At 66.4% G+C, this 56,925-nt stretch carries 54 protein-coding genes, 4 tRNA genes and 1 pseudogene; 42 read left to right on the top strand and 17 right to left on the bottom strand.

What is annotated here, in order from left to right:
* Window positions 1-46 precede the first annotated feature (46 nt).
* The 5 genes from CH42_RS05655 to CH42_RS05635 all read right to left on the bottom strand — a co-directional run bounded on the left by CH42_RS05655 (window position 47) and on the right by CH42_RS05635 (window position 6,080).
* Window positions 47-1,147, bottom strand: a complete 1,101-nt coding sequence (locus CH42_RS05655) for a phosphate ABC transporter substrate-binding protein PstS (RefSeq protein WP_053352250.1) — start codon at window positions 1,145-1,147, stop codon at window positions 47-49.
* A 217-nt stretch (window positions 1,148-1,364) separates the two neighbouring features.
* Window positions 1,365-2,318 carry an NUDIX hydrolase gene (locus CH42_RS05650; protein ID WP_053352329.1) on the bottom strand — a complete coding sequence of 318 codons (954 nt, stop codon included), beginning with the start codon at window positions 2,316-2,318 and terminating at the stop codon, window positions 1,365-1,367.
* Window positions 2,319-2,326: 8 nt separating this feature from the next.
* Window positions 2,327-4,456: an RNA degradosome polyphosphate kinase gene (locus CH42_RS05645; protein WP_053352249.1), complete on the bottom strand. Its 2,130-nt coding sequence runs from the start codon at window positions 4,454-4,456 to the stop codon at window positions 2,327-2,329.
* Entirely contained in the window at window positions 4,453-5,412 is a 960-nt protein-coding gene (mshD, locus tag CH42_RS05640; RefSeq protein ID WP_053352248.1) for a mycothiol synthase, read from the bottom strand. The genes CH42_RS05645 and mshD overlap by 4 nt, the downstream gene beginning before the upstream one ends.
* Entirely contained in the window at window positions 5,409-6,080 is a 672-nt protein-coding gene (locus tag CH42_RS05635) for a winged helix-turn-helix transcriptional regulator (RefSeq protein WP_053352247.1), read from the bottom strand. The genes mshD and CH42_RS05635 overlap by 4 nt, the downstream gene beginning before the upstream one ends.
* 136 nt (window positions 6,081-6,216) lie before the next feature.
* Here CH42_RS05635 and CH42_RS05630 point away from each other — a divergent pair, with 136 nt between their 5' ends.
* The 3 genes from CH42_RS05630 to CH42_RS05620 all read left to right on the top strand — a co-directional run bounded on the left by CH42_RS05630 (window position 6,217) and on the right by CH42_RS05620 (window position 8,633).
* Window positions 6,217-6,519 (top strand): hypothetical protein, encoded by a 303-nt coding sequence (locus CH42_RS05630; RefSeq protein ID WP_053352246.1) that lies wholly within the window; start codon window positions 6,217-6,219, stop codon window positions 6,517-6,519.
* 189 nt (window positions 6,520-6,708) lie between these two features.
* Complete coding sequence (gene ygfZ / locus CH42_RS05625; RefSeq protein ID WP_053352245.1) at window positions 6,709-7,848, top strand: CAF17-like 4Fe-4S cluster assembly/insertion protein YgfZ; 1,140 nt, start codon at window positions 6,709-6,711, stop codon at window positions 7,846-7,848.
* Between the two features lie 38 nt (window positions 7,849-7,886).
* On the top strand, window positions 7,887-8,633 hold the full coding sequence (locus CH42_RS05620) for a phosphoglyceromutase (RefSeq protein WP_053352244.1): 747 nt from the start codon (window positions 7,887-7,889) through the stop codon (window positions 8,631-8,633).
* Between the two features lie 191 nt (window positions 8,634-8,824).
* Here CH42_RS05620 and CH42_RS05615 read toward each other — a convergent pair whose 3' ends face one another.
* Window positions 8,825-9,022, bottom strand: coding sequence for a DUF3073 domain-containing protein (locus tag CH42_RS05615; RefSeq protein WP_053352243.1), 198 nt, complete (start codon window positions 9,020-9,022; stop codon window positions 8,825-8,827).
* 129 nt (window positions 9,023-9,151) lie between these two features.
* Here CH42_RS05615 and CH42_RS05610 point away from each other — a divergent pair, with 129 nt between their 5' ends.
* Window positions 9,152-9,781, top strand: a complete 630-nt coding sequence (locus CH42_RS05610; protein WP_053352242.1) for a hypothetical protein — start codon at window positions 9,152-9,154, stop codon at window positions 9,779-9,781.
* Window positions 9,782-9,800: 19 nt separating this feature from the next.
* Here CH42_RS05610 and CH42_RS05605 read toward each other — a convergent pair whose 3' ends face one another.
* The gene (locus CH42_RS05605) at window positions 9,801-11,105 is read right to left on the bottom strand and encodes a DUF445 domain-containing protein (RefSeq protein WP_053352241.1); all 1,305 of its coding nucleotides are present in this window, start codon (window positions 11,103-11,105) and stop codon (window positions 9,801-9,803) included.
* A gap of 88 nt (window positions 11,106-11,193) precedes the next feature.
* Here CH42_RS05605 and CH42_RS05600 point away from each other — a divergent pair, with 88 nt between their 5' ends.
* The 5 genes from CH42_RS05600 (at window position 11,194) to CH42_RS05580 (ending at window position 20,829) form a co-directional block, all read left to right on the top strand.
* The gene (locus CH42_RS05600; RefSeq protein WP_053352240.1) at window positions 11,194-15,546 is read left to right on the top strand and encodes an efflux RND transporter permease subunit; all 4,353 of its coding nucleotides are present in this window, start codon (window positions 11,194-11,196) and stop codon (window positions 15,544-15,546) included.
* 1 nt (window position 15,547) lies between these two features.
* Window positions 15,548-17,200: a DEAD/DEAH box helicase gene (locus tag CH42_RS05595; RefSeq protein ID WP_053352239.1), complete on the top strand. Its 1,653-nt coding sequence runs from the start codon at window positions 15,548-15,550 to the stop codon at window positions 17,198-17,200.
* A 203-nt stretch (window positions 17,201-17,403) separates the two neighbouring features.
* Window positions 17,404-19,521 carry an acyl-CoA dehydrogenase family protein gene (locus CH42_RS05590; RefSeq protein ID WP_053352238.1) on the top strand — a complete coding sequence of 706 codons (2,118 nt, stop codon included), beginning with the start codon at window positions 17,404-17,406 and terminating at the stop codon, window positions 19,519-19,521.
* Between the two features lie 9 nt (window positions 19,522-19,530).
* Window positions 19,531-20,508, top strand: coding sequence for a prolyl aminopeptidase (pip, locus tag CH42_RS05585; RefSeq protein ID WP_204374529.1), 978 nt, complete (start codon window positions 19,531-19,533; stop codon window positions 20,506-20,508).
* Window positions 20,509-20,553: 45 nt separating this feature from the next.
* Window positions 20,554-20,829 carry a hypothetical protein gene (locus CH42_RS05580; protein ID WP_053352237.1) on the top strand — a complete coding sequence of 92 codons (276 nt, stop codon included), beginning with the start codon at window positions 20,554-20,556 and terminating at the stop codon, window positions 20,827-20,829.
* 167 nt (window positions 20,830-20,996) lie between these two features.
* Here the strand turns inward: CH42_RS05580 and CH42_RS05575 are convergent, their stop codons facing one another.
* Together CH42_RS05575 and CH42_RS05570 are read right to left on the bottom strand one after the other, a co-directional pair.
* A complete protein-coding gene (locus CH42_RS05575; RefSeq protein ID WP_053352236.1) occupies window positions 20,997-22,121 on the bottom strand; it encodes a tyrosine-type recombinase/integrase in 1,125 nt (374 codons plus the stop codon).
* Window positions 22,108-22,758 carry a helix-turn-helix domain-containing protein gene (locus tag CH42_RS05570; protein WP_156322476.1) on the bottom strand — a complete coding sequence of 217 codons (651 nt, stop codon included), beginning with the start codon at window positions 22,756-22,758 and terminating at the stop codon, window positions 22,108-22,110. The genes CH42_RS05575 and CH42_RS05570 overlap by 14 nt, the downstream gene beginning before the upstream one ends.
* Before the next feature lie 35 nt (window positions 22,759-22,793).
* Here CH42_RS05570 and CH42_RS05565 point away from each other — a divergent pair, with 35 nt between their 5' ends.
* The 13 genes from CH42_RS05565 (at window position 22,794) to ypfJ (ending at window position 29,677) form a co-directional block, all read left to right on the top strand.
* Entirely contained in the window at window positions 22,794-23,033 is a 240-nt protein-coding gene (locus CH42_RS05565) for a helix-turn-helix domain-containing protein (RefSeq protein ID WP_239683958.1), read from the top strand.
* A 70-nt stretch (window positions 23,034-23,103) separates the two neighbouring features.
* Entirely contained in the window at window positions 23,104-23,712 is a 609-nt protein-coding gene (locus CH42_RS05560; RefSeq protein WP_053352233.1) for a hypothetical protein, read from the top strand.
* A complete protein-coding gene (locus tag CH42_RS16560; protein WP_053352232.1) occupies window positions 23,709-24,068 on the top strand; it encodes a hypothetical protein in 360 nt (119 codons plus the stop codon). Before CH42_RS05560 ends, CH42_RS16560 begins: the two co-directional genes overlap by 4 nt.
* Window positions 23,954-24,325: a helix-turn-helix domain-containing protein gene (locus tag CH42_RS17020; RefSeq protein ID WP_082309308.1), complete on the top strand. Its 372-nt coding sequence runs from the start codon at window positions 23,954-23,956 to the stop codon at window positions 24,323-24,325. The genes CH42_RS16560 and CH42_RS17020 overlap by 115 nt, the downstream gene beginning before the upstream one ends.
* 234 nt (window positions 24,326-24,559) lie before the next feature.
* A complete protein-coding gene (locus CH42_RS05545; protein WP_053352230.1) occupies window positions 24,560-25,018 on the top strand; it encodes a hypothetical protein in 459 nt (152 codons plus the stop codon).
* Window positions 25,015-25,269, top strand: a complete 255-nt coding sequence (locus tag CH42_RS05540; RefSeq protein WP_053352229.1) for a hypothetical protein — start codon at window positions 25,015-25,017, stop codon at window positions 25,267-25,269. The genes CH42_RS05545 and CH42_RS05540 overlap by 4 nt, the downstream gene beginning before the upstream one ends.
* Window positions 25,266-26,030: a hypothetical protein gene (locus CH42_RS05535; RefSeq protein WP_053352228.1), complete on the top strand. Its 765-nt coding sequence runs from the start codon at window positions 25,266-25,268 to the stop codon at window positions 26,028-26,030. Before CH42_RS05540 ends, CH42_RS05535 begins: the two co-directional genes overlap by 4 nt.
* Window positions 26,027-26,608 (top strand): hypothetical protein, encoded by a 582-nt coding sequence (locus CH42_RS05530; RefSeq protein WP_053352227.1) that lies wholly within the window; start codon window positions 26,027-26,029, stop codon window positions 26,606-26,608. Before CH42_RS05535 ends, CH42_RS05530 begins: the two co-directional genes overlap by 4 nt.
* An 11-nt stretch (window positions 26,609-26,619) precedes the next feature.
* The gene (locus CH42_RS05525; RefSeq protein ID WP_053352226.1) at window positions 26,620-27,129 is read left to right on the top strand and encodes a hypothetical protein; all 510 of its coding nucleotides are present in this window, start codon (window positions 26,620-26,622) and stop codon (window positions 27,127-27,129) included.
* Window positions 27,130-27,301: 172 nt separating this feature from the next.
* Window positions 27,302-28,156, top strand: a complete 855-nt coding sequence (locus tag CH42_RS05520; protein ID WP_053352225.1) for a phage major capsid protein — start codon at window positions 27,302-27,304, stop codon at window positions 28,154-28,156.
* A 62-nt stretch (window positions 28,157-28,218) separates the two neighbouring features.
* Complete coding sequence (locus CH42_RS05515; protein WP_053352224.1) at window positions 28,219-28,440, top strand: hypothetical protein; 222 nt, start codon at window positions 28,219-28,221, stop codon at window positions 28,438-28,440.
* Between the two features lie 20 nt (window positions 28,441-28,460).
* Window positions 28,461-28,536, top strand: a tRNA-Arg gene (locus tag CH42_RS05510).
* Window positions 28,537-28,786: 250 nt separating this feature from the next.
* On the top strand, window positions 28,787-29,677 hold the full coding sequence (ypfJ, locus tag CH42_RS05505; protein WP_053352223.1) for a KPN_02809 family neutral zinc metallopeptidase: 891 nt from the start codon (window positions 28,787-28,789) through the stop codon (window positions 29,675-29,677).
* Between the two features lie 48 nt (window positions 29,678-29,725).
* On the opposite strand, the gene CH42_RS05500 is transcribed toward ypfJ, so the two are convergent.
* The 3 genes from CH42_RS05500 to CH42_RS05490 are packed head-to-tail and all read right to left on the bottom strand — an operon-like array spanning window position 29,726 to window position 31,832.
* Complete coding sequence (locus CH42_RS05500) at window positions 29,726-30,658, bottom strand: LysR substrate-binding domain-containing protein (protein ID WP_053352222.1); 933 nt, start codon at window positions 30,656-30,658, stop codon at window positions 29,726-29,728.
* Complete coding sequence (locus CH42_RS05495) at window positions 30,655-31,053, bottom strand: MGMT family protein (RefSeq protein ID WP_053352221.1); 399 nt, start codon at window positions 31,051-31,053, stop codon at window positions 30,655-30,657. Before CH42_RS05495 ends, CH42_RS05500 begins: the two co-directional genes overlap by 4 nt.
* Before the next feature lie 59 nt (window positions 31,054-31,112).
* Complete coding sequence (locus CH42_RS05490) at window positions 31,113-31,832, bottom strand: VIT1/CCC1 transporter family protein (RefSeq protein WP_053352220.1); 720 nt, start codon at window positions 31,830-31,832, stop codon at window positions 31,113-31,115.
* Between the two features lie 199 nt (window positions 31,833-32,031).
* On the opposite strand from CH42_RS05490, the gene CH42_RS05485 reads away from it, so the two are divergent.
* Both CH42_RS05485 and CH42_RS05480 read left to right on the top strand, forming a co-directional pair.
* The gene (locus tag CH42_RS05485; protein WP_053352219.1) at window positions 32,032-32,520 is read left to right on the top strand and encodes an SRPBCC family protein; all 489 of its coding nucleotides are present in this window, start codon (window positions 32,032-32,034) and stop codon (window positions 32,518-32,520) included.
* A 21-nt stretch (window positions 32,521-32,541) separates the two neighbouring features.
* Entirely contained in the window at window positions 32,542-33,045 is a 504-nt protein-coding gene (locus CH42_RS05480) for an ASCH domain-containing protein (protein ID WP_053352218.1), read from the top strand.
* Here CH42_RS05480 and CH42_RS05475 read toward each other — a convergent pair.
* Window positions 33,017-33,466, bottom strand: coding sequence for a GNAT family N-acetyltransferase (locus tag CH42_RS05475; protein ID WP_053352217.1), 450 nt, complete (start codon window positions 33,464-33,466; stop codon window positions 33,017-33,019). The two genes, CH42_RS05480 and CH42_RS05475, sit on opposite strands and share 29 nt — an antisense overlap.
* Window positions 33,467-33,528: 62 nt before the next feature.
* On the opposite strand from CH42_RS05475, the gene CH42_RS05470 reads away from it, so the two are divergent.
* Window positions 33,529-34,161 carry a maleylpyruvate isomerase family mycothiol-dependent enzyme gene (locus CH42_RS05470; RefSeq protein ID WP_053352216.1) on the top strand — a complete coding sequence of 211 codons (633 nt, stop codon included), beginning with the start codon at window positions 33,529-33,531 and terminating at the stop codon, window positions 34,159-34,161.
* A gap of 173 nt (window positions 34,162-34,334) precedes the next feature.
* Here CH42_RS05470 and CH42_RS05465 read toward each other — a convergent pair whose 3' ends face one another.
* Window positions 34,335-35,384: an LLM class flavin-dependent oxidoreductase gene (locus CH42_RS05465; protein WP_053352215.1), complete on the bottom strand. Its 1,050-nt coding sequence runs from the start codon at window positions 35,382-35,384 to the stop codon at window positions 34,335-34,337.
* A 208-nt stretch (window positions 35,385-35,592) separates the two neighbouring features.
* Here CH42_RS05465 and CH42_RS05460 point away from each other — a divergent pair, with 208 nt between their 5' ends.
* From CH42_RS05460 to CH42_RS05440, 5 genes are all read left to right on the top strand, one after another.
* A complete protein-coding gene (locus CH42_RS05460) occupies window positions 35,593-36,375 on the top strand; it encodes an ABC transporter ATP-binding protein (RefSeq protein WP_053352214.1) in 783 nt (260 codons plus the stop codon).
* Entirely contained in the window at window positions 36,372-37,826 is a 1,455-nt protein-coding gene (locus CH42_RS05455) for an ABC transporter permease (protein WP_239683957.1), read from the top strand. Before CH42_RS05460 ends, CH42_RS05455 begins: the two co-directional genes overlap by 4 nt.
* A 109-nt stretch (window positions 37,827-37,935) precedes the next feature.
* Complete coding sequence (locus CH42_RS05450) at window positions 37,936-39,480, top strand: leucyl aminopeptidase family protein (protein WP_053352213.1); 1,545 nt, start codon at window positions 37,936-37,938, stop codon at window positions 39,478-39,480.
* A 4-nt stretch (window positions 39,481-39,484) separates the two neighbouring features.
* On the top strand, window positions 39,485-40,834 hold the full coding sequence (locus tag CH42_RS05445) for a M18 family aminopeptidase (protein ID WP_239683956.1): 1,350 nt from the start codon (window positions 39,485-39,487) through the stop codon (window positions 40,832-40,834).
* A 141-nt stretch (window positions 40,835-40,975) separates the two neighbouring features.
* A complete protein-coding gene (locus tag CH42_RS05440) occupies window positions 40,976-41,263 on the top strand; it encodes a hypothetical protein (RefSeq protein WP_053352212.1) in 288 nt (95 codons plus the stop codon).
* A gap of 232 nt (window positions 41,264-41,495) precedes the next feature.
* Here CH42_RS05440 and CH42_RS05435 read toward each other — a convergent pair whose 3' ends face one another.
* A complete protein-coding gene (locus CH42_RS05435) occupies window positions 41,496-42,455 on the bottom strand; it encodes an Lrp/AsnC family transcriptional regulator (RefSeq protein WP_053352211.1) in 960 nt (319 codons plus the stop codon).
* Between the two features lie 255 nt (window positions 42,456-42,710).
* Here CH42_RS05435 and CH42_RS05430 point away from each other — a divergent pair, with 255 nt between their 5' ends.
* The 5 genes from CH42_RS05430 (at window position 42,711) to CH42_RS05410 (ending at window position 50,259) form a co-directional block, all read left to right on the top strand.
* Entirely contained in the window at window positions 42,711-44,057 is a 1,347-nt protein-coding gene (locus tag CH42_RS05430) for an MFS transporter (RefSeq protein ID WP_053352210.1), read from the top strand.
* A 43-nt stretch (window positions 44,058-44,100) separates the two neighbouring features.
* The gene (locus CH42_RS05425) at window positions 44,101-45,777 is read left to right on the top strand and encodes an amidohydrolase (protein ID WP_053352209.1); all 1,677 of its coding nucleotides are present in this window, start codon (window positions 44,101-44,103) and stop codon (window positions 45,775-45,777) included.
* Window positions 45,777-47,426 carry a thiamine pyrophosphate-binding protein gene (locus CH42_RS05420; RefSeq protein ID WP_053352208.1) on the top strand — a complete coding sequence of 550 codons (1,650 nt, stop codon included), beginning with the start codon at window positions 45,777-45,779 and terminating at the stop codon, window positions 47,424-47,426. Before CH42_RS05425 ends, CH42_RS05420 begins: the two co-directional genes overlap by 1 nt.
* Before the next feature lie 144 nt (window positions 47,427-47,570).
* Window positions 47,571-48,563 (top strand): C-terminal binding protein, encoded by a 993-nt coding sequence (locus CH42_RS05415; RefSeq protein WP_053352207.1) that lies wholly within the window; start codon window positions 47,571-47,573, stop codon window positions 48,561-48,563.
* Between the two features lie 118 nt (window positions 48,564-48,681).
* Entirely contained in the window at window positions 48,682-50,259 is a 1,578-nt protein-coding gene (locus tag CH42_RS05410; RefSeq protein WP_053352206.1) for a peptidase M20, read from the top strand.
* 150 nt (window positions 50,260-50,409) lie between these two features.
* Here CH42_RS05410 and CH42_RS05405 read toward each other — a convergent pair whose 3' ends face one another.
* The gene (locus CH42_RS05405; protein ID WP_075205252.1) at window positions 50,410-52,485 is read right to left on the bottom strand and encodes a primary-amine oxidase; all 2,076 of its coding nucleotides are present in this window, start codon (window positions 52,483-52,485) and stop codon (window positions 50,410-50,412) included.
* A 226-nt stretch (window positions 52,486-52,711) separates the two neighbouring features.
* On the opposite strand from CH42_RS05405, the gene CH42_RS05400 reads away from it, so the two are divergent.
* The 3 genes from CH42_RS05400 (at window position 52,712) to CH42_RS05390 (ending at window position 53,035) form a co-directional block, all read left to right on the top strand.
* Window positions 52,712-52,784 (top strand) — tRNA-Glu (locus CH42_RS05400).
* A gap of 36 nt (window positions 52,785-52,820) precedes the next feature.
* A tRNA-Asp gene (locus CH42_RS05395) sits at window positions 52,821-52,897 on the top strand.
* 65 nt (window positions 52,898-52,962) lie between these two features.
* Window positions 52,963-53,035: transfer RNA gene (locus tag CH42_RS05390), tRNA-Phe, on the top strand.
* Between the two features lie 246 nt (window positions 53,036-53,281).
* Here the strand turns inward: CH42_RS05390 and CH42_RS05385 are convergent.
* Window positions 53,282-53,902: a site-specific integrase gene (locus tag CH42_RS05385; protein ID WP_053352205.1), complete on the bottom strand. Its 621-nt coding sequence runs from the start codon at window positions 53,900-53,902 to the stop codon at window positions 53,282-53,284.
* An 8-nt stretch (window positions 53,903-53,910) separates the two neighbouring features.
* Here CH42_RS05385 and CH42_RS05380 point away from each other — a divergent pair, with 8 nt between their 5' ends.
* From CH42_RS05380 to CH42_RS16770, 4 genes and pseudogenes are all read left to right on the top strand, one after another.
* Window positions 53,911-54,384, top strand: coding sequence for a hypothetical protein (locus CH42_RS05380; protein WP_053352204.1), 474 nt, complete (start codon window positions 53,911-53,913; stop codon window positions 54,382-54,384).
* 87 nt (window positions 54,385-54,471) lie between these two features.
* A complete protein-coding gene (locus CH42_RS15930; protein ID WP_082309306.1) occupies window positions 54,472-55,326 on the top strand; it encodes a DUF4393 domain-containing protein in 855 nt (284 codons plus the stop codon).
* A 113-nt stretch (window positions 55,327-55,439) separates the two neighbouring features.
* Window positions 55,440-56,435, top strand: a pseudogene (locus tag CH42_RS15925) (IS481 family transposase).
* 254 nt (window positions 56,436-56,689) lie between these two features.
* Window positions 56,690-56,925, top strand: a 236-nt coding sequence (locus CH42_RS16770; protein WP_204374527.1) for a hypothetical protein, incomplete at its 3' end; no start/stop codon positions are given.

Genomic DNA, 56,925 nt, shown 5'->3' with positions numbered 1-56,925 from the left:
AGAGCGGCGGGCACGATCTGCATCGTGCCCGCCGCTCTCACGGGATTTACTTGATCGAGTCGATCGCGGTCTGCACCTTGGTACGGAGATCGTTCGAGATCGGCGCGCTGCCCGCAGCCTCGGCGGCGGTGTTCTGGCCGTCCTCGCTCACGATGTAACTGAAGTACGACTTCACGAGCTCAGCGTTCGCGGCATCTGCGTACTCTTCGCAACCGATGAGGTAGCTCACGAGCACGATCGGGTAGACGCCGCCCTCGGTCGAGGTGCGGTCGAGGGCGATCGCGAGGTCGTGGTCGGTGCGACCCTCCTCGAGCGGCGACGCGTCGACGACGGCAGCTGCGGCCTCAGGGGAGTACGCGACGTACTCTTCGCCGACCTTGATCTCGACGGTGCCGAGGTCGCCTGCCTGCGATGCGTCGGCGTAACCGATGGTGCCGGTGCCGTTCTTGACTGCCGAGACGACGCCCGAGGTGCCCTGTGCACCCTCGCCGCCGAACTCGGTCGGCCAGGTCTCGACCGAGCCCACGGTCCAGTCGGTGGCAGCCGCTGCACCGAGGTAATCGGTGAAGTTTCCGGTGGTGCCCGAGTCATCGGAGCGGTGCACAGCGGTGATGTTCGCGTCGGGGAGCTCGACGCCCTCGTTCTGCGCGGTGATCGCTGCGTCGTTCCACTTGGTGATCTTGCCCGAGAAGATCTGCGCGACAGTCGACGCGTCGAGCTTCAGCGAATCGACACCGTCGACGTTGAAGATGATCGCGATCGGGGAGATGTACGCGGGGAATTCGACGATGTCGCCGGTCGCGCAGCCCTCGAAGGGGCCAGCCGAGATCTCGTCGGTCTTGAACGCGCGGTCCGAACCGGCGAACGCGCTGGCGCCCTGCTGGAAGGTCTCGCGACCCGCACCCGAGCCCGAGGGTTCGTAGTTGACGGTGACGTCAGCGTTGGCGGTCTGGAAGCCAGCGACCCAGGCCTCCTGTGCCGAGCCCTGCGACGAAGCGCCGGCGCCGACGAGCTCGCCCGAGAGGCTTGAACCGGCAGAGGTCTCTTCGCTGGAGGAGCTGCCGCCCTCGTTCGCGGCGCAAGAGGTCAGCGTGAGTGCGGCGATGCCACCGATAGCGGCGACCTTGGCGAATGCGGAAAGCTTCACTTGAGGGTGATCCAATCTGGAAAACGGATGTGAGGTGATGGTCTCGAACGACCACGACACCACGCTAAGCACCCTGCATGACGCGATGTCTGCCAGTGGGTGAACAACAGGTGAACTCACGCCGTCTGAAAGCCGCCAGGTCAGATGATGCACGCGCATTCGTGCGCGTTGCCGCTCAGCTTGTCTACGCTGCGACGAAGCGGTTCGCCGGGACGGGTCAGTGCTGCAGTGGGTAGGTTTCGACCCCCAGAATGCCGGCTTCGGGGTGGTGCTTCGCGAAGTGGAAGACGGAGAAACCAGCGGTGGGGAGTGCGGCCGCCGCGTTCAGGTACGCACCGCTCGGGCTGCCGGTGGCGAGTGCGAGTTCGCGCGCGAGGTCGGGCAGCACCGGGCGGTGGCTGCAGATGACCGCGCTTTTGCGGCGAGAGACGATGCGCGTCAGGAGGGCGCGCAGTTCGGACAGGTCGCCCGTGTCCCAACGATCTTGGCTGATGGCGTCGGTCTCGCGCACGAGCTTGCCCCGATGATGCGCGAGGGGTGCAATCGTCGACCGGCAGCGCACGGCGGTCGACGAGTAGAAGCGTTTCGCCCCAAAGGCCTCGAGCGTCGGCACGAGTGTCTCGGCCTGGTCTTGCCCGAACGGGGTCAGCGGTCGCAGATGGTCGGCCATGGTGCTGGATGAGCGCGGCAACGCTTTCGCGTGTCGCAGCAGCGTGATCGAGTACGTGTCGAGCAGGTCGCGGCTGGCGAGGTCGAGGAACACGTCGAAGAGCTCGCGGTCTGCGGCATAGGTGAGGCGCTCGCGCACCGCATCGAGCGGCACCCACTCGATGGCGTCGACCTCGCTGTTCGGGCGAAACCGGCCCGCTTGCGCGAGTCGCTCGGAGACCTGCGCCGCCCAGTACTGCACCGTCTTGCGGCGCCCGCCGCTCAGGTTGTAACGGATCGTGCCCATGTGCGCCCCGAGGTGCACTTTGAACCCGGTCTCTTCGCGCGTTTCGCGCACGGCCGCCTGGGGCATGCTCTCGCCGGGGTCGAGTTTGCCCTTCGGAAAGGAATAGTCGTTGCGCTTCGGGCGGTGGATCACCAGCACAAGCGTGCGAGCCCCTCCTTCAGGGGTCGCTTCGCGTCGCCAGCAGATCGTGCCCGCTGCGAAGACTTCCCCCGTCACCCGCCGGGTCACCGTGCCCGGCGCGCGCGACGCGCCTCGGTGCGGTCGTCCATGACGAGGTCTTGCAGGTCGGGGAGCTTCTCACCGGCCGCATTGACGACTGAGCGGTGCCAGTTGCCGTCGGGCAGCATGCGCCATGACGACACGTCGTCGCTGAACGCGAAGTCGAAGAACCGGTCGATGCGCGCGAGGTGCTCACGCTCTTCGAGGCGCACGAGCACTTCGATGCGTCGGTCGAGATTGCGGTGCATGAGGTCTGCACTGCCGATGAAGACTTCGCGTTCGCCGTCGTTCTCGAATGAGAAGATGCGCGAGTGCTCCAAATAGCGGCCGAGCACGGAGCGCACGCGGATGGTCTCGGAGAGCCCGGGGACCTCGGCGCGGATGGAGCAGATGCCGCGCATCCACACATCGATCGGCACGCCGGCCTGGCTCGCACGGTACAGCGCATCGATGATCGTCTCGTCGACCATCGAGTTGCCCTTGAGCTTGATGCCGCTCGGCCGGCCGGCACGTGCGTGCTCGGCCTCGCGCTCGATGCGCTCGAGCAGCCCGCTGCGCAGCTGCAGGGGCGCGACGAGCAGGCGGTCGTAGTCGGTTTCGATGGCGTACCCCGAGAGCACGTTGAAGAGCTTCGTCACATCGCGACCCACCTCGGGCGACGAGGTGAACAGGCCGAAGTCTTCGTAGATGCGACTCGTCTTCGGGTTGTAGTTGCCGGTGCCGATGTGGCAGTAGTGGGCGAGGCGCCCGCCCTCTTCGCGAATCACGTGGACGAGCTTGCAGTGGGTCTTGAGCCCGACGAGGCCGTAGACCACGTGCACACCCGCTTGCTCGAGCTTGCGGGCCCAGGTGATGTTCGCCTCTTCATCGAATCGTGCTTTGACCTCGACGAGCGCAAGCACCTGCTTGCCCGCTTCGGCTGCCTTGATGAGCGAAGCGACGATGGGGCTGTCGCCTGACGTGCGATACAGGGTCTGCTTGATCGCGAGCACATCGGGGTCGGTCGCCGCCTGCTCGACGAACGCCTGCACGCTGGTCGAGAACGACTCGTACGGGTGGTGCACGAGCACCTCGCGACGCGCGATCGCGGCAAACGTGTCGGGCTTCTCACTCGGCGAGCTCGATCGGAACTGCGGGTGCGTCACCGGGATGTGGGGCGTGAACTTGAGGTCAGGGCGCGCGACGCGGGTCAACGCGAAGAGGCCGCTTAGGTCGAGCGGCGCGGGCAGGGTGTACACCTGCTGCTCATCGATGTCGAACTCGCGAACGAGCAGTTCAAGCGTTGCCTCGTCCATGTCGTCGGAGATCTCGAGGCGGATGGGCGGCCCGAATCGGCGCCGCAGCAGCTCTTTCTCAAGCGCCTGAATCAGGTTCTCAGTCTCGTCTTCTTCGATCTCGACGTCTTCGTTGCGCGTCACGCGGAAGACGTGGTGGTCAATGACCTCCATGCCGGGGAACAAGCCGTCGAGCTGGTTCGCGATGAGCGCTTCAAGTGGGATGTAGCGTACGTCGTCGACGCTCTCGCGCCCGTCTACGCGCACGTACCGCGGGATCATCTGGGGCACCTTCAGGCGGGCGAACTCGACCTTGTCGGTGTTGGGGTTGCGCACGCGAATGGAGACGTTCAATGCGCGCCCCGAAATGTAGGGGAAGGGGTGCGCCGGATCGACGGCGAGCGGCATGAGCACCGGGTAGATGCGCTGCTCGTAGTAATCGGTGAGGATCTCGCGATCGGCGTCGTCGAGATCTTCCCACTCGACGATCTTGATGCCGGCTTCGGCGAGCGCCGGCATCACATCGCCGCGGAAGCACTCGGCGTGGCGCAACTGCAGCTCGTACGCCCGGCGGTTGATGTCGGCGAGCACCTCGGTCGGCGCGCGCCCCACATTGGTCGGTACGGCCAGACCCGTCACAATGCGGCGCTTCAGGCCGGCCACGCGCACCATGAAGAACTCGTCGAGGTTCGCCGCAAAAATTGCGAGGAAGTTCGCACGCTCAAGCAGCGGTGTCGACGGATCTTCGGCGAGCTCGAGCACGCGCTGATTGAACGCGAGCCAGCTCAGCTCGCGGTCGATGTATCGATCGGCCGGGAGCTCGATGGTGCCGTCGGCAATCTCGCTGATGTCGTCGTTCATGCGTCCATTGTGGCACCCGGCACCGACACTGGGGGTCGCCGCCACTGGCGGCTACGTGAATCAATGGTGAACCCCGCGCGTTCATACAGCTCGACGGCCCGGGTGTTCTCGCCATCGACATAGAGCGAGACGCGATCGGGCGAATGCTGCGCCATGCGCGCGAGGGTGGCATCGAGCAGCAGGCGGCCGAAGCCGCGGCCGGCGAATTCCGGGCGAACCCCGACGGCGTAGAGCTCGGTCTCGACGGTTTCGCCGCGCACCGTCTTGATCCAGGTGGAGCCGGCGGCCTCGCCTGCCACGAGCCCCGAATCAGTGCCTGCGTCGGAGATGAGCAGTAGCAGATCGTCGGCGTCGAACCACGGTTCCGCGCAGATCAGCGCGAAGTCGGCCTCGGTGATGCGCCCTTGCTCGGGGTGGGTCGCGAATGCCGATGCGTTTGCGCGCACCCACACTCCGGCGTCAGTGGTCTGCGCCGGGTCGAAGGCACGCAGGGTGAACCCCGAGGGAATATCGAGGGCGAGCGGATCTTGAGCTCGGTCGGGAAGCAGCGCCGGATCGAGCGCCATGCGGTACAGCGACCGCACGGGGGTAAAGCCCGCTCCCGTCAGCAGCGATTCGGCGGCAGGGTTCACCCCGTGCGCCCAAGCGAGAAACGCAGATTCGTCTCCGGCAGTCTCGAGCAGCATGCTGAGCGCGGCGCGACCGACCCCGCGGCCACGGGCCTCAGGAAGCACGGCGAGATCGACCTCGCCATCGCCGACAATGCCGAAGGCCACGGGATCCGGATCGCCGGCATTGGTGAAGAGCAAGAGGGTGCGCTCGCCCTGAGTAGCTGCGAGCATCGCCTGGTCAGAAACGGGGGCCGAGCCGTCGTGCGTCTCGGCAGCGTGAGCGATCGCGCGGGCGGTCTCGAAGTCGGACGATCGTTCGGCGATGTGCGACTCGAGACGCGTCATTCGGGGCTCTCCTCCTCGGTGCGAGCCCGAGCGAAGCCGTACCCGACGCCGCGAACCGTGCTGATCAGGCCCTCGTGTTCGCCCAGCTTGGCACGGAGCCGCCGCACGTGCACGTCGACGGTGCGCGTGCCGCCGAAGTAGTCGGTGCCCCACACATCACTGAGCAGCTGCTCACGAGTGAATACGCGACCGGGGTTGCCGGCCAGGAAGTGGAGCAGCTCGAACTCCTTGTAAGTGAGGTCGAGCGGGCGCCCGAACAGGCGCGCGGTGAAGTTGGACTCGTCAATGACGACACCGGCCGCGTGCACCGCCGAGGGCTGTTCGGCGGCTTGCGGACGTTCGAGGAGTCGGAGACGCAATTCGATCTCGACCGGGCTGGCGGTGGGCAGGAGCAGTTCTTGCACCCCCCAATCCGGGGTCAGTGCGGTCAGCGCGACTTCAGGGAGCACGACGACGCGCGGTGTTTCGCTGCCGTCAATGAGGCTGAGGCACGCCGCGCGCGCACGCCGGGCGTCGAGTGTGCCATCGATCAGGATCGCATCGAAGCGATCGGCCATCGTCTCGGGCACGCGCAGTGAGAGCGGAGACGTCCGCACGTCGTGCGGCAGGAGATCGAGGCCCGGGAGCGAGTCCGCAGGATCACGATCCGACAGGCAGAGCAGCTGCATCGATTCGCTCCCTTCCTTGTCCGGTTGGTCTGGATTCATAGTACTCAGCGCCCTGTTTCGCGGCCGTTTCGTTCATGTTTCACGGCATTGAACGTTGCGGAGCGGTCGAAAACCACCGGTGTGGAACAATGGGCTGATGACCGAGACGCCGCCTCCGACCTCCGAGATGCCTGATGCGCACTCGTGGCACGTTTCGCGGCTCATCATCGCGTGGGCGGTCGCTGCGGTGATCGGGGTGCTCGTCTCCGTGCTCGTTGCCCCCGAGCACCGCTTCTCGTGGTTGGTGCTCGCCATCGGCGTCTCGACACTGGTCACGTTCGGGCTGCAGCTCGGCACGGCGCAGCGCGAAGGCTTCATCACCCGTGTCGCATTCAGCGTCGCTGGGTCTGTGGTGGTCATCGCTGTCATCGATGTGATCGGGCTGCTTTTCTCGCGCTGATTCGTGCCGTTCTCCCGCAGTACCCGACGGTATAGACTGACAGCATGCTTCTCGCGCTCGAACTCTTCTTCCTCGGACTGCTCGGCCTGGCGTCGCTCGCGATCGCCTGGGTCTCGGGCACGGTCATCTACAAGCTCTTCAAGGGGCAGCGCTAAGCGCACGCCTGCTGTCGACGCTCGGGCCTCTCGCATGAATCCGTTCGCCGCGCTGCCCGGCGCGATCATCGACGCCGACCTGGGCGTTGCTCGGCACTACGGTGAGCCCCTCGTCGAGCAGCGTGCGCTCGACGAGGGAAAGGCGGTCGTCGATCTCTCGCACCACGGCATCGTCGTGGTGTCGGGTCAAGACCGCCTGAGCTGGTTGCACTCGATGACGAGTCAGCAGTTGCTCGGTCTGCCGCCGGGCGAGAGCACCGAGACGTTGCTGCTCGACGCCAACGGGCGCATCGAACGTGCGGCGCGGGTTATCGACGATGGCGAGCGCACCTGGTTGCTCGTCGACCAGGGCTCTGCAACACCGCTGACCGAGTTTCTTCAGCGCATGCGATTCGCGCTCCGCGTTGCCGTCGAAGACGTCAGCACATCGCATGCCGCGGCGCTCGCATTCGCGGGCGATGCTGCCGATGCGGTGCGTGCGCTCGAGCCCGAGGTCGAATGGAATGACCCCTGGGCGTCGGTGAGCCGTGGAGGCGTGCAGTACGCCCGATCTGACGCTCGGCATGCGGGCGCCGACTGGTCAGCCACTCACTTCGTCTTCCCTCGAGATCGCATCGATGCCGTGACGGCGCTGGTGCGCTCCGGCACCGTGCGCGCTGCGGGGTCACTCGCGCTCGACGCGCTCGAGGTGCGCGCCTGGCGCCCGTCGCAGGCCGGGGACGCCGATGAGCGGGCGATCCCGCACGAACTCGACTGGATGCGTACGGCGGTGCACCTTACGAAGGGCTGCTACCGCGGGCAAGAGACGGTCGCGAAAGTGCACAATCTCGGGCACCCGCCGCGTCGCCTCGCGCTGCTGCATCTCGACGGGCTGGCAGGGGAGCTGCCGGTCGCCGGCGCACTGGTGTTCGCGGGTGCCGGATCCGCGAACGATCCAGCGGCCCGGCCGGTCGGCCGCGTGACCCGTGCAGCGCTGCACTACGAGTGGGGCGGCATCGCGCTCGCGCTGCTGAAGCGTTCGGTCGCTGAAGACGCGATCCTCGAAGTCCGCAGCGGGCCGAACGGGAACGATGCGAGTGCGGCAGCGGAAGAGCCCATCGCGGCGACGCAAGAGACGATCGTGCCGCCCGAGGCCGGGGCGACGCGAGACATTCCCCGGTTGCAGCGGCTCTGACTGCGCAGCGGTGATCGTGCGCCCATAGACTGGGGCGTATGACGAATACGCTGATCCTGCTGCGTCACGGGCAGAGTGACTGGAACCAGAAGAACCTCTTCACCGGATGGGTCGATGTGCGACTCACCGACCAGGGCCGCACGGAGGCCGCACGGGCCGGCGAGCTGCTCGCCGAGGCCGGCTTGGTGCCCGACGTGCTGCACACCTCGGTGCTCAGCCGGGCGATTCAGACGGCTCATCTCGCACTCGAAACCGCTGACCGGCTCTGGGTGCCGGTGCGCCGCTCGTGGCGACTCAACGAGCGCCACTACGGGGCCCTGCAGGGGCTCGACAAGGCGGAGACGCTCGAGAAGTATGGCGAAGAGCAGTTCATGGAATGGCGACGCTCGTTCGACACCCCGCCCCCCGTGCTCGACGACTCGAGCGAGTGGTCGCAGGCGGGCGACCCCCGATACGCGCACATCGATGGTGAGCGCCCGCAGACCGAGTGCCTCGCTGATGTGATCGATCGCATGCTGCCCTACTGGGAGAGCGACATTCTCACCGACCTCCGCGCTGGCAACACGGTGCTCGTCACCGCGCACGGCAACTCGCTGCGCGCGCTCGTGAAGCACCTCGACGGCATTTCAGACGAAGACATCGCCGGCGTCAACATTCCGACGGGCATGCCGCTGGTCTACGAGATCAACGACGACGGCACGCCGACCGGCCCCGGCCGGTACCTCGATCCTGAGGCCGCTGCTGCCGGCGCCGCGGCCGTTGCCGCGCAGGGCAAAGGCCACTAGACGCAAACAGCCGAATCGGTGTCGATTTCTGCGCGAATGAACGACGATTTCGCGCAGAAATTGACACCGATTGCCGGCAGCGTCGGCATCCGGCGCCGGAATCTCACGATCGTGCGTTCAGGCACGAGTAAGGGCCCCTCCAGAGGAGGGGCCCTTACTCGTGTACCGCGAAGCGATGCGACGCGTGGAACTTAATCCTCGTCGTCGTCTTCCGCGTTGTACTTGCTGGCATATTCCGCCCAAGGATCTTCCTCGCGAACGCGCGATGCCTCAGCGGCCTCGGCCGCGGAGAGTTCTCGTTGCAGCGCAGAGTAGTTCGTATCCGGGCTGAAATACTTCAGCTCCCGGGCGACCTTGGTGTGCTTTGCCTTTTGACGGCCGCGCCCCATGCGTGACCCCCTTACACATTCGGGCCCCGCGGGATATGCTCCCCGAGGCAGATACCAGTTCATAGACGTATGGTGCAGATTCTAGCATGATGAGTCTGCTCACTACGCCGTGCGCGTTAGCATGAGGTCATGCTTTCGACGCGATCACGCCCCGTACGAATCGCGCTCATCGCGCTGCTGATCATTGCAGCGCTCGTGCTCGTCGCCGCGGCCGCAGTGGTCGCGCCGATCCTGCTGCATCGCAGTGCTGGCGGGTCAGGTCAGGCGGTGCCCGACACCATCGTGTCGGCGGTCACCGCCACCGGCGCCGACGACCGCACCCGCACGCTGACCGCGCAGAACGCCGACGGCGCGCCGGCCGCCCTCGATGCGCTTGAGCCTGGGCAGCAGTTGCAGATTGACGGCGGCGGTTTCGATGCAGGCATCGGCATATACGTTGCCATCTGCGCGATCCCGGCCACCGCTGATGAGAAACCGGGGCCGTGCCTGGGGGGAATCCCCGAGGGCGCCCAATCGGGTGATGCCGATCTCAGTCACCTGTCGAGTGCATGGGTGACGAACGATTGGGCGTGGAGCAACTTCGCCACGCACACGTTCACCGAAGACGGAGACTTCTCGGTCGAGCTCACCGTGCCGGAGCCAGAGATCGACGGCCTTGACTGCCGAGTGCAGCGTTGTGCGATCGCGACCCGGGCGGATCACACCGCATCGTCAGATCGCGTGCAAGACCTGCTGCTGCCCGTCGCGTATCGCGAGTGATCGACGGCGCCGCTCGGCGTCAGTGCGAGATCCCGGCCAGCGGAGAGATCACCAGCGTGGCAATCGTGTAGATGACGAGACCCGCGAGGGAGCCCACGAGGGTGCCATTGATGCGGATGAACTGCAGATCCTTGCCGACCTGCAGCTCGATCTTCTCCGCGGCCTCTTGCGCATCCCAGCGCTGCACCGTTTCGGTGATCACATTCGCAAGATCATGGCGATAGGTACGCACGAGGTGCTCCACCACCTCCATGACCCAGACATCGATCTTGTACTGCAGGGTTGCGTCCTCTTGCAGTTTGCGCCCGAAGTCTTGCGCGGCGCTGACCATACGCACGCGCAAGTCACTCTGCGGATCCTGCAGCATCTCGACGATCGCCGCTCGCGCCGTGCGCCAGGTGCTCGCCGCGAGCGCACGAATGCGCGGGCTGTCGAAGACTTCGCGCTTGAACGACTCCAACTGCTGCTGTAAGTGCTCCTGCTGCTGCAAGTCGCCGGCGAGGTCGGTGAGGAACCGGGCGATTGCGATGCGTGCGGGATGCTCGGGGTCGCGCGCCACGTTCTGCGCAAACTTCACGGATTCGGCATGCAGTCGATTATCGACGAAGCGATCGACGACGCTCGGCACCCATGACGGGAGGCGGGAAGAGATGACGCGGTCGAAGGCTGCGGGGTGGGCGATGAGCCATTCGGCGAGGCGATCCGCAGCGATGTCGAGCAGTGCGCCGTGATGGCCGCCCGCCACGAACGTCTCGGTTGCGCGGCCCAGCAACGGCCCCCATTCGGGTTCGACGACGTGTCGCCGCACGAGTACCTCGATCAGCTCCTGCACGTCGTCATCGTCGAGTACGGCAAGCGTGCCGAGACCAGCATTCGCCACCATCTCGCCGACCCGCTCTGCGCTGCGGCGATCCGACAGCCACTCGCCGGCCCGGCGTGCACCGCTGATTTCCGAAAGCTTGTTGTGCACGACCTCGTCGGCGAGGAAGTTCTCTTCGACGAACGAGCCCAGCCCCTCTCCGATGTCGTTCTTCTTCTGAGAGATGAGGTTGGTGTGCGGAATCTTGATGCCGAGGGGATGCCGGAACAGTGCGGTGACCGCGAACCAGTCGGCGAGAGCGCCGACCATGCCGCCCTCGCTCGCCGCGCGCACGAACCCCCAGGCCGGAAAGCGCGCCTGCAGCACGAACGAGATGACGAAGAGCACCGCCATCGCGATCAGCAGCGCCACCGCGATGGTCTGCATACGGCGGAGCTCGGCGAGGCGCTGGAAGTCGGCGTCGGAGACGGCGCCAAGAGTGCGGCGCGTGCGGGGCTGCGGCATCCCAGTATTATCCTCCTTTGCGCGAGGGCCTTCCACGGGGAAGCTGGGAACCCCGGAATGTCGCACCCCGCGTGGGATAATCGTGCCCATGCATTTGCTCACCGCGCTCAGCCTCAAAAACCGTGCACTGATCGCGCTCGTCACGATCGTTGCCGCCGTGTTCGGCTTGATCGGAGTCGGATCGCTCAAGCAGGAGCTGATGCCATCGGTGCAGTTCCCGACGATCGCGGTGGTCACGAGCTACCCGGGAGCCTCACCCGAGGTCGTCAACAAAGACGTCTCGGTGCCCATCGAAACCGCGCTGCGCGGCGTGCCCCAGCTCGAGTCGTCTTCGGCAACGTCGAGCACGGGCACCTCCACCGTGCTTGCACAGTTCACGTACGGGGTCGACCTCGCATCGACCGAGCAGAAAGTGGAGCGTGCGATCAGTCGGATCTCACAGATGCTCCCGGACGCAGCGGACACCCAGGTGGTCTCGGGCAGCATCGACGACTTCCCGATCATTCAGATCGCCGTCACGCCTGCCGAGGGCGAAACTCCAGAGTCGACAGCGGCACTGGCCGAGCGCACGGCGATTCCCGACCTCTCCGATATCGACGGCGTGCGCGACGCGCAGATCACCGGTGCGCGCACGGAGCGCATCACCATCGCGCCGAACTTCGAAGCACTCGCGGCTCAGGGGCTCAGCGCGCAGACCATCACCGACACCCTGCAGCAGAGCGGCGTGCTCATCGCGGCGGGATCGGTCACCGAGGGCGATCGCACGCTCGCGGTGCAAGCGGGTACCGAGCTGCACTCCGCCGATGAGATCGCCGCGCTGCCGCTCGCGGTGAGCGCCGAACAGCTCGCTGCGCAGCAGGCCGCGGCGCAAGCACCGGGGCTCGCGGATGACGCCGCTGCGGCGCCGGTTCCGGCCACCATCGGTGCGGTCGCGACGGTGTCGCTCGAGCCGGGGCCCGAGACGAGTATTTCGCGGGTGAACGGCGCCTCGGCGCTCACGATCGCCGTGACGAAGACGTCGGCGGCGAACACCGTCGATGTCTCGCACGCGGTGCAAGCCCAGCTCTCCGACCTCGAGGATCAGTTGGGCGGCGCCCAGTTGACCGTGATCTTCGATCAGGCGCCCTACGTGGAGCAGTCGATCGAGACGCTCACGACCGAAGGTCTGCTCGGTCTCGTCTTCGCCGTGCTCGTCATTCTGGTCTTCCTGATGTCGATTCGCGCAACGCTGGTGACGGCAATCTCGATTCCGACTTCTGTGCTGCTCACCTTTGTCGGGTTGAACTTCGCCGACTACACGCTCAACCTGCTCACGCTGGGCGCGCTCACCATTTCCATCGGTCGCGTCGTCGACGACTCGATCGTGGTGATCGAGAACATCAAACGGCACCTCACGGATGGCGGAGACCGGGCGCAGGTCATCATTGCCGCAGTGCGAGAGGTCGCCGGTGCGATCACCGCGTCGACGATTACCACAGTCGCGGTCTTCCTGCCTATGGCCTTCGTGGGCGGCATGGTCGGCGAACTCTTCCGCCCCTTCGCCTTCACCGTCACCATCGCCCTCATCGCATCGCTGCTCGTCTCGCTCACGATCGTGCCGGTGCTGGCCCACTGGTTCTTGCGCACCGGGCCCGCGCGACGTCGAGACGGCTTCATCACGGCCGGCAGCGGCGAAGACGCGAAGTACCAGGCCGGCGCCGAAATCGATGCGCACCCGACGCGCCTGCAGCGCTGGTATCGACCGATCATCGAATGGACGCTGCACAGTCCGTTGAAGACGCTCGCCATCGCGCTCGCAATCTTCATCGGCACGCTCGGCCTGGCGGTGACACCGCTGCTCAAGACGAACTTCATCGGCTCCGATGAACAGAATTCTGTCGGGCTCGTGCAGAATCTTGCTCCGGGAACGAGCCTCGACACGCAGTTGGCGCAGGCCGAGAAAGTGGAGCAGGCACTCGACCCCATCAGCTCGATCGAGAGCGTGCAGGTGACCATCGGCAGCGCCGGCGGGGCCGCGGCGTTGTTCGGAGGCGGCGGAGACGGTGCGGTGAACTACTCCATCACCACGAACGCCGACGCGAACCAGGCGCAGGCCCAAGACGACATTCGCGCCGCCGTCGACGCTCTCGACGACGCCGGAACATTCTCCATCAGTCAGTCGGGCGGAGGCGTGACCGGGTCGAGCGCGATCGAGGTCAATGTCACCGCTCCCGACCAGGATTCGCTCGCACAGGCAAGCGATGCCGTGGTTCAAGCACTGTCAGACATCTCGGCACTGCAGCAGGTGGAGAGCGATCTCGGTGTTTCACGCCAGTACCTTGCCGTCACGGTGGATCGCACGCTCGCCGCCCAGGCAGGCCTGACCGAGGCGGGAGTCGCCGGGCAGGTCGCGCAGCAGATGCACCCCGCGCAGGTCGGCCAGATCACGATCGATGCCAACACCGTTGCGGTCTACCTGGCGAACGGCGTTGCGCCGACCGACGTGGCGGGGGTCTCCGCCTTGACGATTCAAACCGCCAACGGCCCCCAGGCGCTGAGCAGCCTCGCAACCGTTCAGGTCGCCGACGGCCCGGTCACCGTGCGCACCCAGGACGGTGCCCGATCGGTGACGGTCTCCGCGCTGCCCCAGGCCGACGATCTCGGCTCCGCCGGTGCGCAGGTGAGCGCCGCACTCGAGAGCATCGAACTGCCGCAGGGGGCGAAAGCCGAGGTCGGGGGAGTGCTCTCGCAGCAGTCCGATGCCTTCCAGCAGCTCGGCCTGGCGCTGCTGGCCGCGATTTTGATCGTGTATGTCGTCATGGTGGCGACATTCCGCAGCCTGCTGCAGCCGCTGCTGTTGCTGATCTCGGTGCCATTCGCCGCGACCGGCACGATTCTTCTGCTGATCGCCACCGGCATCCCGCTCGGGGTGGCATCGCTCATTGGCGTGCTCATGCTCGTCGGCATCGTCGTCACGAATGCGATCGTGCTCATTGATCTCGTGAACCAATACCGCGTGCGCGGTGATACACTGCGCGACGCCGTGCTGCACGGCTCACTGCAACGTCTGCGGCCCATCGTGATGACCGCCCTGGCGACCATTCTCGCGCTCACGCCGATGGCGCTGGGAATCACCGGCAAGGGCGGGTTCATCTCGCAGCCCCTCGCTGTCGTCGTGATCGGTGGTCTGCTGTCGTCGACGGTACTGACGCTCGTGGTGCTCCCCACGCTCTACTACCTCGTTGAACGGCGTCGAGAGACCGGGCCTCGGCGACGGAGCGCCAATGCTGCGCCGGATCCGCGCGACCCGACCGGTCCGCTCGCCGTCGCGACCGGAGACGCGGCGTCGGCACCGCAGCCGCGCCGTCGACGCGGTACGTTCGGGCGCACCGGTGCCAGCGCTGCGGGTGCTGACGCTGGTGCTGGAGCGATGGGCTTGGGAGTCGGCGCCGCCAGCGGATTGGGCGACGCGGGGCATCCCGCCCACGGGGTGCCCGAGGCGTCACCCGAGAGCCAGATGTCCGCCGCTTTCGGTCAGCCGGTGACGGCGGCTCCGCCGATGTCAGCGCCTCTGCCGGCGCCCGGGCCTGAGCCGGAGGTCGCTTCCGACACCGTGATTGCTCCTGCCCCGACGACCGCACCCGTCACAATCGAACCGGCATCGGTGAACACCGAGGCCGCCGACGATTCCGTGCGCACCGATCACGTCGGGGCCGCCGCTCCCATCGCATCTTCTGCGCCATCCGGATGGGAACTGCTCGCACCCGATCACGTCGTCGACGTGGAGCCGACACAAGGCGTCGAGCTCGATCCCGAACCGCACGAGTTCGGTCGTGTTCCCGAAAACGGTCACGAAGCGATGGGGCCGTCGACGCAGCAGATGTCGATGGATCTCTCTGATCTCGGGTTCACCGGCACGGATAACCCACTGAGCGATCTGGTGCGCGAGCCCGACGGCGCTGACGCTGACGACGACGCACCGATTCGGGCTGCCGGTGTCCACGGGGTGCCCGATGCGCCGACGCAGATCGATCCGGAACCGTGGACCGCACCAGAAACCTGGCTCGCTCCAGAGCCAGCCCTCGCCCAGAGCATTGTGCCGAATCCCGAGGATGACGCCGTGGGCGACTCGCAGTCTGACAACGTTGAGACTCCAGTCGAGCCCGAGCCAGAGCCCGAGCCGGAGCCCGAACTGACGGAGCCGGTTGAGTCGGTCGCCCCGTTGTTCGCGCACTCCGACATCGACGCTGCGACGACGCCGCTCGTGCTGCCGCAGCCCGAAGCTGCCGCAGAGACGCAGGAGCCCGCTCCGCCGGTGACCGGCGAGCTCGACTGGGAGCAGCTCATGTGGCAGGCGACGCAGGAGGTCGACGAGGCGGCCGGTCATGCTGCAGATCCGGGTGCGACCGAACACACACGGACCGACGATCCCCAACCGACTGACTCCACCGAGGAACGCTGAGATGGCGCAGAAGAAGCGCGGCGGATTCAAACCACCCGCCAACTACGACCCGAATCGAGGGCGCAAGCGGTCAGGCGGTGCGCCGGGGCGGCGCGGTGCGTCGGAGCCGCAGGATCCGTCGGCGCCGCGAGGCGGGCGGGAGCAGTCGGCCGACGCTGCGCGACGCGATTCACGGGGCGGCGGGGCTCGGACCGAGTCTCGCGCCGGCGGTGCGGTGCAAGGTCGTCGTTCGATGCCTCGCGCTGACGCGGGCCGGCGCGACAACTCGCGCGAGACTTCGCGGGGCGACGCCAGTGGCAGCACCAGAGGCGGCGCCCGGGTGTATGCCTTCGATGGCGAAGGATCGGCGAAGCGGGCGACGCCTCGCGCATCTTCCGGGGCGGCCCCTGCTGTGGCGAGCGAGGCTCCGGAGCGACTCGATGCTCAACTGACGACCGCTGCAGAGGCCGCAGCGCTGTCGTTCAGTGATCTCGGACTCGGCGGCAATCTGATTCGCGTGCTTGGCGAACTGGGGGCGAAGAGCCCGTTCCCCATCCAAGCGGCCACCATTCCCGACACCATTGCCGGGCGCGATGTGCTGGGCCGAGCCCGCACGGGTTCGGGGAAGACGATTGCATTCGGTGCTGCAATCGTGGAACGTCTGCTGCGCCTTAAAGCCGAAGGGGCGTTCTCGACGGATCCGGCGCCTGCAAAGCACCGGGTGCAGCGCGGCGTGCGCGCCCCGAAGGGGCAGGTGCGCACACCCAAAGCGTTGATCCTCGCACCAACTCGCGAGCTCGCTTTGCAGATCGATCGCACCGTGCAGCCGTTGGCTCGCTCGGTCGGCTTCTACACTGCACAGATGGTGGGAGGCATGCCGATCGAGCCGCAACTGCACGCGCTCGAGCGCGGGGTGGACATCGTCATCGGTACCCCGGGTCGGGTGCTCGATCTGGTGCAGCGCCGTCGACTCGACCTGCGCGACGTGCGAGTGTCGGTCATCGACGAGGCCGACCACATGTGTGACCTGGGGTTCCTCGAGCCCGTGCAACAGGTGCTTCGCCACACGGTGCGCGATGGGCAGCGGTTGCTCTTCTCGGCAACGCTCGATGCATCAGTGTCGACCCTCGTGTCAGAGTTTCTCAGCAACCCCTCCGTGCGTGAAGCGGAGGAAGCCGCGGCAATGCCGGTGGATCATCGCGTCTTTGTCGTGTCTCGTGAACACCAGGACGAGGTGGTGGCCGAGCTCGTCAGGCGACGCGGGCGCATCATGGTGTTCACCCGCACCCGCGAGTACGCAGCACGACTTACCGAGACGCTCACCGAAGCCGGAGTGCGCGCGGTCGAGCTTCACGGCAATCTCAGCCAAGCGCGGCGGGAGCGAAACCTTGAGAAGTTCGCAACGGGCAAGGCGGCGGTGCTTGTGGCGACCGACGTCGCCGCCCGGGGTCTGCACATCGACGATGTCGACCTCGTCGTGCAGGCGGACGCCCCGATCGATTTCAAGATCTACCTCCATCGATCCGGCCGCACGGGTCGCGCCGGAAAAGCGGGCCAGGTCGTCGTACTGGTTCCGCGAGCGCGACAGCAGCGCCTGCGCGACCTCCTCGATGATGCCGGCATCAGCCCCAGCTTCTTCGGGGACATCGAGCCCGGGTTCGCAAAGCGGTTCTGACGACACTCCTCGTGGGAGGGTTCTGATAGTCGCAGGGCTGAGTATTTAGAGCTTTCGTACAACTCGACTGGGGTGCGTTGTCGGTGCACATTGTGCACGAGCGGGGGACTGCTTGGCGCCGTCGTGGCGCTTCTCTACGCTGGCCTGACGAGGGTGCGCGGCCGCCGCGGCCGGCTCCCGAACGTCATCTCGAAGGAGAACCGATGGCCGACACCACCCCGTCGTCACAGCCCCGCATCGATGTCGACGTCGTCAGCGACGCCCTGCTCGGCACCTGGAAGGCCGAACGCCTCGCCTCGCGTGCGTTGGCGAGCGATCCCCGACTGCACACCATTCCCGGCCAGTCGATGGATGCGCACCGTGAGCGCGCCCTCGAGCAGATGGACATTCTCGTCGAGGCCGGAGCGATTCAGCGCGCGTTCCCGACGGCGCTTGGCGGCAGCGACAACCACGGCGGCAACATCGCCGCGTTCCAGGAGCTCGTGCTCGCCGACCCGTCGCTCCAGATCAAGAGCGGGGTGCAGTGGGGGCTCTTCGGCGCTGCGATTCTGCACCTGGGCACCGCGAAGCACCACGAGCAGTGGTTGCCCGACGTGATGAGTCTGGCGCTGCCCGGCGCATTCGCGATGACGGAGATCGGCCACGGATCAGATGTCGCCTCGATCGGCACTACGGCGACCTATGACGCTGATACTGAAGAGTTCGAGATCCACACGCCGTTCCGTGGCGCGTGGAAGGACTACCTGGGCAACGCTGCGCTGCACGGTCGCGCCGCGGTCGTCTTCGCACAGCTCATCACCCGCGGGGTGAACCATGGCGTGCACGCGTTCTTCGTGCCGATTCGCACCGCAGGCGGCGAGATGATGCCGGGAGTCGGCAGCGAAGACGATGGTGTGAAGGGCGGGTTGAACGGCATCGACAATGGCCGTCTGCACTTCTCGCACGTTCGCGTACCGCGCGAGAACCTGCTGAATCGATACGGCGATGTCGCTGCCGATGGCACGTACTCGTCGGCGATCGAGAGCCCCGGGCGTCGCTTCTTCACGATGATCGGCACGCTGGTGCAGGGTCGTGTCTCGCTCGACGGCTCGGCGGTGCGTGCCATGCAAGCCGCGCTCGGCATCGCGATTCGATACGGCAGCGAGCGTCGTCAGTTCCCCGGTGCCTCCGGGCGCGAAACAGTGCTGCTCGACTACGGTCAGCATCAGCGTCGCCTGCTGCCGCGTCTTGCGCAGACCTACGCCATGACGTTCGCCGATGAGCGCCTGTTGACCGTGTTCGACGAGGTCTTTTCGGGGGCCAAAGACACGGACGAGAACCGTGAAGATCTCGAGACGCTTGCCGCAGCGTTCAAGCCGCTGTCGACATGGGCGGCGCTCGATACGTTGCAGGAGGCCCGCGAGGCCTGCGGCGGCTCGGGGTTCATCGCTAAGAACCGCCTCGTCGGGTTGCGGGCAGATCTCGACATTTACGTGACCTTCGAGGGCGACAACAACGTGCTGCTGCAGCTCGTGGGCAAGCGTCTGCTCACGGATTACGCGGCCCAGTTCAAGAATGCGGACCGCGCGACGTTGGCAAAGGCTGCTGCGACGCAGCTGGGGGATCGCGTCAGCCGCTTCGGGCTGCGCCAGGTCGGGCAGAGCATCGCCGACCTCGGCCAGGTGGCGCGCTCGGTCGAGAGCATGCGCACCCCCGAAGCCCAGCGTGAGCTGCTCGCCGACCGTGTGCAGACGATGGTTGCCGAGATCGCGCTCGCACTGCGCGACGCGACGAAGGGTATTGCGAAGAGCGACAAGCGCGCTCGGGCGATCGCCAACGAAGAGGTGTTCAACGCCCAGCAGCACAAGCTGATCGAGGCCGCTCGCGCGCACGGCGAGTTGCTGCAGTGGGAGGCCTTCACGGAGGCGCTCGACAAGATCGCGGACCCCGGTTCGCGCCAGGTGCTTACCTGGTTGCGCGACCTCTTCGGTCTCGGGCTCATCGAGCAGCACGCGGCGTGGTATCTCATCGCCGGGCGTATCTCGGCGCACCGTGCCGAGTCGGTGACCGCGTACATCGACCGGCTCATCGGCCGCTTGCGCCCCCACGCGCTCGACCTCATCGAGCCGTTCGGGTTGACGCCCGAACTGTTGCGCGCTGAAATCGCCACGGGTATCGAAGCCGAGCGGCAAGAGGAGGCGCACGCCTACGTCGAGGCACAGCGGGCTGCGGGCACCTGGCCAATTCACGAGAAAGAGCTGCGCAAACAGCAACAGGAGGATCAGCGTGCCGGTGTGCAGTCGGCGGTGGCTCCCGAGGCGGTGGCCGCTGCGGCTCGTTAGGGTGGAGTCATGACCGAGACGCTGCGAGAACTGTATCCGCCGATCGAACCGTACGCGCAGGGAATGCTCGCGGTCGGTGACGGCCACGAGATCTACTGGGAGACTTGCGGCAACCCCGACGGGAAGCCCGTCGTGTTCTTGCACGGCGGCCCCGGCGGTGGGTGCTCACCCGACCACCGCCGGTACTTCGACCCGAAGCGCTATCGCATCGTGCTCTTCGATCAGCGCGGGTGTGGGCGCAGCGTTCCGCACGCGAGTGCCCCCGACGCCGACCTCTCGACGAACACGACGTGGCATCTCGTCGCCGATATCGAACGTCTGCGGGAGTCCCTCGGCATTGATCGCTGGCAGGTTTTCGGTGGCTCGTGGGGGTCGACTCTTTCGCTCGCGTACGCGCAGACGCACGCCGATCGGGTGACCGAGCTCGTGCTGCGCGGCATTTTCACGCTGCGCCAGAGCGAGATCCACTGGTTCTACCAGGAGGGCGCCTCAAACCTCTTCCCGGATGTCTGGGAAGAGTACCTGTCGGTGATCCCCGAGGCGGAGCGCGGTGAGCTCGTGGCCGCCTATCACCGCCGTCTCTTTGACGCAGACCCCGAGGTGCACGTGCCCGCCGGAGTGGCTTGGACCGTCTGGGAGAACTCGACGATCCGTCTGATTCCCGATACCGAGAGCATCGCTGCAGCGCGTGCCGATGAGGCTGCCGCCGTCGCCTTCGCGCGCATCGAGAACCACTACTTCAGCAACGACGGGTGGATGGAAGACGGGCAGTTGATCCGGGATGCGGCTACGAAGCTCACCGGTATTCCCGGGGTGATCGTGCAAGGGCGATACGACGCGTGCACGCCGCCGCAGACCGCGTGGGATCTGCATCGCGCCTGGCCCGAAGCGCACTTCGAGATGATCCCCGATGCCGGCCACGCAGCCAGCGAGCCCGGCATCGTCGACGCCCTGGTGCGCGCGACCGACCGATTCGCCGACGCGTAGCTCCGGTGGTACCGGGCGGGGAGCCTGCGACGATAGTCTCGAAGCATGCTGCACGCCACCATCCGCCAGATTGAACTGGTTCAGGCCGAAGTCACGGGCGAGGGCCTGCCCGAGGTGCAGGAGAAGCTCGCGGCCGCTCGGCCTGAGGGTTTCGATCTCATCCTGGCGCCGGTGGCGATGCTGAAAGGGCAGACTGCGATCTCGGCCGTCGGTACCTATGCTCGTCGCGACGGGCTGCGTGAAATCGAAGCGGAGACGCTGGATCAGCTGCGTGCGCAGGTGCCCGACGGGTGGCAGCTGCTCAACGTGCGTCGAGACTGACCTCGGTAGGACCGCGCGAACGAGGCGGCGCGTACGGTGAATTCTCAGTACAATCTGGATCAACGGATGCGTTGCGGGCTCGCTGATCGCGCGCGCTCCACCGCCCCACTGACGGACAGGAACCGCCGTGACGTTCAATGACAACGTTGGGAATCGGCTCCGATCCCTTACGCTGTGGTGACTCCGGCCTCCGCAGTCCGCACAGAGTCCGCAGAATTCGCCAGAGCTTCGCGGACCAGCACCCCGACCGCGGCCCGCGTCTTGTCCTCCGCCGTCGGCCACAGGTGGCTGTAGGTGTTGAGCGTGGTCGTCGCCTTCGAATGACCGAGCGCCTGCTGTACCGTCACGACGTCGCAACCGTTCGCGATCAACCCTGACGCGTAGAAGTGCCGCAGATCGTGCAGCCGCACACCATCGACGCCGGCAGCGTCACGCGCTTTCTTCCACTGATACGCCAGCATGCCCCGCGACGGCGGCAAGCCGGCCTTCCCCATGAACAGATAGCGCTCGCCGCCGAAGGTGCCGACGTCGGCGAGATGCTCGTTGATGATCTGCAGCAGCTCGTCGGCCGCGAAGACGATTCGCTCTGACCCGTACTTCGGCGCGACGACCTCGAGCGATCCTTTTTCGATACCGGGGCGCATCTGTCGTGCGACGGTGATCTGACGACGCAGGAAATCGACGTCTGAGAGCCGCAGCGCGGCCGCCTCGCCGAGCCGCAGGCCCGCGAACGCGCAGAGGGCCACGAGCGCCCTGAAATGGCTGTCAGCGCCCGAGAGGAGCGCGCCGACTTGCTGCGCTGTCGGGATCTCCATCGCGTGCTCGCTTCGACGAGCGCGGGGGAGTGCGACGCGCTCTGTCGGGTCGATCGCAAGGTAGCGATCGCGCACCGCAGACTTCAGCACCGCACGCACGTTGTTAAGCCTGGTGCGGATCGTTCCGGGTGCGAGCTCGTCGTCATCCATCTTCTTGACCCAGCCCTCGACGTGCGACCGCCGGAGCCGGCGCAACTCCGTGCCCTTGAACGAGCACGTCGAGACAGAGAGCTCCATCGACTTCGTCGTGCCAGGCGCCCAGATCTGACGCGCCGACCACTCCGCGAAGTATCGCTCGAGCGTCACCTTGCCCGCCGACGGATCGACGTACTGGCCCGTCAACTGCGACGCCGTGACCTCATCGAGCCACCGCTGCGCATCGCGCTTCGTCTCAAAATGACGTGCGTGCTCGCGACCAGCATCATCGCGGAACCGTGCACGCCACTTCCCGCTCGGCTGACGTTTAACGCTCGCCATTATGTTCCCGAGCCGATTCGCGATCCGAGAGCGCTCGTAGGCGCTCGCCGTACGGCCCGGCGAGCAAATGACTCATCCATCGGTTGACGGCCTCGCCCTCTGCAACGCCGGGGTCCTTCGGATAGGCCAGCTTCACCGCACTCTCCGGGGACCAACCGAGCACCAGATCGATCGCCTCATCGTTGAATGGCAAACTTTCGTTCGTTTCGTCCTCGAGATAGCTCAACAACGAAGCGAGCTCGTACTGCGCATCTTGTAGCTCTCGCGCCGCGTCGAAGAGGTCTTCGTGTGCGTCGTATGCGCGCTGCCACGCCCGTTTCGCCTCGCCGACTCCAGGGTCTGCAGTGAGCTCCTGCAAATCGCGTAGCTGCAGAACTTCGACCAGGTCGAGGGCCTCAGCAAGTTTCACGGACCGATTGCCCTGCTCAATCATCCCGACTGTCTGATGCTGCCACTTCCAGCCACGCGCCGACATTGCGTCGGCGAGTTCTCTCTGGGTCAGATCACCGCGAAGCCGGCGGACGTTGTGTGCGATTCGTTCTTCAAGGGTCACGCAACCGAGTTTACGGCTTTTTGTTGATAGGTGTTGAGAAATCTTGAATGCGTTGGTAATGTGCTCGGTGTTCATGAAAATCATGAACGATTCAAGATAAACCAGATTGGGGCAACGTGGTGACTACAGCAGAGCCTGAGCAGCTGCTCTCCGTCGAGGAAGCGTCAGAGCGCCTGAGGAAGACGCCGGCGCAGCTTCGATGGATGATCCATAACGGCAGTGCGCCTCTGTCGGCGAAAATCGGCGGTCGGCGCATGTTCCGATCGTCCGATATCGACGCTTACATCGAAGCCGCGTTCGCCGCGGCCGCAGCGGAGCGCGGTGATACTGCGAAGGGCACGTCATGGCGCATTCGATAGACGCAAAAACCCTCGACGCGAAGCACCGCGCCGAGGGCAACGACCAAATCACCTTGGAAGGAAACCAGTCATGAATATCATCGCAGACACCCCCGACACCCGCGAAGCCTTCGCGAAATGGCTCGCCGAAATGCGCGATCTCGCGAACACCGTCGGCGCGCCGATCACGAGCCTTGACGATCCGCGAGTCACTGACGCAGCGAGAGAGCAGCTCAACGAATGGCAGCGCGGTTTCGTCGAGGGGGAAAACGGTCTCGAGATCGATCAGTCGCTCGCCGGACTGCTCGGCGAGTCCTACTTCAACAGCGAATTCGTGACGAAGCCGGAGCCGCCCTTGCCGACCCCTCCATGGGCTCGTTCCAAGTGGGCTGCGGTGCGGGGCGAACTTTCAGGGTCGCCGGCGGCTCTCACACTTACTGCTGAATCGCCAGAGTGCCGTTCAGCAGGCGTCTCAGGCACCGTGACTCAACGGTTCGCGATTGATTTGGAGAGCGGCAAGATGACGGTCGACCCACCCGGCTTCTTCGTCTACGGCGGCGTGGAAGCGTTCGAGATTGAGCTCGAAGAAGCTCTCGCAACTCGGGCCGTGCTTGAGAGGCTCACGGGCCGCTACATCAGCGCTCACCAGGCGGTGCAGACGGTGATCAACCACGAGGCCGGTCAGACGGTGATCTCGTGACCACCCACCCGACGCTCCTACCCGACGAGCCAGAGAGACGCTCGCGCCCCGATACGTCGCTCGCGGCACTCCACACCATCGGCAGACGACGGGCGAAGCTGCACGCCGCAATCATGCACCAGCTGCGCGTGCGCGGACCCCTCACCGACGAGCAGCTCGTCGACGCCTACCTCAACGCCGGCAACCCACCGCGCTCGCCGCAGAACCTCAGAACAGCCCGCAGCGAGCTCGCGCGCGCCGGATGGATCAGGGACACCGGCAAGAGGTCCACCACGGCGCTCGGCAATTCTGCACGGCTCTGGGAGGTCGTGCCGGAGCACAAGACAGCACCTTGGCCCGCGACGCCTTCGAGCTGATCCGATGGGCGCGGGAAGTGCGAGGGCTCAAGGCACCGCAGAAGTGCGTTCTGATGGTGCTCGCGAGTTACGCCGACAAGAAGGGCGAATGCTGGCCGAGTCTCGCCGCGCTCACCGACGACACCGGACTGGGGCGATCGACGCTCTGCCGAGCGCTCGACACTCTCGAAGCGGGCGACCTGATCGAACGCGAAGCCCGGTACCGACGCGAAGGCAACGGCGGCAGAACCTCGACGCTCTACCGAATCAGGACTTGAGTCCCGCTCTGAGACTCAACTTTGTGGATAACCCTCACGGGTTCAGTCCCGCTCCGGGACTTTACCTAATCCCAGAGCGGGACGGGGTTGAGTCCCGCTCCGGTGGGGTTAAGTCCCGGAGCGGGACGGGCAAGAGGAACAGCCACTGAACAACCAGTTCTTTAACTACCAACGCGCGTGCGCGCGCACCCCTGAATCGATCCCTGTGGATAACTCCAACACGAAGGAAACCCGATGACGAACCCGACCCCGAACCTCGCCGACGACACCGTTCTACCGACGACCGCCCGCCGCTACACCGACGGAGCGAGCATCATCACCGTGACGGACTCCGCCGCGGACCTCGGTCCCACCTGGGCGCCGGTCGACGACGCCCCCGCGAAGCCTAAGCGTGCGCCGCGGAAGTCAGCGCCCGCGCCGGCCACGAAACCGGCAACGAAGCGAGGCAAGCGACCCGCAGCGGAGCAGACACCGCCGGCACCAGAGACACCGCCCGTGGATGAGGCGGAGCACGAGTCGGAGCACGAGCTCGAGCAGGAGCTGCAGCACACCGCAGCACCCAACGCCGAGTGGACAGCGGGGGAGCTCATCGCGTTCGCCGACGAACACGAGATCGATCTGCGCGGAGCCACGAAGCAGCCCGAAATCCTCACCATCATCGACGAGCACCTCGAGGAAGACGACGACGAATGAGCCTCCCCGACGAATACCGCTGCACCGACGCCGAAGCCGAAGAATACATTGCAGCCCGCGCCAAAGACCGGCGGCGAGCGCGACGTGTGATCGATCGCATCGTCGGCGATCGCATCGCCCGCGACCGCGCAGCCCGCGCCGTGCCGTCGTTGGCGCACCTGCGCGGCAATTGGCAGCGCATCGATAACGAGACCGGCACGTCAAGAGAGCGGCACCCATCTGCACAGCGACCGGAGGATGGCGACTCTTGAGCTCGCCCGAGTCGTCTCGCGAGCACTCGGCACCGCGCGACGACGACACCCCAGGGCGGGCCGAGTACTTCGGCTCGCCCATGAAGCCGGCGGCAGCAGTCGCGTGGAACCTCCTGGGTGAAGCGCTCGACCGCGCGACGCCGCTCTGCGCCGGTAACGACAAGTTCATCGCCGACACCCTCACCCCAGACGATCGAGACGCGCTCGCCGCAGTCTGCGAGCTCTGCCCGATCCGCCACCCGTGCGCAGCCTATGCCGCGGCCGCTAAACCCACGGGCGCATTCTGGCCCACCATCACTACCCGACCCACCACAACGGAGGACCCCGTGACGAACCCCGCCGAAACCGCTCAGCCCTCAGCCGAAACGACCGCCCCCACCGGTGACTACGTTCCATCAGCCGAGTTTCAGAAGGTCGTCGAAGAACGCGACGAGATCCGTCGAGAGCGCGACGAGCTGCGCCAGGAGCTCGTGCGCGTCCACACCGCCGAGCCGGGACCGGTATCTGCCGACGCAAAGCTGCTCACCGAAGCCCGCCGCGACATCATGCAGCTCGCCCTCAACCGATACCCCGCACCGAACGGTCAACTGCTCCACCCGCTCGCCGTCACGGACGCCTTTCCCAACCCATCGGAGTACTTCACCAACGTGGGACGCCTCGACCACGAACGACTCCGCGAACGGATCACCGAACTCGCCAAGAGCAAGCCCTACATGTTCAGGCCGGCCCGCTCCCGAGAGCTGCGCCAGGCCACGGCGTGAGCCTCAACGCAGCCGATAGACCCGCCTGGTTCGCCAGCTACCTCTCGTTCGTCCCACTGCTCGTAAGCAGCCTGCACGAGCAGCTCCACAGCTCCCGCAACCACGAGCTCACCGAACGAGTAACCGGCACCAAGACCCGCACCACCACCCCGATGGCAGTCGACCGTCTCGACGATCTCGACAACCTCTGGTCAGTGCTCTGGGCGCTCGTCGACGACGTCGCCGAACGAACCAACAGCACACCGCCCACCTGCCGAAGCCGGCAACACCTCACCCACGAAGCCGGCCTCGAAGTCGTCCGCGGCTACAAGAGCATCGATCCCCGCAGCATCACCGCCGACACCACCGCGGTGCTCGCATGGCTGAGATCACGAGCATGGCCCATCGCACTCAACCCTCACTACCGCGAGCCTCTCGACGAGCTCGCAACCCTCATCGACCGACTCCGATCCAGAGCACAACTCACCAACGCTCAAAAGGCCGGCCTCTGCCGGATCTGCGGGCAGCGCACCGTCATCCCCATCAACACCGAACAACACCGCGGCTGGATCTGCACCCACTGCGAGAACCAAACCTGAAAGCGAGACCCATGAGCACCGACTTCGCGGCGAACGACGACAGCATCATCGACGCCACCACCGACACCCCCAACGCAGCAACACCGGCACCTACCCCTACCGAGCAGGAACCAGCCGAACCCGCCAGCGCGAACCGAGAAGCCGCGAAGTACCGCCGGCAACTCCGCACCGCAGAGCAGGAACGCGACACCGCCACGACCGAACGCGACACCGCCCGCCTCGAACTGCTCCACACGAAGATCCCCGGCCTCAACCTCGAACCCAGACTCAAGCTCCACCCCGACGCGATCGCTCAAGCTTTCAATACCGCAGCAGGCTTCTACACCCCCGACGGACACCTCGACGCCACCGCGGTGACCAACCACCTCGAGCAGCTCCGCGACACCGCACCATACATGTTCGAATCAGCACACCCCGCACCCCGACTCATCATCGAAAGCGAAGCAGGCACCTCCACCCACGCCGGCAACCCAGCACGCTCATTCGCTCAAGGCTTCAACGTGAAACGCGACCGCGACTGAACGCCACGAAATCCACCGGTGTACGATAAGCACGCGCGCTCGCCGCAGACCCCAGAGGGGCCGGCGCAGCGCCACGGAAGCCGCAGCGCGGCATCCCGGTAGGCCCGAGGTCACCGGCGGATCACACTCTCGTTGGTGGCCCGTTCTCGCGCCACCGGAAAGGCCATCTACCATGGCAACCACAACCACTTCCACCACGGCGACCGCCTGGTCGCCCGACATCGTCGCCTTCCCCGCCACCGACGCCGCACCCGAGGCGCTCATTCTGCAGGCGGCAACCGTCGCCGGGTCGATCGAGGGTGACGCTCCTGCGGTGCGCGTCCCGTTCATCGACGATGCGGAGGCATCCTTCACGGCCGAAGGTGCGGAGATCTCCGAGTCTGATCCGGAGCTCGATGAGGTCGTCGTGCACACCGGGAAGATCACGCAACTGGTCAAGCTCTCGCGCGAGCAGGCTGAGCAGGTGAACACGCCCGATCTGATCTCGCAGAGCGTCACCCGTGCGATCACGCGGAAGGCAAATCAGGCGTTTCTCACCCAGCCCGCGCCGACGTCGCCCGCAGTTACTCCGCCTGCCGGCATCCTGAATCACGCAGAGATCCCGGTGATGGAGCCCACTGCCCCGATCACGAACCTGGATCTTCTGGTCGACCTGATCTCGGTCATCGAGCAGAACGGTGGCGCAGCCTCGCACATCGTGCTCAACCCGATGAGCTGGGCCCGTCTGCGGAAGCTCAAGACACGCACCGACTCGAACGAGAGCTTGCTCGGTGCGGGAGCGAGCGACGCAGCGCGACAGCTGCTCAACCTGCCGGTGCTCATCGACCGATCGATGCCCCACAACCAGGGGCTCATCCTCGATAAGAACGCGATCGCCGCCGCAGTCGGTGAGGTCAAGACCGCTCTCAGCGAGCACGTCTACTTCAAGAGCGACAGCGTCGCGATGCGCTGCACCTGGCGAATCGGCTGGAACCTTGTGCGACCCAACCGACTCGGCAAGTTCCTGCTCGAACCCGACACCCCCTGACCTGATCAAAGTGCTGGGTGCGGGCCTCTGATGCCCGCACCCAGCACGGATAGGCTGAAACCGTGACCAGCGACCGTAAGTACTTCCGCCTCATCGATGGGCGAACGGATGAAGTACGAGCAGTGTTCTGCACCGATGGTGCGATCGAGTACCGCTACGACGCCGACCGCGACACCTGGTCGCTACTGCGAGGCAGCACGATCGGGCTCAGCTACCAGGGCGGCGACCCGCTGCTCGAACGTGTTTCGTTCTCAGAGACCGGCGCGACGTCCGAACCCATCTGATTGCACCAGTAGCGCCATCCGCCCCCGTAGCTCAGTGGATAGAGCAGCGGCTTTCTAATCCGCCGGTCGGGAGTTCGAATCTCTCCGGGGGCACCACTCATCCGCACTCCGATGTGCACCGCTCTTGTCGGTAGGGGGTACACCCCTCGGCGCGGCTCTCCGGCCCTCCCGGTGCATAGGGCCGTTCTCTCCCCAGCTTTTTCCACCACGCCCCAGCAGTCCGCACTCAGTCCGCAGATAGTCCGCAAAACGAACGCGACAGAACTAAACTCGACAACAACGAACCGTTGAAAATCGGCATGAAATCAACGTAGACGAGTATGGGCAACAACAGACGGGAATCCCTGTGACGTTCAATGACAATGTGAGCATCGATAATTCGAAGGTTCGGAAGCGCAGCGGTGCCGCGAAGGGCGGCATGATCGCCGGCGGCGGCATCGGTATCGCACTGCTGCTTGCGATCGGCTCGCAACTGCTCGGGTTCGACCTCACGCAGTTCGCTCCGGCGGTGCAGCAGGTAGCGGGTGCAAGCACGACCTCCTCCGAAGCTGAGGAGGTGCTCGCGTCATGCAAGAACGGAACCGACGCAAATACCGACGACGAGTGCCGCATGGCCGCCACTGCCGACTCGCTTGATCGCTACTGGGCGACGCAGGTCGGCAACTACCGTGCTCCGGGCCCGGTGGTGCTCTTCAGTGGTCAGACGCAGTCGCCGTGCGGCACCGCGTCGTCGGCGACCGGGCCGTTCTACTGCCCCGGTGATGAGACGATCTACGTCGATGTGGCGTTCTTCGACACGCTGAGCAAGGACTACGGGGCGTCAGACGGTTCGCTCGCGCAGATGTACGTGCTCGCGCACGAGTGGGGCCACCACATCTCGAATTTGATCGGCTCGCTGCAGGGCGCCGGTCGAGAGACCGGCGCGTCGTCAGGTTCGGTGCGACTTGAGTTGCAGGCCGATTGCTTCGCGGGCGCCTGGGTACAGAACGCGTCGAACGTGACAGACGACAATGGGGTCTCGTTCTTGAAGCCCGTCACGCAGCTCCAGATCGCCGACGCGATGAGTGCGGCGGAAGCCGTGGGAGATGACCACATCATGGAATCCGCCGGGGTGCAGGTGAACCCCGAGCGCTTCTCGCACGGAACGTCGGAGCAGCGCCAGCGCTGGTTCATGACGGGCTACGAGAACGGCCCGACCGCCTGTGGCACCTTCGACGTGAGCGCGTCGCAGTTGTAAGCGCGGCAGCCCCGGGCTTCTCGCATGGGGCACCCGCGCCCGGTCGGGTCAGCGACGCTTACGTCGTTTGGCTTGCCGGGCTTCCGCTTTTTTGCGCTCGGCCTTATCTTTGGCCGCCTGCAATTGCGCACCCCGAGAATTCGGCTTGAGCTTCGGAGCCTGCTTCTTCGGCTGCGCCTGCACGCGCGGCGTGCGGCGCGTCTGCTCGGCCTCGGCTTGTGCAGACTCGCGGGAGCTGTTGGCGGTGCGACCGCGCAAGATGCCGGCGAGGTGCTGCACGGTGTCGTCGTCGCGCTCGGTGCTCCAGACGGCCCACACCACCGGGCCGTCGAGTGGGGTGTCGCCGGGTTCGGGGCGCACGGGGAGCACCACGTGCTCACGCTTGGAGACGAGGTGGCGAGCGAGTGGAATGGGCAGCAGGATCGCGCCCGCCCCGGTCGCGACGAGTGCGAGGGCCGCCCGAGGGTGCTTCGGCATCCACTCCGGGTTCTCCCACGCTGCCGCTGCGGGCCAGGAGGCGTGGTGGTCGGGGTGGTCGAGGAGCGTGACGAACTGCATCTCGGCGAGGCTGACCGACTCTTGCTTCGCGAGTTCGTGATCGACGGGCACCACCAGGGCCATCGACTCGGCGTACAACCGGATCGCGTGCCGCGTCTGCGGGGCGCCATCGGGGCCCGTGCCAGTTGAGGCGCCGGCGGGGCGGCCGTCGGGGGCCGTGCGCTCGATGAGCACGTCGCAGGCCTCGGCCGTGGCACGGGTGTCGGCATTGCGTGCGTCGAGGCCCGACCCGAAGGCGACCTCGAGCGGTACGAGTTCAAGCTTGCGCCCCGGCGTCGCCGCCTTCCAGCGTCGTGCCCATTTGCTCGGCGCGATGCCGCGGGCGAAGCCGAGCCTGATCGGGGTCGGAGCGCCGAGGGGAGCGCCGGCGTCTGCCGAGAGCGCAGTTGCGCCGGATGCGGGGTCGATCGTCGTGTCGCTCACAGCGCCACCTCTCCAAAAATCTCGTGCGTGTAGGGCAGGCGGGCTGCCGAGAGGGCGATGCGATACTCGCCCGTGCGTGCGGCGCGCGCCGTGAGCTCAGCCTGTGACACCGCGGCCGCGGTGCCGGCCCGGGCCGCTCCGGTGAGCCGAATGGGAGTACCCTCTTCGGCGTAATGGGGCAGGGCGAGTTCTGCATGCCCCTGCGGAGGATTGCCGCTCGCCGGAATCACACGCCACCAGGGCACGGCGTGACCATAGAGAGCCATCACCCGGCCCACGGCGCGCGGAGCCGAAGACCCGATCGCGATGCCGACGTCGCCGTACGTCATGACGCGACCCGCGGGGATGCGCGTCACGACGTCGAGCACGGCTTCGACGAATTCAGCGGACGGCATGCGACCAGACTACGCGGTGCCGCCGACACTCGGACTCGTCAGACCGCCCCACGCGCAGACTACGAGGTTGAGACCCCGAGCAACGAACCGATCGTGTAGGTGACGGCGACCGCGATGCCGCCGAACACCAGCTGACGCACGGCGCCCATGATCCAGTTCCGCTTCGTGAATCGGGCGGCGAGGCCTCCCGCGATGAGTAGGCCGACGCCGCCGAACGCCAGGCCGAAGCCGAGTGTGCCGAAGCCGAAGATGAAGGGCAGAATCGGAATCAGCGCACCGATGCCGAACGCCGCGAGTGACGAGAACGCCGCGACCCAGGGCGACGGCTTCTCTTCGGGGCTCACCCCGAGCTCGGAGAGGAGGTGCACGCGCACGGCCTGATCAGCATTCGCGTGGACCTGCTCGGCGGCGGTGACCGCGATGCCGGGTTCGACTCCCAGGTTCTCGAGCAGCGCGGTGAGCTCGGCTTTCTCGCCCTCGGGGTTGCGCAGGTGCGCCTCGCGCTCGGTGCGCACCTCGTGGTCGAGCTGCTCGTTCGCGGTGCGCACGGAGGTGAATTCGCCGAGCGCCATCGAGATGGCTCCGGCGATGAGCCCGGAGATACCGGTGATCGCGACGATGTGCGGTGCGGCGCCCGCGGCCGCGATGCCGGCGATGAGCCCGAGGTTTGAGACGAGGCCATCCATCGCCCCGAAGACGCTGGCGCGCAGCCAGCCTGACGTGACATCGGCGTGGCGATGATCGTACTCGTGCGGATTGGCGAGGTTGATGTCGCTCATGATTGCGTTCCCTTCGGCCCCTGAGTCGATGCCCGACCCGCTACCGTAGCAAGTTCTCGTCGCGAGGGAGAAGCCGGGTCGAGACCTCGTGCGCCCCGTCGCTCGGAGTTCGAGGCCACGAACTTTTCGACGGTGTCGGTGGCGCCCCCTACGCTGGAGAGGTGCGGCACCGGCCGCGAATCAGCAACAGGAGACTGCCATGACCGAAACCAGCGGACGCGTCGTGCCCACGGTCGGAGGCCGCGACCTCATCTTGGTGCGCTCCCTCGCGCTCTCCGACCACGAGGCGTGGCAGTTTCTCACCGACTCCGAGCTCACTGAGCAATGGTTTGGGCCGTGGGAGGGCGATGGCCGGCCCGGGGGAGCCGTGCGCGTGCGCATGCGCTTCGAAGAGCACGAGCCAGCGATCAGCATGAAGATTCTGGCGTGCGACGAACCCCGTTTCCTCGCATTGCAGGCAGATGCCGAGGTCGGCGGGTGGCGCCTCGAGCTGCACCTTGAAGCCGACGGTGACGAAGATTCACTGTTGACGTTCGTGCACCACCTCGACGCCGACGACGAAGTCGGTGAGATCGGGCCGGGGTGGGAGTACTACCTCGACCTGCTCGTCGCGGCGACCGAGGGCACTGAGCGGCCGGGGTGGGATCAGTACTACCCTTCGCTGCGCGAAGCCTACCTGGCGATGTGAGGGGCGCGGAGAGCACACGACATGGCCGTTGACTCATTGCCCGACTCCGTGACCTCGGGAGCCGCCGACACGGCCATCATCGCATTTTGGCTCGCGCGTCGTGCCGAGTCGCCCGGGCTGCCCGAACGGCTCCCCGAGGTTTGGGCGTTCGGAGCGACGCCCGAGCACGCTGACGAGTTGCTCGATCTCGTGCTGGCTGGAGTGAAGACCGGCACCGCCTCGTCGCTCTGGGACTATGAGGCCACGGGCGATCCGATGCCCGCTGTCGGTGACTACAGTGTCATTCTCGACGGGGCTGGCATTGCGCGTGCGGTGCTCGTGACGACCGGGATCGAGATCGTGCCATTTGATGAGGTCACGGCCGAGCATGCGCATTCGGAGGGCGAAGGCGATCGTTCGCTGGAGTACTGGCGGGCCGCGCACGAGCGCTATTGGCGCGCCTACTCCGAGAATCCGCGGGGGTTCGCTGCCGATATGCCCGTGATCTGTGAGCGATTCAGGCTTGTTTACCCCGCGCGCGGCTGAGGTTCGTCGACCGCGTGCATCGGTAGCGGCGGCGCTGCGGCCATCGCGGATCGATCTCGAGCAACGGCTGCACGTCGAACCCGAGACGGCGATAGAACGCGACCGCGTCATCGTCGGTCTCCGCGACGATCGATGCACTTGAGACAGACTCGGCGACGTGTGCGATGAGCGAGCGGCCGACTCCTCTGCCCTGTGCTGACTCCGCGACCGCGATGTACTCGAGTGTCGCTCGCTCGGGTGCATCGTGGTACGCCGCGAAACCGGTGAGCTCACCGCCTGCGTACCAGCCGAGCACCTGCAGCTCAGGCAGCTCCGCGCGAATGATGCGATCGAGTTCGTCTGCATCGGCCTCGCAGGCGAGCCACAGCAGCGCCCGGAACGCCGGAGTCGCCAGGTCGTGTCGCTCGAGATGTCGGATCACCGTGCCAGAATATCGACCGGCGCACTCGGGTCGAGCAGCGTCGATCGAGGAGAGGGTACGGCATGCACGCAGCGGACTACTGGGACCTCATTCGGCGCGAACGGGCCGACCTGGCTGCCGCGGTCTCCGGCCTCACCGAGGCGCAGTGGGATTCGACCTCGCTCTGTGACGGGTGGACCATCGAGGAGGTCGTCGCGCACCTCACCGCCGCGGCGAATACCGGCACGGTGGCGTGGATCGTGAGTATCGTCCGCGCCGGGTTCGACCCGGCCAAGCACAACGATCGACTGATCGAGCGCTATCGCGGAACGGATGCGCCCGGCACGCTCGCCCGCTTCCGGGATGCCGTGCCGAGCCAGGTTGCTCCGACCCGCGACTATGCCGCGTTCCTCGGCGAGGTCGTGGTGCACGGCCAAGACATCGCATTTCCGCTGGGCATCGCCCTCGAACCGCACCAGGCCGGCGTGCTCGAGGTTGCACGCTTCTTCTCCACGCGCGACTTCGCGGTCAACAGCAAGAAGATGGTGCGCGGACTGCGCCTCGTCGCGAGCGACGCCGACTTCGTCTCGGGAGACGGGCCGGAGGTGACGGGCCCCTTGCTGGCACTCGTCATGGTGATGGCGGGGCGCCCCGCGTTCCTCCCGCAGCTCTCGGGGCCGGGGCTCTCGGAGCTCGCGGCGCGTTTCGGGAGGTAGCTGCAGTTCCCGCAGCACGATCTTCCGGCACCGATTCAACGAAACGCATACACTTGCGCGCCGGAGCTGTATGCGTTTCGTTGAATCGGTGCGCGAAGAACGCGACCGGGGTTGATCGATTGCACGGATACGCGTTGCGCTCCGTGCTGGCAGTGCGCGTTGGGCGGTAGCGCTTACGCCGCGTCTCCCTGCACCGGGCCCTCGGTGTTCGGCTTCCAACCGAGCGCCGGCGCCACGTGCTCCGCGAACGCCTGCAGCACGTGCAGGTTGTACTCGGGGCCGAGCTGGTTCGGGATCGTGAGCATTAAGGTGTCGGCCGCCATGACCGCCTCGTCGGCCTGCAACTGTGCGATGAGCCGGTCGGGCTCGTCGGCGTAGGTCTTGCCGAAGGTTGAGCGGAATCCGTCGATGACGCCGACCTGGTCCATGTTTTCGCGCGAGCGCAGCCCGAAGTAGGCCTCGTCTTCTGCGGTGACGATCGGGAACACGCTGCGGCTGACCGAGACACGGGGCGTGCCCGAGTGTCCGGCCTCACGGTAGGCCTCGCGGTAGCGGTCGATCTGTTCGCGCTGCAGCACGTGGAACGGCTGCCCAGTCGCCTCGGTGAGCAGGGTGGAGCTCATGAGGTTCACGCCTTGCCGGCCGACCTGCTCGGCGGATTCGCGCGATCCGGCACCCCACCAGATGCGGTCGCGGAGGCCCGGCGACCGCGGTTCGATCGCGAGCTTGCCGGGAGGGGCCATCTGCGGGTCGCTCTCGACGAGGGGTTCGCCGTCGATCGCACGCAGGAAGAGGTCGAACTTGTCTCGGGCGAGGTCGGCGCCCCGGGGGTCGTCGGAACCGCCGTAGCCGAAGGCCTCGTAGCCGCGCAGGGCGGGCTCGGGGGATCCCCGGCTGATCCCGATCGCAATGCGCTGGTCGGCGAGCAAGTCGAGGGCCGCGAGCTCTTCCGCGAGATAGAGGGGGTTCTCGTAGCGCATGTCGATGACGCCGGTGCCGACTTCGATGCGCTTCGTGCGGGCCGCCATGGCGGTGAGGAGGGGAATGGGCGACGCGGCCTGGCGCGCGAAGTGGTGCACGCGCACGTACGCGCCGTTCACGCCGATCTCATCTGCTCCTTCGGCGAGCTCGACCGTCTGGCGCAGCATGTCGCCGGCGGTGCGCACACGTGAGCCGGGAACGGGGCCGTAGTGCCCGAATGACAGGAATCCGAATGCTTTCATGCCCGGTATAACGGCGGGCGACGAAGTATATTCCCGCGCATATAGTTCGGGATCTCCGGGCGCCCAGCGATCCGCCCCGACGCAGGCACACCGCCACCCACAGCAGCCTGCCACTCCGGCTCCCCGACCCGAAAGCGGCACCAGGGGGCCACCCGCGTCGGTACCGGGGCACGATCCGCAACGGCGCGCCCGCTCATAGTTTCGAAGCATGCAGATTCAACCGAGTGACATGGGAATGGTCGCGCTCGTCGCGAACCTCGGCAAGCACTACGGCGACGGCGAGCAGCGGGTGCGCGCGCTCGACGACGTCTCCATCGGCATCAAGCGCGGCCAGTTCACCGCGATCATGGGGCCGTCGGGGTCAGGCAAGTCGACGCTGATGCACGTCATGGCGGGTCTCGACACCGCCTCGACGGGGCGCGTCTGGCTCGGCGACGACGAGATCACCGGCCTGAACGATGCCGCGCTCACGCAGCTGAGGCGGCGCCGGATCGGCTTCGTCTTTCAATCGTTCAACCTCGTGCCCACCCTCGACGTGCGCGGCAACATCCTGCTGCCGTTTCAGCTCGACGGGGTCGCACCGGATCGCGCCGAAATCGAACGCATCGATGCACTGCTGCACGGTCTCGGGCTCGCTGATCGCGCCCATCACCGCCCCCACGAGCTTTCGGGCGGTCAGCAGCAGCGGGTCGCGATCGCCCGCGCCCTCGCGACCCGCCCCGACGTCATCTTCGCCGACGAACCCACGGGCGCCCTCGACTCGCGCACGGGGCGCGACGTGCTGCGCCTGCTGCGGTCGGCGGTCGATCACTCCGGGCAGAGCATCGCGATGGTGACGCACGATCCGATCGCTGCGAGCCACGCCGACCGCATCCTCTTTCTCGCCGATGGGCGCATCGTCGCCGACCGCGGCGCAATGACCGCGGCGCAGATCTCCGAGACGATGCTCGGGCTCGAAGCGACGCAGGATGCGCCGGGAGCCGCCTCATGATGCGCCGGGGCCGGGGCCTAAGCGCGGCATCGAGCCGGGCCAGCCGCCGCACGCGCGCCCACACCGGCGGCCGGATACGCGAGCACGCGGCGACCATTATCGTCGCGGCGCTCGCGACCCTGTTCGCGGTCACCCTGATTCTGGGCACCGGGGTGCTGACGGCCGCGCTCGATCCCGAACTCATCGAGCAATCGGGCACGTTTCGCGTCGTGCTGCTGATGGTCAGTGCGATCTTCGTACTCATCGCGCTGTACGTCGGCGCGGTCGTCACCGCGAACACATTCGCGACGGTCATCGCCGGGCGCGTGCGAAGCATTGCGCTGCTGCGACTACTCGGTGCGACGTCTCGCTACGTGCGCGTGCGGGTCGCCGGGGAGGGCCTCATGATGGGAGCGCTCGGATCGCTGCTCGGGTTCGTGGTCGCCGAGGCACTCGTCGCGGTGCTCACCGGCTTCGGCCCGGAGTGGGGGTGGCTGCCGCTTGGCCGCGACTACCCCCTGTTCGATCCGCTCGCGCTCGCCGCGGTCGTGATCGTGACACTGACGACGTGGCTCTCCGCCTGGGTGGGCACGCGCCGCGTCGCCGGCGTCTCGCCGATCGCGGCGACGGGAGCCGCGGTGGAGCCGGCGCCGTCGGTCGCGCGGGAGCGGACGGGACGCACGGTGTGGGCGCTGATCCTCATCGCCACCGGCATCGGCTGCCTCGCACTCGGTCTGCTCGTCGGCATGGTGACACCGTTGGGGCTGTTCGTCGCGTTTCTCGGCGGGCTCGGCTCGTTCACGGGCATCGTGGTCGGTGCGCACCTCATCATGCCGATGCTGCTGCGGGCGACGGGCCGTCTGCTCGGCGGTAGCCCGACGGGGCGGATCGCCGCAGCGAACGCCGTCCGCACCCCCGACCGCAGTGCCCGTTCGACGATTGGTCTCGTGATCGGGGTGGCGCTCGTGACGATGTTCGCGGTGGCGCTCGAGAGCTACCACTCGATGACACTCCGGGCGTTCGCGAACGATCCGGCGCTCGCCGACACGCTCGATCAGACCCTCGCGATCACCACTGCTATTTTCACGGGACTCGTCGGATTCTCCGCCGTGATTGCCGCCGTCGGGCTCGTGAACACGCTCTCGCTCAGCGTGCTGCAGCGCACCCGCGAACTCGGCCTGCTGCGCGCGCTCGGCTTCACCGGCGGTCAGGTGCGCCGCATGATCATGGCGGAGAGCGCACAGATGACACTCGCCGCGCTCGGCTTCGGCCTGGGGCTCGGCATTCTCTATGGTTGGGTGGCGGCGCAGTCGCTGCTCGGTTCTCAGGCCGGCATCGCCCCGCCCACGATTCCCTGGCCGGTGCTGGCGGGGGTGGTGACGTTAGGGATCGCGCTTGCGATCATCGCCGCCACGGCTCCGGCGAGGCGCGCAATTCGGCTCTCTCCGGTCGCCGCGCTGGGAGTGGAATGATCGGGTGTCGTCGCGCGGGGCGGGGGTCTGTGTGCGAGGCGATTGAGCGGAGAGTGAACGCTCGGCGCGACCCGCAGAAATGTCGGCGGCGAGGTCTAGGCTTATCGCCATGACCGTTGTGATTGACCCTGCTTTCGATCCCGTCCCTTCTCTTTCCGCGAGCGCTGACGTGCGCGTCGTCGCGGGCGCCGCATTCGACGGCGCCGCTGCCGTCGCGAGCTTCGTCCCCAGCGAGGGCGACCTGCCCGAGGCGCTCGGCGGCGTCACGCGTGACGCGCTCGCCGCAGCCGGCTTCACCGGAGCGAAGAACCAGACCCTCGTGCTGCCCGGCGAGCAGCTGCGCGTGCTGGTCGGCACCGGCTCGGGCATCGAGTCGGCAGCTCATCTGCGCGACGCGGTCGCCGCGTTCACGCGCGCTGCTCGCGAGGTCGCCGACCTCGGCGTCGATGTTACCGAGGTGCTCGCAGGCGCGGCCCAGCTCGGCGCGGCCGATGCGGCGCTCGCCGTCACCGAGGGTGCGATTCTCGCGCGGTACCGCTACGACGCCCTGAAGGGCGACGCGCACACCGTGGCACTCGCCTCCCTCGCGATCGGAGTGACCGAAGCCGACGCCGAGGCCGCCCGCTCGGGCGTCGCGCGCGGCCTGATCCTGGCCCGTTCCGCGAGCATCGCGCGCGATCTCGCAAACACCCCGCCGCGCCACCTGAGCGCCGAGAAGTTCGCCGAGGTCATCGAGCGCCTCGCGCCCGACTTCGGCCTCGAGGTCGAGGTCTTCGACCGCGCCCAGCTCATCGAGCTCGGCGCCGGCGGTCTGCTCGGCGTCAACGCGGGCAGCATCGAAGAGCCGCGCATGATCAAGGTCTCCTACCGCCCCGCCGACGCCGACGGGCACCTCGCGCTTATCGGCAAGGGCATCATGTACGACTCGGGCGGCATCAGCCTGAAGCCCTCGAACGCGATGCACGCAGCGATGAAGTTCGACATGATGGGCGCCGGCTCGGTGTTCTCGTCGATGACCGCGCTGCGCGATCTCGGCGCGACGACGGCTGTGACCGGCTGGCTCATGTGCACCGACAACATGCCCTCGGGCAGCGCCACCAAGCTGGGCGACGTGCTCACCATTCGCGGCGGCAAGACCGTCGAGGTGAAGAACACCGACGCCGAGGGGCGCCTGGTCATGGCCGACGGCCTCGTGCTCGCCACTGAAGACCGCGCAATCGCCGATCGTCGCCCCGACGCGATCGTCGACATCGCCACGCTCACCGGTGCCGCGATGGCGGCGCTCGGCACGCGCACCGCGGCGATGCTCGCCAACGATGACGACGTGGCAGCGCAGCTGCAGGCGGCGGCAGACGCGACCGACGAGAACATCTGGCGCTTCCCGCTCGACCACCGCTACCGCGAGCAGCTGAAGTCGAACGTCGCCGACCTCTCGAACATCGGCGGGCAGTACGCCGGTGTGATCCTCGCCGCTCTGTTTCTGAACGAGTTCGTCGACGGTACCCCGTGGGGTCACCTCGACATCGCCGGCACCATGCAGGCCGAAAGCGACGACCTGTGGCGCTCGGTCGGCTCCACCGGCTTCGGTGCGCGCCTGCTCGCCGAGTACGCCTGCAACTTTGCGCCGTCTGCCGGCGCAGCAACGAAGGAGTAACCCGGTGGCCCGTTCTGTGCTCGCTGACCGCGACGCCTACATCAGTGCGTTCGCCGACTTCGTCTCGGCGTCGCCGAGCTCGTACCACGCCGCTGGTGCGCTCGCCGAAACCCTCGCGAAAGCCGGTTTCGCCGATCACGACGAAACGCAGGGGTGGGCTCCGCTTGAGGCGGGCGGTCGCGGCTTCGTGCGGCGCGACGGTGCAGTGATCGCGTGGCGCGCCGGGGCCGACGTCGATGCGCTCAGCCCGGTGCGCGTGCTCGGCTCGCACACCGACTCGCCGGGGTTCGTCGTGAAGCCCGAACCCGACTTCACCGCCGACGGCTGGGCGCAGGTCGGCGTCGAGGTCTACGGCGGGCCGCTGCTCACCTCGTGGCTCGACCGAGACCTCGGGTTCGCCGGGCGCATCGTCACCCGTGACGGTGCCGAGCACCTGGTGCGCACCGGCGCGGTGGCGCGCATTCCGCAGCTCGCGATCCATCTCGACCGCTCGCAGAACGCAGAACTGTCGCTCGACAAGCAGCGGCACACACAGCCCATCATCGGTCTCGCCGGCGAAGAACTTTCGGTGCTCGCCCTGCTCGTGCGCGAGCTCGGTGGCGGTCGCTCGGGTTCTGGGCGCGGCCGCGCGGCCGCGCGATCGGCAGCGCGCGCAGCGCTCACTGTCGATGACCTCGTCGGTCTCGACGTGCGCCTCTACGACACGCAGGCGCCGCAGCGCATCGGCGCCAACGCCGAGCTCTTCGCGTCACCGCGACTCGACAACCTCAGTTCGACCTACGCCGGTCTTGCCGCTCTACTCGAGACCGAACCCGAACCCGGCACGATCTCGATGATCGCGGCATTCGATCACGAAGAGCTGGGCTCGAACACGCGCTCGGGCGCAGCCGGTCCATTCCTGTCAGACGTGCTCGACCGTCTCCGCCTCGGGCTCGGCGCGACCGGAGAAGATGCTGCACGCGCCCTGGCGGGTTCGTGGTGCCTGTCGGCCGACGCCGGTCACTCGGTGCACCCGAACTACAGCGAGAAGCACGACCCGCGCGTACGACCGCTCGCCGGTCGCGGGCCCATGCTCAAGCGCAACGCCAACCAGCGCTACGCGAGCGACGCGCACGGAGCCGCGCTCTGGAGCCGACTCAGCGCCGACGCGGAGGTGCCTACGCAGGAGTTCGTGTCGAACAACACCGTGCCCTGCGGGTCGACGATCGGCCCGATCACGGCGACGCGCATCGGCATTCGCACCGTCGATGTGGGTGTACCGCTGCTCTCCATGCACTCCGCGCGCGAGCTCGCGCACGTCGACGATCTCTACGGTCTGGCGAAGGTCACCAGCTCCTTCTTCCAGCGCGCATGAGTCACTGCATCGGCGGCCGAAGGCGTGCGCGCGCTCGCGCGTGATGCCATTTCGGTCGCCGATGCGCAATCCCATCAACTGATCAGCGCGTGATCGGCCGTTTCTCTGCCCGAACCTGGAGTGATTCGCTAGGATCGTGCTATGAGCGAGATGCAGCAGGCGGAGAACGGGGGCGTCGCCCTTTCCAAGAACAAGCTGATGCCCGACGTTCAGCGCATCGGCACTCGCGACATCGAAATCACCTACCTCGGCAAAAACGCCGACGGGCTGCCCACCTGGATCATGTGGAACGCAGCCGAACCCATGCTCATGGGCATGCTGCGCCAGGGCAAGATGGGGTACCACTTCGAACAGCGCACCAGCTCAGGCGTGCTGCTGCTCGAGAACATCTCGCTCAGCCGCGTACAGCGCGCCCTCGGCGGTTTCTGACCCGCATCGAACGCGCCTGCGCCGGTTGCGGCCGCGCCCACACCGGTCGCACGGGCTGCCTCCGCGCCGGCTGCGGTGTCACAGTCTCGCCGAGCGCCCCTCATCTCGCCGAGCCCCTGCGATGTGCGCGTGCAGAAAGGGAGCGCTCGGCGACTTCGGAGGGGTTCGCGCTTGAGACTCCGCGATACCCGAGAGCTCGCGCCTGGGCCGTCGCAATGCGCGGCGCCCCGCGTCAGGCGCGGACGAGCACGCGGCCCAGCGTGCGCGCGTAATCCTCTTTGATGACGTCGTAGTGCGTCCACGAGTCGAGCGCGCTGACCCCCGGCAGGGCGCGCATCGCGTCCATCACTGACAAGAGGTGCGCGGGCGACGGCCCCACCATCGTCGCGATGAAGTCGAAGCTGCCGTGCGCGCGCACCGCGAAGTCGATGTCGGGGGAGTCGACGATGTACTGACGCACGGCCGCCGGGTCACCGTTCACCGTGATGCCGACGCCGATCGCGATGCGGCTGCGCAGAATGCCGCCCGACTTGATCGTCGAGATGCGAATCACGCCGGCGTCGATGAGGCGGTGCACGCGGGCACGCGCCGATGACGGCGAGAGATGCACGGTCTCGGCGAGGGCGCGGTAACTGGTGCGCCCGTCTTGCTGCAGCACGGCGATGAGCTCGTAGTCGATGCGATCCAGCGCGATATCTCGCTTGTCTTCAGACACGAAGAATCCCTTGAACACCTCGACGTAGGTCGACACGATGACACGGCGCACCCCCGGCAGTGCCCGCACGAGGTCGAGCATGTCGTGCAGTTCGGAGCTGTCGCCGTGCCGAGTTTCGAAGACGAGGGGGAGCGGCCCGCTCGCCATCGAGACGAAAACGGCGTCGGGGAGCTCGGCGATGCGGCGCGCGATGGGTGCGACCGGCCCGTCGACCTCGGCCTTCGCGTGCACCAGCAGGTTGTGACCGACGAACCCGGGGTCGAGTGCGGCGACGATGCGCAGCCCGCCGCTCTCCGTAAGCAGTCGGAGGCGTGCGGCGATGAAGTCGCGCGTCACCCCGAGCTGCACTGCGAGCGCCTGCGTACTTGCGCGCCCGTCGCTCTGCAACGCACGGATGAGCGCGGCATCGAAGTCGTCGAGTTCGCTGACACGCTGCTGGCTGCGCGCCGGCTCGGCGCGTCGGGTGATCGGCTGCATGGTTCGCTTTCTGCAGGTGCCGAGTCTCGCGCACCGCAGAAACCAAAATACGCGGAACCGGGCAACATCGCACGCGAATCAATGGCGAATGCAACATACCCACGCACGTATTCGGACGCATCTCGTGCACGTGGACGCGATTCGTCGGTAATTGGGGCGAAAACCACGATGCATCCGCGCGCGAATGTCATCGGTCTGACCTACAGTCGAGGCAGTTGCGCGCGAAGTGCGCCGTCCTTAAGCAAAGGAGCTTCCATGTCCACAGCCACCGCCCCGGTGAACTCTCACCGCAGAGCGCTGAAGTCCGGTTTCGCCGCCGCCGTCGGCACCACCATCGAGTGGTATGACTTCTACGTCTACGCGACCGCCGCAGCCATCGTCTTCCCGAGCGTGTTCTTCCCCGAACTCGATCGCGGTCTCGGCACGCTCGCGTCGTTCGGCACGTACGCGGTCGCCTACTTCGCCCGTCCGCTCGGCGGCATCATCTTCGGCCACATCGGTGACAAGCTCGGCCGTAAGCCGGCGCTGACCATCACACTGCTCGTCATGGGCATCGCCACGACGCTCGTTGGCTTGCTGCCCGGATACGCCACCATCGGCATTTGGGGCCCGATCCTGCTGATCGTGCTGCGCATCGCTCAGGGCCTTGCCGTCGGCGGCGAGTGGGGCGGCGCAAGCCTCATGGCCGTCGAGAGTGCTCCTGAGAAGTTCAAGACCTTCTACGGTGGCTTCACGCAGCTCGGCAACCCGCTGGGCGCACTGCTGTCGACGGCAGCGTTTTGGATCCTCGCCGCGATGGGCGACGACGTGCTGCTCACGTGGGGCTGGCGCATCCCGTTCCTCTTCAGCATCGTGCTCATCGGCGTCGGCTTCTGGGTCCGCTACCGCGTCGAGGAGACCCCGGTCTTCGAGCAGAAAATCGAGGGTCACAACCAGTCCACGCCGATCCTGTTCGCGCTGAAGAACAACTGGTGGCCGATGCTGCTCGGCTTCGGCATCATCGCCATGGCCTCGGGCGGCTACGTGCTCGCCACGACCTTCGTGCAGAATTACGCAACGAGCCCCGAAATCGGCCTGAACGCCGAGGTGATCCTCGGCGCCATGACCGTCGCGGCGTTCGTCGAGACGCTGGTCACCCTGCCGCTCGCGTGGGTTGGCGACAAGATCGGTGCGAAGACCGTCATGATTCTCGGGTCGGGCCTCTCGCTCGTCGCGGTGATCCCGCTCGTGCTCTTCATCGATGCGCACAACGTCGCCATGATCTATCTCTTCGTGTCGGTGCTCCGCCTGACGCTGAGCGGCGCCTGGGCTCCGCTGTCGACCTTGATGGCGCAGATGTTCCGCCCGCAGGCGCGTTACACCTCGATGTCCCTGTCGTACGGCATTGGCGCAGCGGTCTGGGGTGGCCTCTCGCCCGCGATCGCGACTGGTCTGCTCGTCGCCACTGGCAACTTCTGGGCCGTCATCGCGTTCTTCGGTCTGCTGGCGCTGCTCGCGATCCTCGGCACCGTCTTCGCGCCGCAGCACTCGGACACCGCTCCCGCGACGGCCTCGCTCAAGGCTCGCCTCGACACCACCGCCGTACCCACCTCCAACCGCTAGTCGGTCGGACGCATCACTGAACACCCACTGAAGGAGTAGCCCCGTGCGACAGCTCGCCACCTACGACGCCCGCGATTCGATCCCCACGATCGTCACCGCGCAGCGAATCCTGACCGTCGACACCGAACGCCCGGAGGCCGAGGCGTTCCTGACCGCCGGCGGGCGCATTCTCGCCGTCGGTTCCGTCGCGGACGTCGAGGCGGCGGCTGCCGACGCAGGGCTCACTCCCGAGCGGGCCGACTACCCGGACGCCACCATCGTGCCCGGCTTCATCGACCCCCACGCGCACCCGCTCATGTACGGGCAGATGCTCACCTGGATCGACATCTCGCCGGCGAAGGCCGGGTCGATCCCTGAGATCGTCGCGCTCATGCGCGAAGGAGCAGCGAAGCTGCCCGCCGGCGCGCCGATTCGCGGCTACGGCTACGAGCAGCGCAACCTGACCGAGCGCCGCCACCCCACGCGCCAGGAACTCGACGAGATCGCCACCGACCGCGAGGTGTACATCATGAACGCGTCGGGTCACGGCGGCGTGGTGAACACCTTCACGTTCGAGAAGTTCGGGATCACTCGCGATACCCCGAACCCCGAGGGCGGCGAGTTCTTCCGCAACGCCGAAGGCGACCTCACCGGCGAGTTGTCTGACGCCGCGTGCAACGTGCTCACGGGCCTGCACGGTGTGAAGATCGGGCACCACGGCCCCAACTTCCACCTCGGCGACGAGCCCGCAGAGCACCAGCGTCAGCTCGACCTCGTGCAGCGCGAATTCCTGCGAGGCGGGGTCACGGCGATCGGCGACGCCCAGGTATCGAAGCGCGAGTTCGCGGCGTACCTCGAGGCAGCCGACCGCGGCGCGCTCGACATGCGCGTCTCCATGTACTTCCTGTCGCACCTGCTCGACCAGGTGCTCGACCTCGGCCTGACCGGCCCGTTCGGCAACCCGTTCCTCGCCGCGACCGGCATCAAGCTGTACGCCGACGGCACGCTGGGCGGCTGGACCGCCTACTTCCCGGAGGGTTACGTGGGCGACCCGTGCCGCACCGGCCAGCTCTACCACGAGCCGCGCGAGTACACCGAGCTCGTCAGCAAGGCGCACGCCGCCGGCCTGCAGACCGCCACGCACGCGCAGTCGCCGACCGCCATCAAGCTCGTCGTCGACGCGATCGAGCAGGCGCTCATCGAACGACCCGATGCCGACGCGCGTCACCGCATCGAGCACTGCGGTCTGCCCACGCCCGAGGAGATCACGCGCATGGCGCAGCTCGGCATTCGCCCGGTGAACCAGACCCAGCACTACTACAACTGGGGCGAGGGCGTTGAGCAGGCGATCGGCACCCCGGGCGAGCGCTTCAACCCGCTCGGCGAGTTCATCGAGGCTGGCGTGCCGGTCACGATCTCGTCGGATGCCCCCGTCGCCGAGCCCCGACCGCTCGAAGCGATCCAGGCCGCTGTGACCCGCGTGACCCGCCGTGGCGCGCAGCTTGGCCCCGACTCGCTGCGCATCAGCCCCGAGGCCGCCCTGCGCGGGCACACCCTCGAGGGAGCGATCTCGCTGGGCCGCGAGAGCGAGCTCGGTTCGATCACCGCCGGCAAGCGCGCCGACTTCGTCGTGCTCGGCGCCAACCCGCTGACGGTCGACGGCGCGGAGATCTCGCAGATCCCCGTCCGTGAGACCTGGGTCGACGGTAGCCGCCGCTTCGCCGCCGGCGAGGCACGCTGATGACCGCCGTCACCGAGACCGCGGCCAAGCGCACCACCGGCTGGGTCGTCATCGAGGCCCTGCGCGGCTACGGCGTCGACACGGTATTCGGCATTCCGGGCACGCATAACCTCGAGCTGTACCGTCCGCTGAGTGCACTCGGGATCCGCCCGGTCACCTCCCGCCACGAGCAGGGCGCGGGCTACGCCGCCGATGGCTGGTCGCTGCAGACCGGGCTGCCGGGCGTCGTGATCACGACGAGCGGCCCCGGGCTGCTCAACGCCCTCTCGGCCGCAGGCACCGCGTACTGCGAGTCACGCCCCATGATCATCGTGTCGCCGGGCCCGGCCCGCGGCGCGGAGTTCGCCGACGTGGGCACGCTGCATGAGACGAAGGATCAGCTCAGCGCTGCCTCGGCGATCGTCGAATGGGGTCGCCGCGTGCAGACCGCGGCCGAGGCCGTCGACGCCGTGCACGACGCGTTCGAGCTCTTCGCCACCGGGCGCCCGCGCCCGGTCTACCTCGAGATTCCGCTCGACCTGCTCGAAGAGGAGACCGACCTCGACGCCGCCGCGCTCGCGCCGCGCGCCTTCGCGCCGGCGCCCACAGCAGATGCTGCGCAGGTCGCAGCCGCGGCCGCACTGCTCGCCGCAGCGCGGGAACCCGTGATTCTCGCGGGCGGCGGGTCGCGCGGTGCGGGGGAGCAACTTCGCGCGCTCGCCGAGCGCATCGGCGCCCCGGTGGTCACGACGCTGAACGCGAAGGGCGTGCTCGACGAGTCGCACCCGCTCGCGATCGGGTCGAGCTTGCGTCTCGCCGCCGCGCGCTCGCGCGCCCAGCAGGCCGACGTGCTGCTGGTGGTCGGCTCGAAGCTCGGTGAGGCCGAGCTCTGGGTCGAGCGTCTCGAAGCACAGGGCCGAGTGATCCGCATTGATCTGCTCGAATCGCAGCTGCCGAAGAATCAAGAGATCGAGATCGGTCTCGTCGGCGACGCGGCCGCGACGCTCGACGCGCTGCTCGCGGAGCTCGACGGCATCGCGACCGAGCCGGCCGTGATCGTTGCCGCCCGGGCTCGCGCGGAGGCGTCCGTCGCCGAGACGATCGCCCAGGTGCGCGCCGAGTCGGCCGAGTTGTCAGAGGCGAACACCGTGCTCGCCGAGCGCATCGCGGCGGCACTGCCCGCCGATGCCATCGTGGCGACCGACTCCTCGCAGATCGCGTACTGGGGCCTGCTCAACACGCTGCGCGTCGCGCAGCCGAACTCGACGCCGTACATGGCGACGTACGCGACCCTCGGGTACGGATTGCCGGCGGCGCTCGGTGCCCGCATCGGGGCTCCGGATCGCCCGGCGTTCGTGGTGGTCGGCGACGGTGCGCTGATGTTTTCCATGCAGGAGTTCATCACCGTCGTCGAGCAGCGCCTCGACGTCACCGTGATTGTTGTGGACAATGGCGGCTACGCCGAGATCAAGCAGAACGAGGCCGACGCGGGTATCGCGCCCGTGGGCGTCGATCTGGTGCAGCCCGACTGGGCCGCCGTGGCGACCGCGTTCGGCGGCACCGGCCGACGCGCGTCGACGGGTGCCGAGCTCGCCGACACGATCGCAGCCGCGACCGCCGGCGGTGGGCTGCAGCTGATCCACATCGACCAGGCGGCCTTCACCGTCTAACTGTTTCGGGGCGGGCCCTGCCCCCGCTCGGCCCGCCCCGAATCTCACCGCGATCCGGAACCGCACCTACCCAGATCGCCACCACGAACACCGGCACCGACCCCGACCCGGCGCGGCAGCGACCCGCGCGGAAGCGAGCACCCCATGTCAGCGACCCCCGCCCCCCGCATCGCGGTCTACACCGACACCGACGACACCGATGTGGCTGCGGGCGTGCGGCTGCTCGAAGACGCCGGATTCACCGTGCGCCTACTTGAAACCCGCGACCCCGCCGAGATCATCGCGGGCGCCCATGACGCCGAGGTGCTGCTGCCCGGCTATGCGTCGATCACCCGCGAGATCATCGAGGCGCTTCCGAACCTGAAGGTCATCGCGCTCATGTCGATGGGCTTCGACTACGTCGACATCGACGCGGCCACCGAGCACGGCATCTGGGTGACGAACGTGCCCGGTGCCGCCACCGAGGAAGTTGCCACGCATGCGCTGGCGATCCTGCTCCACGCCACCCGGCAGCTGCCGTTCTACCTCGCGTCGGCCACCCCGGCCGACTGGAACTCGCGGGCCGAGGTTGCCCCGCCGCGCCTCAGCGAGACCACCCTGGGTATCGTCGGCCTCGGCAAGATCGGGCGAGAGCTCGCACGGCTCGCGGGGCCGCTCTTCGGTCGCGTGCTCGGGTACGATCCGCTGCTGCCGGATACGCCGGAGATCCGCGCCGATCTCGACGCACTCGGCGTGACCCGCACCGACCTTGACACCGTGCGCCGTGAATCGCACGCGCTGTCGCTGCACCTGCCGCTCACTCCCGAAACCGGGCGCATGGTCGACGCCGCGTTCCTCGCAGACATGCCCCGCGGGTCGATGCTCGTCAACGTGTCGCGCGGCGCCCTGATCGACGAACCGGCGCTGGCCGCAGCCCTCGACGCCGGGCAGCTGTCGGCCGCGGCGCTCGACGTGCTCGCGGAAGAGCCACCCGCTCCCGGCCATCCGCTCGTCGGCCGTGACGATGTCATACTCACGCCGCACATCGCCTACTTCTCGGCCCGCACGGAAACCGAGTACGTGCGCATCCAGGCCCAGAACGCCGCGACCTACGCCGAGACGGGGGCGCCCGACTCGCCCGTCAATCTGCTCTCCTGAGCGACGCGCCTCGATCCGGCGCCCGCTTTCTACCTCACCCTGCTTGCCGCACACCCCGCGCTCCATCAGCGACGGGGCTACTCGACCGACCCCGCACATCTCGAAAGGACCCGTCATCGTGACCGAACTCACCGCCGAGGCGAAGCGCACCGCGCAGACCTGGATCGACGACCATCTGCAGCAGCTCACCGAGTGGCACACGCAAATCTGGGAGCTCGCAGAGCCGGCCTGGCGAGAGTACCGCTCGCAGCAGTGGTACGTTGAGCGCCTCCGCGCCGAAGGATTCGACGTCGAAGACGGCTCGGCGGGCATGCCCACCGCGTTCAGCGCGCGCTGGTCGAACGGTGACGGACCTACGCTGCTCACCTACGCCGAGTACGACGCCGTGCCCGGCAACAGCCAGGCCGCGACCACCGCCGAGGCCCCGCGCGAGGGGCTCTCGCGCTTCGCCCCCGGCCACACCGACCCGCACTCGGTGCTCGGCATCTCGACGCTCGCCGGCGTGCTCGCCACGAAGCACGCGATGGAGCAGCACGGCATCACCGGCACCCTCCACTACACCGGAGAGCCCGCCGAAAAGATGCATGGCTCGAAGGTCGTGCACGGCCTGCGCGGGTACTACGACGACGCCGACGCCATCGTGTCGTTCCACCCGTTCTACATGCTGCCGCTCTGCAACACCGCCCGCTGGGACACACAGTGCGGCGCGTATTACAGCAAGGTCTACTCGTTCGTTTGCGATCACCCCGAACAGTGGCAGCTCTCGAGCGCCGACCCGAACTCCCCGATCCCGGCATCGCACTCGGCCGCCCGCGCACCCGGCGCCAACCTGTCGCTCGTGCAGATGTACTCCGCGTCGCGCAGCATGCTCGACGCAATGCTGCCCGCGGCGGGCGGGTGGAGCTTCTCTGACGCGATCCTGAGCGATGGCCAGGCCACCGCCGACAACCTGCCGCAGCGGGTCGCCCGCATCCAGTTTTCGTGGCGCACGCCTGACATCGAAATGGCCGAGCACATCCTCGCCGTGCTCGACCGCAACGCGGCCGCGGCAGCCACGATGGGCCACTGCGAGCTCGAAGAGCGGTGGATCGCCCGCAGTCGCCCGGGCCGCACCAACCACGCGATGGCAACCGTGCTGTTCGACAACCTCTCTGAAGTCGGAGCGCCCTCATACGGGCCCGAGGCGATCGCGGTGGCGCAGGAGGTGCAGCGCTCGCTCGGGCTCACGCCGAGTGAGCGACCGTTCCTCGCCGAGACCGAGCAGCTCATCACCCCGCAGGAAGCCGAGCGCGGGCTGCGCGAGCACATGCCCGCCTGGCAGCGCAACTGGACCAGCGACGACTACGTCGAGATGAGCCACTACGCCCCGCTCGTGCGCTTCTACGTGTCGCGCCCGGCGCTGCAGCCCGTGCCCGGTGCCGGCCCGTACCCGTCGTGGGTGATGAACGCGCTCGGCGGCATCCCCGAGACGATCGCGCCGACGATTCTGACCGCGGGTAAGACGGTCGCCGGCACCTTCCTCGACCTGCTGACGAAGCCCTCGGTGTTGGAAGAGGCTCAGCGCGAGTTCGCCGAGCGCACCGCAGCCGAGCCCGTGCCGGCGCTGCTGCCCGCCGACTTCGAGCCGCCGATCGACCTCCCCTGGCCCGACTACCGCGCCGACCTCGCCGGGACGCACGAGCACCGCCACTGGTAGGTCGAGGCCGTCCGCTGAGCGGTTGTCTCGGCGGGTCGTGCCAGATCGCCTCGTCGAACCCCTCCGAAGTTGCCGAGCCCCTCCGTTCTGCGCGTGCAGATTGGAGGGGCACGGCGACTTGAGAGGGGTTCGGTGTTTGGCTCGCGTGCTCTACGCGCCCGACGCGTCTGGGCTCTGGCCGGGCACGTCACCTCCGTGTCCATGCGCGTGCCCGCCACCGCCATGCCCGTGGTCGCAAGTGCAGCCCGAGCCGCCCGCGGCGCCACCGACGCAGCACGCGCCACCGCCCTTGGGCTGCGAGCGCGGGGCGTCGAGCGATGGGTTGCGGTCGAAGAACCCGAACGGCTTGAGTGTGAACGCGACCTTGTCGACCGGCATAATCGGCCAGTCTTCGGCGCGCGTGATGTGGTGGATGCCGAAGACGTACCAGAGCACCACGTCGGTGTCGACGAGGTTCTCGTCGTCGGCGATCCAGGCGCTCATGCCGTTGCCCTGGTCGTTCGCCGACTGGGTGGGGTAGTCGCCAGCCGGCCACATCTCGGTGTCGTGGTGCTGCGTCACCCAGAGCGTGTTGCCGATGACAGGGTTGCGGCGCAGAATCGGCGACGACTCGTCGAACATGGCCGGGAACGAACCGGTGGGTACGAGCTTGTACGCGGTCGGCGCGCCCCACGCGTTGAGGCGGTTGGGGTTCTGCACCTTCCACGCGCGCTGCCGATCCCAGCTGTAGAGGCGCCCGGCGTCCTTCTCCGACGCGATCACGGTGCCCCGCGTGTTCAGGTCGAGCCCGAACGGGTTCGCGTCGCTGATGGGAGCTGGGAGCGAATCGGATTCGACGACGGTGTTGCGGTCGCCGTCGACATCGAGATCGAGGCGGGCCACTAAGAAGTGCTGATGGTGGGGTGCGTAGGTGCGCTGGTCGATGACGGTGCCGGTGGCGTGCGTCGCGGCGTGATCCTCCATTGGAGTCGAGACCATGATGCCGGTCGCCCGAATCTCGCACTCGATGTTGCCGTCAGGGTAGAAGCGCCAGTAGACGAGGTACTCGTAGTTCGCGACGGTAGCGTGCACCGAAACAACGAATCGGCGCATGCGGCGCACCTCGGTGCCGGCATCGGGGTCGACGTGCTTCCAGAGCACCGCGTCATCTTCTTCGTGCAGGCAGATGACGTTCTTCGTGACGACCGGATCTCCCGCCGTATTCGGCAGCACCCCGTCGAGATAGGTGATCTCGCCGAGGCAGTCGCAGCCGAGCTCGAGCGACGTGCACATGTACCCGAGGCCCCACTCGCCGATGTCGAACGCGGTGCGGCGGTAGTGGTCGAAACTCGAGTCGCGGTAGGGAACGATCATCTCGGCCAGCGACATGCGGTACGCGACATCGCGGTACTCGTCGCCGTCTTTGAACTTCACCTGGTAGATGACCGGGCCCTCGCGGTAGTTGAAGCCGAGCCGGAACTCCCAGTCTTGCCAGCGCAGTCGCGATCCTTCGAGATCGAATGACACCCCGTCGGGCTGCACGATGTCGAGCGCTTTCAGGTCTTGTCGCTCGGGCTCGCCGCGCAACTCGGGTACGTACTCGGCGTCGACCTCGGGGAACCCGCGGTCGTGCCCGTCGTCGATCTGCAGCACCTCCATGGTGTTGACGTCGACGATGATCTTGAGGCCGCTCACCGGGTGCGCGTAGGGGTTGCCCTGTGGCGTCGCGCGTTTCCAGATGTCGACCCAGCCGAGGCGCCGATCGCGCCACTGCGGCGGCATGACGGCGTTGCCGTACGTCCAGAGGTCGAACAGCACGAGGGCAGGATCAATGCCGCGCGACTCGAGCACCGCGCGCACCTCGGCATTGTCGCGCAGGGCGACATCGCAGCCGTGGTATTCGTCGACGGTGAAGTTGGGGGTGACGCCGGGCCGATGCTCCCAGGACTCGACGGTGGAGTCGGAGAGGTTGACGATCGCTTCGTAGACCTCGTTGCTCGACTTGTTCCAGACGACGGAGAGGGAGCGGCGTTCGATCGCGTCGCCCTCGACCCACGCCAGCACCTGCGCCTTCGGTGGTTCGTGCAAGATGATCGAGGCGTACCGCCACCCGCCATCGATCTGGTGCTCGACGGTGAGCAGCGCCGAGGTCGCGGCGATTTCATCGGCGGACAGGGAGTCAAGCGGGTGGGAAGCCATGGTGCTCCGATCTTTCGCGATCTCGGGGGTGCGACGTCGCGGTCGCATCGCTCTCAGAGTGCCACGGACCACGGACATTTGGGAAGATCTGAACGGGGGAGTGACCCCCGTCGCGTCGCGCGTGTTTCCGCGGATGTCGGGCGTTCGATGCGTGATATTCGCATCCCCGTTGCCGGTGCGACACGCCAGAGATCCCGCTTTTGCTGGCTCGATTTGCGTGTGCATGGAGAACCCCCGTAAGATTTCATCTCGGTAGCAAGCGGGAAATTGCTTCGGCCCCATCGTTTAGCGGCCTAGGACACCGCCCTTTCACGGCGGCAGCACGGGTTCGAATCCCGTTGGGGTCACGCTTTACCAAACACAATTGAATAGCAATGCATTATGGCCCTGTGGCGCAGTTGGTTAGCGCGCCGCCCTGTCACGGCGGAGGTCGCGGGTTCAAGTCCCGTCAGGGTCGCCAAGGTGAGAAGCCCTTCTTCGGAAGGGCTTCTTCATCTCCCGGCGATCGCCATAAGGTGAGTGCCTGGCTCTGTAGCTCAGTTGGTAGAGCGTTCGACTGAAAATCGAAAGGTCACCGGATCGATGCCGGTCGGAGCCACTGTGGGAGTATTACGCCCACTCCGAACCCTCGCAAGGCTTCTACTTGCGGGGGTTCTTTTTTGCTTTCTATCAGGTGTTTTGCTTGGGCTTCACTGAAACGGTGTTCCGGGCTTCGAGATTCAGCAGAAAACTTCTCAGTCAGGCACCCCGCATAAACCCCGCACTTTCAAAACCAGCCGTCGAGCCTGCTTTGCATGGTCTCGGCGGCTTTTTTGCTTCCCGTGGTCTTCGCCATGTAGGTGTCTTACGTGATCGACGGGTTGGCATGCCCCAGGTATTCAGCGATGTCGCGTGCAGATAGGCCGGCGCTATCGAGCATCGTCGCTACCGTCTTTCGGAACGAATGGGTGCTGAGTTCCGGGTAACCCAGCGCGTCTCGACGGTCGCGGATCTCGCGTTGTGTGTTCGATGGGTCGCGCATTCGCATGAGGGGCGTCGGGAAGAGTAACGGCGTCTGCCCTTCAAGTTTCTGCCAACGTCGCCGCAGGAGCGCTCCTGCGGCCTCTGGCAGGGGAGTGGTGCGACGAGATGCCTCAGTCTTCGGGAACTCCTGGCGCTGCATTCCAATCTTCGTCACACGCTTCGCGATCGCATCCACACTCGCCGCGGTGAAGTCATCATGCACGGACTCGATCTGCAGGGCGCACACTTCGGCAACGCGCCAACCCGTCGCAAGCATGAACTCGATCAACTCAACGGTGTCCCACTCGATCAGCAGCGCATCTTCGCGGACGCGCTCGAGGAACACGGGAAGCTCCTGCAGTGGGATTGCCTCGCTGCCCTTCTTGGAGCGGTGGCGAATGCGCTCAAGCTCACGAACAGGGTTGCGAGGGATCGCGCCATTTCTGACCGCAAGACCGAGCATGCCACTCAATGCAGACCGGCAATTCTTCGCAGCGCCAGGCCCATTCTCTTTCTCTGCACGAGTCAGGAGCTTCAGTAATCGTCCTGGCGTCGCCTCAGCCGAACTTAGGTCGCCGAAGCGACCAAGCAGGCGAAGCCGATCGCGGCAAGCTGTCCAACGTCGACGAAGTCCGCAAGCTTCTCGCTGCAGCACTGGAAGACGAGGCCAGCGCACGAAAGGCGTTCAACACGGACGTCAACACTGCGCACACGGCGTTCCAAGACTTCGTTACTGCGCGCCGCAAATACTGCGAAACTATCGGCAACCATACGCACCTACTCATTGACGCTGGCATTCCCATCGAAGGTGCAGAACTCGACGGAGAACCCATCGAACTCCGCGGCGGCAGCCAGCCCGGAGAGACCATACTCCGAGCCATGAACAACTCCATTACCTGCGAACGGGCGCCGAAGATCAGCCACTGGCTCAACAAAAATAGCTAGCAGCTGGGAGGGGCGGCGTTCGAGCACGAGCGCCGCCCCTCATTCACATCCAATCCAAAAACTCCCAGATCGATATATCTTTGGACCATGTCTGAATCCAACGGCGCGTCAGAGGCAGCATCTTTCGCGGGAGAATTACTTCATGTAGCGAAGGACTCGCCGAAAATGCGGACGGCAGCAGATAGCCTCGCAGGATCAACCCTGGTCATCGCCGAGACCTTAGAAACAATTCTTCTACCGTTGGCAGCGTTAAACGCTGGGAGGCGAAAGGCAGTCGAGTACTTCAACACAAAGTTCGCCACTCGCCTCGATGAAGTGACTAGCGATATTCCAGCAGAGAACCTTCAAGAACCTCCCGCCTATATCGCGGGACCACTCATGAACGGACTTGCTGACGCTTCTGACGAGCCGGAGCTAGAAGACTTGTTCATGCGATTGCTCGGCGCCGCAATGGACCAGCGAGCCGCCGAACAAATACATCCATCGTTCGTTCAGATCATAAGGGAGCTAAGCCCCGCGGAAATTGGCGCGCTTCTTGAAGTTCTAAACTTCAATGGTGCAGTTGCAATTGTGCAATTACGATCTGCATCGCCTGATTCACAAGGGTCATCATTATTACTTAGCATGATTACTGAGTTCAATCCTGATCCGCCTAGCCACACGGTTGTCGAAGTGAAGAAGGTGGCCTCCTGGCATCAAAACTGGCAGCGCCTAGGCTTGATCGAATACAACTTCGAGAATTACCTAACGGACGAGGCCCGATATAAATGGGCCGAGAATCATTACGTCGTGAGAAATTTCCGGAAAGCTGTGGAGACACGCGGTAAGAAGCTTGAGACTAAACGAGGCATTCTCGTTGTCACAGATTTCGGTCGTTTCTTCGCCGCTTCAGTATCTGCCAAGGAAGCGCTCGAAAAATACCAGAACCAGGCGTCCAACTAGTTGGGATGTCCAGGGTCGTAGCTTCGTGAATCGCGTGTGACCTGCTGATGAGCAAAGGCCTCCTGTTGTGAAGTGGAGCTGTATAAGGAACCGCTTCACGACGGGAGGTGTTCATGGTCGACGCTAATGCTGCACTTACCCAGCGCGCAGGTCTCAGACTCGCGAAACTCGTCATCGAGGACGACTGACCTGTCACCGCTGCCGAGAAGATGTTCATGGTCTCACCTGTGACTGCCCGCAAATGGGCAATCCGGCACCGTAAGTAGGGCACGGCTGGGATGAATGACCGGTCGAGCCGTCCCCGTTCGACGCCCACACGAACTCCATTGCCCGTCATTAAACGAATCATCAGATTGCGCTGATGTGGCAGGCTCGGCCCGGCTCAGATCGCCGGTGCGCTCTGGATGCCCACCTCCCCTGTTCGCGCCGTGCTGGGGGGGTGGGCCTCAACTGGCTCTTGCGCATCGACCAGGTCACCGGGGAACCGATCCGACGCTACAAGCATCCCTATCCCGGGTCGTTGATCGCTTTGGACGTGACGAAGTTCGATCGCATCCCTGACGATGGTGGACACCGGTTCGTGGGGAGGTCGCAGGGACTCGTCTATCGCGCGGCGACATCGGATCGCGAGGGCACTCGCACCAGCGGCTGCCAGCCCAGGCTCGGGATGGGGTATCCTGCACACAGTCATCGACGACCATTAGCGTGTTGCGTATATCGAGATGAGTGAAGACGAGAAGTCCGTCACCGCGATCGGGGTGCTGACTCGTGCGGTCGCTTGGCTCGCTGAGCGGGGTGTCACCGTCGAAAGAGCGCCCTCTGATAACGGCTCCGCGTATCGGTCACACACATGGCGCAATGCGTAGTGAGACCTAGAGATCGTGCCGAAGCGTACCCGGCCCTATCGGCCGCAAACCAACAGGAAGATAGAACGGTTCCACCGCATACTCGCCGATGGGAGGGCGTATGCCAGGTTCTATGGTTTGGAGACCGAGCGGCGCGACGTGCTTCCTGGGTGGCTGCACCTCCATAACCACCACAGTCGCCACTCCGCGATCGGAGCCGCGCCCACTACCAGGCTCACCAACCTCCCGGGAAATCACAACTAGGCCGCGGTGGCAAATTATCAGAATCCCGTTAGCCATTTCGAATGGTCTAGTGCACCTGGCTTGACTATGTTCCGTTATGTTCGCCAAAGCCTCAAAACTTGGGGATTTGGGGAGCGACTCAGTCTCGTGCAGGTATTGTCCCGTTTTTAAATCAATGAGTTGAGATTCCCTGCCCCGTTGAAGCTGTTCAGCGTGTCGGCGTTAACCGATGAATCACGATGTGTGAAGGTTTAAATCCATATAAGGGAGGTTTGATGGAAGCCAGTGATGTTTTAACCAGAGCGTGGGCTGCAGTTCAGGCGTCAGGAGTGCCCGAGAGCTTGTACGAGCCCGCGTTTCGAGAAGCAGTCTTACTTCTTACCAACCCGCGGGAAATGTCGCAGGCGACGTCAAAGGCAGACAGTATTGGTGCCACTTCTGAAGTGCGTGCTGAAGAAATTGGAACGTCAACTGCGATCGATACCGAGGCGCTAATCCAAAGGTTTGGGTC

This window comes from Leucobacter musarum subsp. musarum, from assembly GCF_001273845.1.
Taxonomy (GTDB): Bacteria; Actinomycetota; Actinomycetes; order Actinomycetales; family Microbacteriaceae; genus Leucobacter; species Leucobacter musarum.
This window is presented reverse-complemented; position numbering and strand designations above follow the sequence as displayed.

Coding starts and splice junctions, on each gene's coding strand:
- CH42_RS05620 (WP_053352244.1), top strand. CDS start 7,887: ATGACGAATACGCTGATCCTGCTGCGTCACGGGCAGAGTGACTGGAAC.
- CH42_RS05435 (WP_053352211.1), bottom strand. CDS start 42,455: ATGCAGCCGATCACCCGACGCGCCGAGCCGGCGCGCAGCCAGCAGCGT.
- CH42_RS05520 (WP_053352225.1), top strand. CDS start 27,302: ATGGCAACCACAACCACTTCCACCACGGCGACCGCCTGGTCGCCCGAC.
- CH42_RS05590 (WP_053352238.1), top strand. CDS start 17,404: ATGGCCGACACCACCCCGTCGTCACAGCCCCGCATCGATGTCGACGTC.
- CH42_RS17020 (WP_082309308.1), top strand. CDS start 23,954: ATGGATCAGGGACACCGGCAAGAGGTCCACCACGGCGCTCGGCAATTC.
- CH42_RS05575 (WP_053352236.1), bottom strand. CDS start 22,121: ATGGCGAGCGTTAAACGTCAGCCGAGCGGGAAGTGGCGTGCACGGTTC.
- CH42_RS05560 (WP_053352233.1), top strand. CDS start 23,104: ATGAATATCATCGCAGACACCCCCGACACCCGCGAAGCCTTCGCGAAA.
- CH42_RS05465 (WP_053352215.1), bottom strand. CDS start 35,384: ATGAAAGCATTCGGATTCCTGTCATTCGGGCACTACGGCCCCGTTCCC.
- CH42_RS05420 (WP_053352208.1), top strand. CDS start 45,777: ATGACCGCCGTCACCGAGACCGCGGCCAAGCGCACCACCGGCTGGGTC.
- CH42_RS05540 (WP_053352229.1), top strand. CDS start 25,015: ATGAGCCTCCCCGACGAATACCGCTGCACCGACGCCGAAGCCGAAGAA.
- CH42_RS05610 (WP_053352242.1), top strand. CDS start 9,152: ATGCTTTCGACGCGATCACGCCCCGTACGAATCGCGCTCATCGCGCTG.
- CH42_RS05385 (WP_053352205.1), bottom strand. CDS start 53,902: ATGCTCGGTCTTGCGGTCAGAAATGGCGCGATCCCTCGCAACCCTGTT.
- CH42_RS05570 (WP_156322476.1), bottom strand. CDS start 22,758: ATGATTTTCATGAACACCGAGCACATTACCAACGCATTCAAGATTTCT.
- CH42_RS05485 (WP_053352219.1), top strand. CDS start 32,032: ATGACCGAAACCAGCGGACGCGTCGTGCCCACGGTCGGAGGCCGCGAC.
- CH42_RS05480 (WP_053352218.1), top strand. CDS start 32,542: ATGGCCGTTGACTCATTGCCCGACTCCGTGACCTCGGGAGCCGCCGAC.
- CH42_RS05495 (WP_053352221.1), bottom strand. CDS start 31,053: ATGCCGTCCGCTGAATTCGTCGAAGCCGTGCTCGACGTCGTGACGCGC.
- CH42_RS05460 (WP_053352214.1), top strand. CDS start 35,593: ATGCAGATTCAACCGAGTGACATGGGAATGGTCGCGCTCGTCGCGAAC.
- CH42_RS05600 (WP_053352240.1), top strand. CDS start 11,194: ATGCATTTGCTCACCGCGCTCAGCCTCAAAAACCGTGCACTGATCGCG.
- CH42_RS05525 (WP_053352226.1), top strand. CDS start 26,620: ATGAGCACCGACTTCGCGGCGAACGACGACAGCATCATCGACGCCACC.
- mshD (WP_053352248.1), bottom strand. CDS start 5,412: ATGACGCGTCTCGAGTCGCACATCGCCGAACGATCGTCCGACTTCGAG.
- ygfZ (WP_053352245.1), top strand. CDS start 6,709: ATGAATCCGTTCGCCGCGCTGCCCGGCGCGATCATCGACGCCGACCTG.
- CH42_RS05635 (WP_053352247.1), bottom strand. CDS start 6,080: ATGCAGCTGCTCTGCCTGTCGGATCGTGATCCTGCGGACTCGCTCCCG.
- CH42_RS05595 (WP_053352239.1), top strand. CDS start 15,548: ATGGCGCAGAAGAAGCGCGGCGGATTCAAACCACCCGCCAACTACGAC.
- CH42_RS05380 (WP_053352204.1), top strand. CDS start 53,911: ATGCAGACCGGCAATTCTTCGCAGCGCCAGGCCCATTCTCTTTCTCTG.
- CH42_RS05545 (WP_053352230.1), top strand. CDS start 24,560: ATGACGAACCCGACCCCGAACCTCGCCGACGACACCGTTCTACCGACG.
- pip (WP_204374529.1), top strand. CDS start 19,531: ATGACCGAGACGCTGCGAGAACTGTATCCGCCGATCGAACCGTACGCG.
- CH42_RS15930 (WP_082309306.1), top strand. CDS start 54,472: ATGTCTGAATCCAACGGCGCGTCAGAGGCAGCATCTTTCGCGGGAGAA.
- CH42_RS05450 (WP_053352213.1), top strand. CDS start 37,936: ATGACCGTTGTGATTGACCCTGCTTTCGATCCCGTCCCTTCTCTTTCC.
- CH42_RS05615 (WP_053352243.1), bottom strand. CDS start 9,022: ATGGGGCGCGGCCGTCAAAAGGCAAAGCACACCAAGGTCGCCCGGGAG.
- CH42_RS05455 (WP_239683957.1), top strand. CDS start 36,372: ATGATGCGCCGGGGCCGGGGCCTAAGCGCGGCATCGAGCCGGGCCAGC.
- CH42_RS05430 (WP_053352210.1), top strand. CDS start 42,711: ATGTCCACAGCCACCGCCCCGGTGAACTCTCACCGCAGAGCGCTGAAG.
- CH42_RS05645 (WP_053352249.1), bottom strand. CDS start 4,456: ATGAACGACGACATCAGCGAGATTGCCGACGGCACCATCGAGCTCCCG.
- CH42_RS05490 (WP_053352220.1), bottom strand. CDS start 31,832: ATGAGCGACATCAACCTCGCCAATCCGCACGAGTACGATCATCGCCAC.
- CH42_RS05580 (WP_053352237.1), top strand. CDS start 20,554: ATGCTGCACGCCACCATCCGCCAGATTGAACTGGTTCAGGCCGAAGTC.
- CH42_RS05630 (WP_053352246.1), top strand. CDS start 6,217: ATGACCGAGACGCCGCCTCCGACCTCCGAGATGCCTGATGCGCACTCG.
- CH42_RS05405 (WP_075205252.1), bottom strand. CDS start 52,485: ATGCGACCGCGACGTCGCACCCCCGAGATCGCGAAAGATCGGAGCACC.
- CH42_RS05605 (WP_053352241.1), bottom strand. CDS start 11,105: ATGCCGCAGCCCCGCACGCGCCGCACTCTTGGCGCCGTCTCCGACGCC.
- CH42_RS05470 (WP_053352216.1), top strand. CDS start 33,529: ATGCACGCAGCGGACTACTGGGACCTCATTCGGCGCGAACGGGCCGAC.
- CH42_RS05440 (WP_053352212.1), top strand. CDS start 40,976: ATGAGCGAGATGCAGCAGGCGGAGAACGGGGGCGTCGCCCTTTCCAAG.
- CH42_RS05415 (WP_053352207.1), top strand. CDS start 47,571: ATGTCAGCGACCCCCGCCCCCCGCATCGCGGTCTACACCGACACCGAC.